A 56,966-nucleotide genomic window follows, 5' to 3' on the forward strand; every position below is an offset into this window, starting at 1 on the left:
GGTACAGAAGTGTACGAAGGAATGATCGTCGGGGAACACAACCGTGAAAACGACCTTACGGTTAACATCACGAAAGAAAAACATTTGACCAACATTCGTTCGGCTAACAAAGACACAACGAATACGATCAAGAAAACTCGTCAAATGACATTAGAAGAAGCCATTGAGTATCTGGATGATGATGAGTACTGTGAAGTAACACCGGAAAGCGTTCGTCTTCGTAAGAAGTACTTGAATAAAAACGAACGTGAAAAAATGGCGAAAAAGAAAAAGCTTCAAAATACAGAAGCGTAATGAAAAAAGCCCGTTGCATAGGCGATGCAACGGGCTTTTTATTATTCAGTTACTTCAATGGTCTCTTCCTGATGACCATGGATTTCTTCTTCAGGCTTTTCATAATGAACATTGATGGTATAGGTCCCAGGGGCATTGAACGTGTGGGCTGCGGTATATTCTCCACGTTCCTGTTCTTCAGCATCAATGAATAGATGTTTTTCCATTTGTTCGGAACTGATTTCGAAACGGACCTGCGCTTCAGCGAAAGGTTCTTCCATATGGTTAATATGCGTCGTCAAGGTTGCAGCTTCCCCAGCTCTAAAGGTTTGTTCTGTCATCAAGTGAACCATGAACTTTCCAGAGGTATCGCTGTGGTCATGTCCGTCGGTCTTGGTTTCTTTCCCAACGCTCACTTCTTTTTGCGGCATGGTATGGAGATCACCAACTTGAGTATGGGCAATCACTTGATATGTACCATCTTTACTGAACGTATGATCAATCGTATAGATGCCGTCTTCTGTATGTTCAGCTTCTATTGTTTTTGATGCGTCTTGTCCATCGTCATCGTGCCATATTTCAAACTTCACATATTCCGCGTCTTCTACAGGATCCCCCTCCTGGGTTACCTTTGCTTGAATCGTCGTTTCTGAATCTACTGGCAAAGTCTCCTGTTCAAATTCCACTTGCACTTCAGGAACTGCTGCGGCCTGCTCATTTTCATCAGCTGATGAAGATTCTTCCTTATCATTATTCGTAGAACAAGCACTGATCAAAAGAATTAAAAGGAAAGAAATAAATACTTTTTTCATAATGCATCTCCTTTATCTGTGTATTGGAGTCTTTGGTTGCCTAGACCTACCATCAGGATATCATTTTAAGCATTGACATTCTTGGTTATTTTTAGACTATCTTGTGACAAAATAGAGGAATGACCAAACAAAAAGAGAGGGGCTCTGAAGAGCTTTCCTCTCTATTCTACCGTATCATTCTGCCAGTCGTACGTATAAAAGCGTTCATCGGTGACCCACTTCAATGCTTCAGGATCATTGACTTTGATGCCCTCCTCCAGCATTTCTAACATACGGGCAGTTTGGGAAATATGAGCGCGCATCGCTGCTAGCTTCTCTTTCTGGACGGCGCGAATGTCGTTCACCACATCTGGCTCCCCTAATTTTTCTTCTGTATCATTAGCGAATGCTACCGCGTGGAATTTCGGACGCTGATGATCGTCCAATTCTCGTAAAGCTCTGACTACAGCTCGTGCGGTAGCTTCATGGTCGGGATGTACTGCAAACCCTGGATAAAAGCTGATCACTAAAGATGGTTTTAATTCATCAATCAATTGGCTGACCATCTGTTTCATTTCTTCATCATCTTCAAATTCCAGCGTTTTGTCACGCAGCCCCATCATTCTTAAGTCTTTGATTCCCATTTCTTCAGACGCTTTGATCAATTCTTTACGTCTGATTTCCGGAAGGGATTCTCTCGTAGCAAACGTAGGCTTTCCGAGGTTCCTTCCCATTTCACCAAGTGTGAGGCACGCATAGGTGAGAGGAGTGCCTTGTTTTATATAAGATGTAATTGTCCCGGAAACTCCGAAAGCTTCATCATCGGGGTGCGGGAAAATAACGAGTACGTGGTTTTCTTTTTCGATCATTATCTTTCACTCCTTACAGAGGTTCACTGTCTTTCATTATTGCTTAAATGAAGTTAAATGAAAAGTCATTTGTTTATGGCTCTCTATATATTCCGTCTTATATATGTATGATTTATTGCATAATGAGCTGAAGGTGTGGGTGTTCATTTTTCTCAGTAAACGCATGGCTAAAGGGAACTTCTGTTTTTTCCTTATACATAAAGCTTTAAAGAATTCAGGATGAAGGAATACGTCCATCGCATGAGGTTTATTTTTTCCCTCTAAAAGGAAAGCAGTCTTTAGATTGTAAAATGAAGGGAGTTTATGAACATGGAAGAAAGAATCGAGTATTTGACGGATTGGCTGCGCCAGAAGAAAGAAGAAGCAGGGGCAGACGGGCTTTTGGTAGGGATCAGTGGTGGAATAGATTCGGCTGTCGTTTCCTATTTGATTAAACGGGCGTTCCCGGGCGATTCATTGGGAGTCATCCTTCCGATTGAACAACACGTGGAAGATCAGAAGGATGCTCTTGCCCTCGTGGAAGGTTCAGGTTTGGATTATGTTGGGATTGAATTGACGGACGCTTATCAAACGACTTACGAGACGATCAAAGGACAATTGAGTGCAAAAGGGGATTGGAATGAAGAGCATTCCCAGCTCGGCGGGGCAAATCTAAAAGCCCGGCTTCGGATGAGTACGCTTTATGCTGTTGGTAACAACTATAATTACCTTGTGGTAGGAACAGATAATGCTGCTGAAGACTATACCGGTTATTTCACGAAGTATGGAGATGGCGGGGTTGATCTCGTCCCTTTGATCAATTTGAGAAAAGAAGAAGTTCGGGAGATGGCCAAAGCCTTGAATGTTCCGGACTCTATCATCCATAAAAAACCGAGTGCTGAACTTTGGGAAGGTCAGACCGATGAAGAGGAGCTCGGGATGTCATACGATACAATTGATGCGTATCTGAAAGGGGACACCATCGACGAAGAAGACAGGAAACAATTGGAGGATCGTCATAAAAAAACCGCTCATAAACGAGAGGTCCCAGCTGGTCCCGATCGGTTCGAAGGAGCGTGAGGGCTATTTTATGAAGCAGGACACAGCTTTGATCATCATTGATATGATTAACAAAATGGATTTTGACGGAGGAGAACTGCTGTTGGAGAACAGCCTCCCAGTCTCAGAGCGTTTGCAAACATTTAAGAAAGAAGTCAAGGAGCTTGGCCTGCCTGTTATTTATGTGAACGATAACTTTGGTCTTTGGCAGGACAACGCCTCAGAACTTTTGGAAGAATGTAAGAAAGGCCCGGGGAAACCCGTAGTGGAAGCTATGGAACCAGATGACGATGACTACTTCATCATCAAGCCGAAGCATTCCGGTTTTTTTGGGACTCAGTTGAGTATTCTTTTAGATCAGCTGAACGTAAAAAATCTGATACTTACTGGGGTGGCTGGAGATATCTGCGTGATCTTCACGGCGAATGATGCCTATATGAGAGAGTATAATCTATGGGTGCCAGAAGATGGAACGGCTTCGGAATATACAGAGGATAATGAGAATGCTTTAAGAATTATGAAACGGTCCTTATCAGCCAGGACGGACGAGATGGCTATTGAACGGTTACAGGAAGTGTTCAGCAGTTGACAGTTCCGTTACTTTTCCATATATTATAAGAGAACACAGGTGATGGTTCCACGATTGTCACTTTCGATTAAGAAGGAGAAATGATTTATGAGTGTGGTTGTTCTTAACTAATCCATGAATTGGATATGTCCTGAAAAAAAGCATGCGACTGCATGCTTGGTTTGTCATACCATTTTTCAGGAACAGTTAAGAACAAGCATAAGCATAGCCGGATCAAACGAACCGAAAAGCTATGACTGGCTTATTCAGTCATAGCTTTTTTTCGTACTTTCGTGGAACCACTTCCCGAAAAAGTCCGCAGCGAGCTATTACAGCTTGTTGCGGACTTTTTTGTCTTTATGGAGAATCATCTGTAAATAAAGGAGGAAGAACATTGAATCATCAAACATTTGAAGTATTAGGATTAAACGACATATTAATGAAAGCCAGTTCCTTTGCTCATACAGAACGAGCCAAAGAAACCATTCGGAATGTGCAGCCGATCAGGAATCAAAAAAGACTGGAAAGGATGCAGGAAGAAGTGGAGGAGGCTTGGGCAATTATCCAACGTCACAGTCATGTTCCGATTCATACCCTTGGAGATATCCAAGTCATGATGGAGCAGGGCGAAAAAGGAATGTATATCCGCCCGCAGCAATTTGGGTTTCTTATATCTTTTCTCGAACACTGTACAAAGCTGAAAAGGTTTATGAAAGATAAGCATATTCTTGCGCCCACGATTTCCCATTATGTTGACTCGATGGCAGATTTATCTCAACTAGAAGAAGAAATTCATCAACATATTCGACACGGACAAATTGATGATGCTGCATCGAAAGAATTGGAGAAAGTAAGAAGAAAAATCGATAAAACTCTCTCGGATATGAAAGTGCGAATCGATCGTTCCGCCAAAAAATATAGCACATTTCTACAGGAAGCGAGACCAGTCGATAAGGGAGGCCGATTGACTCTTCCAGTCAAACGTGAAAATCGTTCCAAAGTGAAGGGGAGCATTGTAGAGCAATCTTCCTCAGGAGCAACATTATTCATTGAACCCGAGGAAGTAGCATCCCTGCAAGAGCAGGTACATTTATTAAGAATGCAGGAAGACCAGGAGGTGGAACGGATCTTATACTCTCTGACTTCCTCTGTCCTGGAAAAAGAGCATGAACTTCATATAGCCATGGAAACGATGCATCAATATGATGTATTGTTTGCCAAAGCAAAATATAAGCAGGCCATTGATGGACATTTTCCCTCTATTTCTAAGAGCGTGATTGAAATCAGGGAGGGACGACATCCTCTTCTCGGGGAAAGCGCAGTTCCCCTGAACCTGCGAATGAGTGAAGAGGATCAGGCACTATTGATCACTGGTCCGAATACAGGAGGTAAAACGGTCACACTGAAAACGGTCGGCTTGTTCTGCTTGATGGCTCAATGTGGTCTTCCGATATCTGCTCATCCAGGAACGACGCTCCCGCTTTTCCAACATGTATTTGTAGATATAGGAGACGGACAGAGTATGGAAGAGAATTTGAGTACATTCAGTTCCAGGCTTATAAATTTAATAGAAATCCTCCAGGAAACGAACGACCATTCGCTGCTTCTGTTAGATGAAATTGGATCAGGGACAGATCCCGGGGAAGGAATGGGGCTGGCGACAGCTATTCTTGATCAATTGGCTTCCAAGGGGGCTGTCATCCTGGCGACCACCCACTATAGTGAAATGAAACACTATGCCCAGGAAAAAGAAGGGTTTGTTAATGGAGCCATGGCATTTGATTTAGAAACTTTAAAGCCGACCTATGAACTGCAGATCGGTACGGCTGGTAAAAGTCAGGCTTTCGATATAGCGTATAAGCTTGGTCTGCACCCGGAAATTCTGAATCATGCTTATGAAATCACCTACAAACAGAAGGCAGATTTCACTAAAGAGGACGCCATTCTGAAAAGCCCGGGCTATGAAAAGCAGATGGCTGTTCACCGGGGGAAACATAAACGTAAGGCGCAAAAGAAAAACGTCGCAGATTTTCAAATGGGCGATAATGTCTGGATCCCTGCGGAAGAAGAAATGGGAATCGTCTATAAAGGTCCGGACGCTTCAGGAAATTATATCGTTCAAGTAAAAGGCGTGAAAAAACAATACAATCACAAACGTTTGAAATTGCACATACCAGCAGATGAACTTTATCCTGAGGACTATGATTTTGATATCATTTTTAAATCTAAAGAATACAGAAAAACAAAAAAAGTCATGGATCGGAAACATGTAGAGGGTTTGATCCTCGAGGATGAAGAATAAAAGGAGCGGGAATCGTCCATATTTTCACAAGCTGTCTTATATGGGGGATTTGCTTTTTATCAACACAACTTTCTAAGCATGAAGGGGGCCTTCCCTAAAAGAAACATGTTATTCTGTACCCAACCACAAAAAGGGGGAAGAGTTATGAAGAAGCGGATGAAATGGATTGTTCCTGTTGTCATCCTAATAGGAATTGCCATTGTAGCTATCCCGGAAGCTTATGCGTATTTCACGAAGAGAAACTACGATAGCGAAGCTGTTCAAGCCGAGAACATTCCTGAAGGTTTTGAAGTTGCTACGCTTGCGGGCGGATGCTTTTGGTGTATGGAGCCCCCTTTTGAAAAGTTAAAAGGTGTCCATAGTGTCATATCAGGGTATACAGGAGGAGAAACAGAAAACCCTTCCTATGAGGAAGTTTCTGCAGGAGGTACAGGGCATATTGAATCCGTTCAAGTATATTACGACCCCGACGTAATTACGTACAATCAAATTCTCGATGTGTTTTGGAAACAAATAAATCCTACGGATGACAAAGGGCAGTTTGTAGATCGTGGCTATCAATATACAACAGCCATTTTCTTTCATACCGAGGAACAGCAAAAAGCTGCTCAGCAGTCGAAAAAGAAACTCGCCGCTTCGGGGCGTTTTCAGTCTGAAATCGTAACTCCGATTCAGAAAGCAGGAGAGTTTTATAAAGCAGAAGAGTATCATCAGGACTATTATAAGAAAAATAAGCTCCGGTATGATTTTTATCGCCGAAACTCCGGCCGGGACCAATATTTAGAAGGAATATGGGGAGAGGACTTAGAAGTTGATCTTCCGAAAAAGTAAGACGGAAAAGAACGAAACCCCCTTCGCAGTTGCGAAGGGGGTTTTAACATCAATAGCTTTCGGTTTCTTTAGGTATGGAAGGATTCGCATCCGTATCCATATTAGTGTAGCCGACATAGCTGAAACACATGACGATGATCATAAGGATGGCAAGTAAGACTCTTCTCATTATTATTTTCCTCCATCACTACAAAACGACAGAAACTCGCAAGGAGTGTCGAATAATGTAGATTGTTGCTTATTCTATTGTAGACGTTCGAGCTGAACATGACAAGAACTATGAAGCATTTATGAAACCATTTTTAACCCGATAACACCAGCAATGATGCAGGTAATGAACAACAAACGTTTCCGGTTAGCTTCTTCTTTAAAAAAGAAGATTCCCAATAAGACCGTTCCAGCTGAACCGATTCCTGTCCATATCCCATAGGCGGTCCCGATCGGTAACTCTTTCAAGGATAAAGAAAGGAAATAAAAGCTTGCGGCACCGGCAATCATAGCCATGAATGCCGGTTGTCGTTTCTTGAATCCATCAGACAGCTTTAAGAAAAACATGGCTGTCATTTCACCTGCGCCAGCCATCATTAAAAATACCCATGCCATGATTATCCCTCCTGTTGAACTTGTTCTGTTCCTGATTCAGACATTTTCAATCCGATGATGCCTGTAATTAAAAGCACAATAAAAAAGACTTTCCAAGCTCCGCCTCCGTCGCCAAGAAAAATCATCCCGATCACAGCTGTACCAGCTGCTCCTATTCCGGTGAAGATCGCATACCCTGTACCAATATCGATCACCTTTAAAGCTTTCGTGAAAAAAGTAAAACTGATGATGATGCAGACGACCGTAATAGAAGAAAAAAGGGGGTCTGTGAACCCTTCTGATAATTTCAGTCCTACGGCCCAGCCGATTTCAAAAAATGCCCCGATGAATAAATAAATCCATGCCATACTTTTTACCCCCTATTGCTCCGGGTTCTGTATTCCAAGCCAGAATATCTCCCAGCTAGCTTTTTGTCTTTCTTCATATATTTCCTGATCGTAGAAATTTTCTTCCAGGAACAAGCCATCAATTAACGTATAAAAAGCAGATGTCAGCGTATCTGTAGATAAAGGGCGAATGATTCCTTGTTCAATGCCCTGTTCAAACACTGGACGTATCAGTTCAGACATACAGTCCTCCACCATTAAGAAAACTTTCTTGATCTCATCTGCGAATTCCTCAGGTGGAAAGAAAGTCACTCGTTTGAAGAACGTGCCTTCGGTTGAATGTGCCATGTGCTGTAAATATATCCTATAAATTTCATGGAGGTGTTCAGCTACAGAATCAGGTTGAAGAATGGATACGTGTGCCGTCATATACGTTTTTTCTCTTTCACCAACGTCGTAAAGAACATGAAGAAATAAATCTTCTTTACTATCAAAGTGGTTGTAAAGAGATGGTTTCTTTATACCTACTGCTTCTGCGATATTCGCAAGGGACGTATTTTCATATCCGTGATCAGCAAAGAGTTTGAGACTCTCTTTCATAATCGTTTCTTTTGTCATTGACAATTCTCCTCCGAACTAACTAACGGTTGTTAGTTTAATTTTAGCACGTAAATATTTCTTTGTCCAGAACTCTCATTTCGACATGTTTAGTCATTTCGCAAGTAGGGAATGCTGTAAATAAGTGTACTTATACCTATATGAGGAGACTGGAAAAATCCAAAAGAGAGAAACCTTAGGATTTACCAGAAACTACAACAGAAGGGGACTGAATCGGTGAACCAATATAAACTGGATCGATACGAAGGGGCTTATGCAATTTTGGTCGAAGAATCCGAATTTAAGAATGAACTTTCTGTACTCAAAGAAAGGCTTAGCTTTGTGAAACTTGGAGATTATGTCGAAATAGAATTTGATGCAATCGGGAATTTAAAACATGTCGCCATCTTGGCACCTAAGTGCGACAAAATGGAAAAAGCTTGAGAAGAAGTGCGTCAGCGGTTCAGCTAGTGAACCGCTGACGCACTTCTTCTTTCTATGCTTTATTTTTGATTTGCTGCTTCTTTTTCAATATATGGAAGTGAAATGAAGACGACGATCAGATCCTTTTTTATGGCTCTGATAAAGTTCAGTGTTGATATTTGCAGCAACGGATGGAAGTGACAATGAATGATAGGATGGCAAAAGGAGTTTATTTCCAATTGTTGAAACCATTAGATGATCTACTTTCACGATCCAACCATTGAATCTTGTTGGATTATGATTTCGAAACGGAGTCTTTCGCTAAATGGCAGGATTGTTGAAGACTTGATTTCGAGACTTCTGTGTGGTGAATAGGGGCTGCGGGGAATGACTCGCTTTCCGCGGGAGCGCGGTGAGCCTCCTCAGGCTAACGCCTTGCGGGGTCTCACCCTGCACTTTTTTCCCGCAGGAGTCTCGCCATTCCCCTCCGCCCCTTTGCCATATAAGTGTCTCGAAACCACTACTTGAAAAATCAGCTTGTATGGTTAAGAGAAGGGAATGATATCATCTCTACCCCATGAACGTTTAGCAAACGCTTGATACTACGCATGATCTGCCCGCCTGGGGGAGAAGAATTGGAAACTTACGAATCCATACAGATGTTCGAACCTCGACCATTCAAGCTCACCCTTTTCAAAGTGGCTTCGAGACACTTATAAGGTTAAGGGGGCGGAGGGAAACGGTGAGACTCCTATGGGACGTGTGGGACAGGTGAGACCCCGGAAGGCGTAGCCTGAGGAGGCTCACCGCCCGCCCCATGGAAAGCGAACCTTTTCCCGGAGCCCCTAGAATCACACAAACATCTCGAAGCTGAGTCTTCAAGAAAAGGGAGCTTTCGTTGAATAAGCCAAATATAAAAATGAGTAACTTCCATAAAAATGGAAGTTACTTTTGCAGTAATATCAACACTAAACTCACAGAGCTTTTTTATAAGGATGAAAGCGGCAGCTAATGTTTATTCCCTTTCTTTTTCTCCATTAAATAGTAGAGTTGGAAGGGAATTGGTAATCTTTCGTAATATTTAGACAATAAACCCGAAATTTTCTTGCAATTCTTATCTATAGCATCATAATAAAAAGTAAGAGATACAGACTGGGGGGATCACGATGTTATTGCAAAATGCGTTGGACCTTTTGGATGAAGGTGTAATCATCACAGACGAAAGATACACAATCATATATGTAAACCCCGCTTATATGGAAATGTTTCATTTAAATGGGAAGCGGATCGTTGGGGAAAACCTCACGCAACTCTTTCCTGAACTGGCTTTTGAGAGAAGCTTCCTATCGAAATCGATTGAAGAGAAAAAGAACATTGATTTCGAGGGGATGGAGTATCATTCACAAGGAAGAGAAATGGTGTTGGATATTTACACCAAGCGTTTCATCCATGAAGGGGAATACCATACCCTTTTAAGAATTTTCGATATGACAGAACGGACGAAAAGAGAGAAAGAATTAATTCACATGATTGAAGAGATGACAGCTAATATTGTAACGATTGCGAAAGGATATGCTCTATTGCCTTTGCAACCGATTTTAAGAGAAGAACAACGTCATATTCTTCTGGAAAGAGTCCCTGTCTATTGTCAGGAGCAGCAGGTGAATCAATTAGCCATTCAATTTTCAGGGATTACAACGATTGATGAGGAATGGGCGGTTCTACTAAAAAACCTCATGATGAGTCTAAAATTACTGGGGATTGAAGTAGTGCTTGCCGGGATGCGCCCGCAAGTGGTGATGCAGTTTGCGCAAAGCCAAATCCAGTTGGATGGTGTACGGACATTCATGAATATACAGCAGGCCACGGCCTATTTTCTCGGGACAAGTTTCAAAAAGAAATTATGATAAAGAAAAGATGACTGTTTTTTAAGATTCCTCAATCGAGCAGCCGCTTCTGCGATGGATGTTCACCCTCAATGTTCATCCTCTTTTCTATGCCCTTCCCCCCTCTGAACAATCCTTCTGCAAATAAAACATACAGCCTTACCGTTCGTACTGAATATGCTATAATACAAACAAATGTTCTTGAAAGGTGATCGATATGGAAGAACTCTTGGACGGACTCAATCCGTCTCAACAAGAAGCAGTTGTATCCACTGAAGGCTATGTTCGGGTTATTGCGGGGGCAGGTTCCGGCAAAACGCGGGCCTTAACTCATCGGTATGCTTTCATCGTGAATGAACTAGGCATTGATCCTGCCAACATCCTTTCTGTGACTTTTACCAATAAGGCCGCCCATGAAATGAGGCGCAGAGTTAAGAAATTAATTGGTGGAGAGCAAGATACAGGGTTCATTACGACTTACCATGGTTTCTGTGTGCGCGTGCTGCGCGAAGATATTCACAGACTTTATTATCCTAAGAACTTTATCATTTTAGACGTAGAAGATCAGAAGATCCTGCTGCGCGAAATCTTTGAGGACATGGGTCTGAAATTGAATGATAAAACGTTTAAAAGGATTTTGGATAAAATCGGTATCCTTAAAGGGAATACCCACTATGTCCAGCAGATGATTCTGCGGGGGACGATGCCGGTTGCAGAAGATGCGGGAGATTTGGACAGTCAAATCATCCAACAATATTTAAAAAAACAGAAACGCGTGTATGGTTTGGATTTCGATGATTTACTCAACTTTGTCTTTACTCTTTTTGAACAAAATCAGGAAGTCCTGGAAAAGTGGCAGGACCGGCTTTTTTATGTGCAAGTGGATGAATTTCAGGATAGCAGCTATAAACAATTCGAGCTTGTTAAAATGCTCGCAGAAAAGCAGGGGAATTTGTTTGTAGTAGGCGATCCTGACCAGACGATCTATGAATGGCGGGGAGCCGATCCTAAGTATATGCTGGACTTCGAAGATTACTTCTCTGGAGCACAGACCATCTTCCTCAAAGAAAATTACCGTTCAACCCCGGAAATCCTTTCTTTAGGAAATTCTTTGATCCGGAATAATTACTTTAGGGTGGATAAGGATATGCTTCCGATTCATCCATCGGGAGTGAAAACGGTTCATTTCCACGGAAAAGATGAAACTCAAGAAGCGAAATGGGTCGCAGGGAAAATCAAGCAGATCGTAGACGAGAAGCAGGCGAGTTTAAATGAAATTGCCATTTTGTACCGCGCGAATTATTTATCCCGTTTTGTAGAGCAGGAACTGATCGCTGGAAATATTGAATATATGATTTTCGGCGGTTTTAAATTCTTTGATCGTCTGGAAATTAAAGATGCCCTCGCTCATTTGAGAATGATTGCCTTTCAGGATGATTTGTCATTCAGCCGGATTGTGAATATACCTAAGCGGCAGATCGGTAAAAAACGAATGGCTTTTCTCAGACAAAAAGCAGAGGAGGAAGGGTTGACCCTTTATGAAACTTTGAAGAAGTATGCCGGGCATGAGCAATTGAGGCGGACCGGTGCTCAGGAGTTCATTGATGCGGTGGAATATTTGAAGGGGATCAGGTACAGCCGAAAAGTGTCTGAGCTTCTCCAGGAGTCTATGCAGGTGACGGGGTATGAAGGTTATCGTAGAGAAGACGGAGATCAGGAAAGACTCGATAACATGGCCGAACTCCTGCATTCAATCGTCCAGTATGAGCAGTCGCTAGGGGAAGACATTCACTTGGAGGAATACCTACAAATGATAGCCCTGTACACCGATGATGACAGGGAGGACCGCGTAGATTCTGTGAAGCTTATGACGATCCATACGGCTAAAGGTCTGGAATTTCCGTACGTATTCGTCATCGGTATGACCGAGAGTGTCCTGCCGAATGTTCGTGCATTAAGGCAGCGGAAAGAGAGGGCACTTGAAGAAGAGCGCAGGCTTGCTTACGTAGCGGTTACCAGAGCAGAGCGTGAACTGTATCTGACGGAATCGGAAGGTTTCCAGAACGGTGGTCAAAGAAAGTACCCGTCGAGGTTCATATTTGAAGTGGAGGAGCAGTTATACGATAGGATTGGGGAGCTGGATGAGTCCCTGATTGAAGAAGCAAAAGAATATATACGGGCTTCACATCGTCTGGAAAAAGAACCTGCTGGTAATTTCCTCGAAAAGGGAACAAGAGTCAGGCACCCGGTTTTTGGGGAAGGGGCGATTCAGGAAATCGATGAAAAGAAGAACAATTATATGATCTTTTTTGATCGTCTTAAATCTCCTCGGCCAATCAGTCGTCATTTCAAAAAATTAGAGATCCTGTAAAAACCAAAAAATCCGTCCCTCATGAAGGACGGATTTTTTGGTTTCAGTCATTCATATGGCATTTGCAATATTCATAGCATGTTCTGTCCGTTCTTCTTCCGAACTGTAATATTCAACTTGATAGATGACGTCCAAATCTCCATCATACCATTCCACAAAAATATGATCGTCCTTTTCCTGGACACCAGCTACAGCACCAGAGTCCAGCGGAACTTGAAGTTCGGATTCCTGAAGAATGTTTTCCGGTTCATATAAAGTGGTCACCCGGACTCTTTGATCCTCTTCGGATTGATAGAGAACTTGGACGTTCCCCTCTTCCACCACCGACTCCACCGAGGTGACTTCGAATGGAACGTCATCCGGAAGGCCAAGCTTTTCCTGTTCTTCCTTTGATAAGGAATCTACAGGCTGTGCGAATGTATCAGGGTACGCCGTCTGTAAATCTTCCCATGATAAATTTTGTGAAGAACAAGCAGCAAGAAACAGTAACGCTGCGAACAATAAGATTTTTTTCACCATCACTTCCACTCCTTGAACATAAAAAACTCCTATCATATTTTATCATATTTTCTGAAATTGTAAGATTCCTTTCTTTTCTATCCATATAATTAAGAACGATATTGTTATAAAATTTGGAATAAAGATGATGGGAAAGTTGTGATTATGAAAAAATAGTTAGATTTTCTCATATAAATCGAAACTTTTAAGGGTATCAATCGTAATAAAGATTAGACACACAGAAAAAAATCGACTGGTAAGGCTCTGAAGGGGAAAATATTAATCACAATGAAAGGTAGGATGACATGGAAGGGATTCACATTCGTACGTTTCTTGAAAAAGATATTGATGCCGTTCAACGATTAAATGAAAATGAAGGATGGAGCGGGCTGGTAGAACGTGGGGAGGAGACTTTATGCTCCTGGTTAAATTCAGAACCAGCTTTAGTAGCTGTTACGGATCATGAGGTCGTCGGATTTCTGCGAGGTTTAACGGATGGTTCCATCACTTTGTATGTATGCGATCTGCTTGTGCATGAGAAATTCAGGAATCAGGGGATTGCAGAACAATTGATACGAACCGCTCATGAATGCTATCCAAGTACTCGCGTGGAAATGATGGCATCAAGAAATTCAGAAGGGTACTATGCAAATCGTGGCTATCGGTCTTTTTATGGGTTCCGGAAGTCTGCCGAAGAAATGTGAAAAAACAACTGATCCGTTTTTAACGGATCAGTTGTTTTCATTTATATATTCTGCTTCCTCTTCCGGACTGAGGAGGCGTTTTGCTTTACCGATCGTCCCGCGCTGGAGCTCCCATATCGTGTTATGATCAGAGACAGCATTGGAGAAATCCTCTTCTGCCCATTTCATTAATATGGTTTTATAGACATGCTTATGTTCCAGGTCATTGGTTTCCACATGTTCCAAAAGCCAGGAAATGCGGAGGGGGTGAATTTCAAAAAATGTCCATTTCTCATCAGCTTTCACTTTTTGATGGGACATGGCGTGGATATATTCCTGATATTCTTTGTCGGTCAATTCTGCACCCGGCACATCACCACCAAAAGGGTTTTTCCCATTCTTTTCGTATTCTTTCAATTCTTCTGCATTGACGGTCCCTGTGACTCCCTGGGCTGTGGAAACTCCCTGGGTTTGAATAGACAGATAAGCTCCGGTGACGGCACCGATACAAAGACAGAATGAAAACCATAGGATTAACCTTTTCATGTACAGCCCCCTTCATAATGTCTACCAATAATTTCTATTATATAGGAATAGGGGGGGGATAAAAAGAGATTGTCAGCAAATCGACTTGTATGACCTCTCCTCAGCTATCGACATAATGAGCAAACTTTGCTGCAATGGAGCGTGGGATGAGTTTGGACGCATAGGCCATTCCCTGATTTACGGTACCGGGAATGACGACGCGCTTCCCTTTGACGAACCCGAGGTATCCTGCTTTAGCTACTGCCTCAGGGGACATCGTCCGGTTGACGAGTTTTGTATGTTCCGCTTTTGCTGTTTTGAAGAAGTTGGTTTCAGTTGCCCCAGGGCACAGGGTGGTGATGGTTACACTGGTATCTTTCAATTCTTCCACTAAAGCTTCAGAAAGAGAAAGCACATAGGCTTTTGAAGCATAGTAAACCGCCATTTTTGGTCCAGGCTGGAAAGCGGCTGTACTTGCTACGTTCAACACCCCTTTAGGGATGGCACGGAAGCGGGCGGCTTTGATTTCTGGTAAGAATAAATGGGTCAATTCGGTCAAAGCTTTTATATTTACTTCCATCATCTTCTGCTGATCTAATAGTGGAAGTTCTTCGAATGTTCCATTCAATCCAAACCCAGCATTGTTTACGAGCACCGTCACTTGTAAACCGAGTTCTTTTATTTTACTGTATACGACTTCTGACGCTCCTGGTTCAGACAAGTCCTGGATAAGGATGGTGACGGGGTGGCCATCGAGCTCCTCTTTTAATTGCCTCAGTTTATCTTCTGATCTCGCTACAACAATCAAATGGTAACCGGATTTTGCGAATAAACGAGCAAGCTCATATCCGATCCCACCGGATGCCCCTGTGATGAGTGCAGTTGGCTTCATGAAAATCTCTCCTTAATGATTGCGGGTAATAGTTGCTAATAGTCTATACCCTTTCCGATAGAAGTACAAATCACTCGCTTTTATAAAAATTCAGCTAGATGATTTCTTTCCGCTTTAGAGCCTGAATGGCTCCTGCGAGAAGGAGAACGCACAAAGTTATAGTGATGAGACCGGCCATCCACAGATCCTGGCCTGCCTCCCCGTTTCTTAACAGAAAAGGAAGGGAGGGGGCGAGCTTTGCAGGACTCCATTCAAGAAGGTGGGAGAACAAACCTGTAATCAAGTTCACCATAAGGATGGAACTGATCGTCAAGGCTACGACTACACCAGGGGTTTTCACCCACGCGTTAAAGAACAGACTTACACTAATAATGAATACCAAATATAAAACGTAAAATAGGGCGGCTTCTATGACACGAATAAATGACAAGTCTCCGAACAAAAGTTGTACATAATACCAGCTCGCACACAGCCCGAGCAAAGTGGAAAGTAAAATCAATGTCGCATGTGCCGTCCATTTAGCGGTCACATAAGAGGTATATGAAACCGGCTTTACAAGAACGAGCTCCAACACTCCAGATTTCCGCTCGCCTGCAATTGTCCCCATCGTCATCAAGGAAATGACCAGAACACCTAGCGTATTCAGTTGGGAGATACTCATCATGAACGCGTCTGCAGGGGTTGGTGAAGGAATTGTAAAACTAGCGCCTTCTGGTAGACCACCCGTAGATTTGAGAATTTGAGGCAAGTAATAGGTAGTCAATGGATCGATGATGCAAAATAAAATAAAGACAAGAGGCACCCAGATCCATTTGTAGTTCCTTGCATATTCCCGGCATTCTTTTTTATAAATCGTCAACCACTGCATGCTCGTTCACCACCTTCATAAATAAATCCTCAAGCGTTGCCTGCCCGACTTCGAAGAACTCAAGCGGCCATTGTTCTTTATGTACATGATCTAAAAGAACCCCCCGAGCTTCTTCAACGTTACGGACATGTACATGAATGTTTTCTTTTTGGATTTCTGTATGGGTGACAAAAGGGAGGGCCGCTAGTTTTTCAAGGTACACATATGGACTTCCATCAAACCTCAAGGTGATTTTATTGACTTGATAACGTCCTTTCACCTCTTGAAGCGTACCGGATTCTACAACAGCTCCCCTGTGCATAAGAAGAATTTCATCGCTGGCTTCCTCCGCATCGCTGAGTATGTGGGTGGAGTAGAGGAGGGTCGTTTCCTGTTTCAATTCTTCCATAAGATTCAATACGTCACGTCGCCCGAGGGGGTCTAAAGCTGATACCGGCTCGTCGAGCAGGAGGACCTTCGGTTTATGGATCAGTGCTTGGGCAATCCCTAGCCTTTGCTTCATACCGCCGGAAAATTTTGATATTCTTCGGTTTTTGGCTTCCGCAATTCCTACACGTTGAAGCAGCTCATCGGTTAAAGTTATCGCTTGCTGTTTGGGGATACGGCAGAGCCCTCCTACATAAAGCAGGAACTCCTTTGCCGTCATCCAGTTATGGAACTGAGGGTGCTGAGGAAGATACCCGATTGATCGGCGTAAATCTCCCTCATCATCTGTGTTTTCCACGTGACCTGAAGTAGGATGGATAAGTCCTGCTATCATTTTTAAGGTGGTCGTCTTCCCTGCTCCATTCGGCCCCAGCAAAGCGATACATTTCCCTTTTGGCAGTTCATAGGTGAAATTTTTGACGGCATTATCTTTCCCAAATGTTTTCGTAAGTTTGTTAAGATAGATCATGATTCGTGCCTCCTTCCGAAAATGAAATAGCAGATAGGGCCGATCGTGTTGACGAATAAGATGAGGAGCACCCACATCCATTTAGGGCCGTTGGTCGATTCTGTACGGATGAGACTCACCAGTGCGGTAACCATCAACACCACTTGAATAATGAAAAGGGGGGCAAGGATCGCCAAATTTTCCTGGATGAATTCGAATGCTTGTTGAGTGAGTAACATAAAATCACCTCCTTAATCTTAAGAAGCCAGTGCGGCTTGGTTAGATAGGCTATGTGTAATTACGGTTGCGGGGGGTGCTTTTGATTTTTCTTCCAGACGGTCTTCCATAGAATGAAAAAGAGAATACTTGGGACAGGGAATTGGATAAGTCCCACCAGTCCCCATAACCATGGAGCTTTACCCATTTTTTTTGCTTTGATAAAGAGAATCGAACTTTGCATCACCAGGATGAAGGCGATGAGAACCCACCCCCAAACAGGTACTTCCTCAGGTCCATAATGTCTCATTGGTGCATCTCCACCCATTCCACGCGTTCTTTATAAACGTATCTGATTAAAATGACTAAAGAAAGAAGTTGAGCCAGCACAAATAAAAGCGGGATATAAAGAATGGTGAAAATCAGGAATGAAATGAAGAAAAGCGCAGTCACCCACAACCAGGCCAATTGAACCCATAACTTCCTGTACCAAAGGTCGGTCTGTTCTGCAATCAGTGTTTCAAAGTAAGAAAGGGAAGGTTCATTTACTTCCATTTGATCCTCCATCTCCCGAGATGTCTCTCTCAAAATCCTTTCTATATTTTTATTAAATTGTTCATCGCCCATCGACCTTCAACTCCTTTCTTAATTTCTCCAGTCCATAATGGACCCTTGATTTCACAGTACCTGTCTTCACCTTGGTCATTTCTGCAATTTCTTTATAATCGTACCCATAATAATGTTTCAAGACGACAGGAATTCTGTTTTCATCTTCAAGTTTCATCAAAGCCTCCTGGACTTCGTGCCACTCTCCCATCGGTGATGTCTGATGACGGGAAAGCTCCTGCCGCAGTTTCTCATCGGTAGCCAATTGTTTTTTTTGTTTTCTTTTGTCGTCTAAATAGGTGTGTGTAGCGATTTGTATGAGCCAGGTGGTAAATTTGGACCGGCGCTGGTACAAATTGATTTTCTGAATCGCCTTAGTCAGCGTTTCCTGGGTGATATCATACGCCAGCTGTTCATCCCCACTCATTTTCCACACATATTTGACGACGAAGCTGTAATGTTCTTTTAGAAGTTCTGCAAGTGCCTGCTGATCTCCCTGTTGTGCTTTATTCATGAGATCTGAATCCATAAGCATCCCTCATTTCGTCCCTGACTATAAGACGTCAGAATTTCAGCATTTGTTCAAATGAATGTTCATTTATTACATATTTGACGCTGTCATTGAAATTTCTAACAATAAAAGACTCCATTTCAAGGCGTTTGTACAGGTTAAGGCGCTCCTGGGAAAGGGGCGTAATCGTCCAAACACTCGTGTCTTAAGTCGTGTCACTTAGGGCGATTCCATATTTGGACATTTTCCATGGGGTGGGCATGGAGTAGTGGTGTCGGTGCATGAAAAGTATCGGTTGACTTTATTATCTGAATTTTATAGACTGTTGGAAAGATATTTTTAAAAAGTGGCTTTCATATAAAGTCCATATAAGCAAGTTGAGTAGAGAATGAGTTGAGTTGAGGTATAGATGAGCTGAGCTGAGTGAGCGAGGGATCTGCGGACGTTAGGAGCCGACGGATTGCCTGGCCGACAATTCCCCCTTTTCTATCCACTCGTTTTCATCCCTCAACGTCTCATTCTCCATGAATTTAAATGGAGAGGTGAGCTTTCATGAATACTTTTGAATCTTTTCAAAGCGATGCTAAAGAGCATCAGACAATCCCAATTACCCAATCCTTTTACACGGATACGTTAACTCCGATCCACATGTTTCATGCCCTTAACCAGGAAGCGGTATACATGTTGGAGAGTCAGGACCCGGAATCACCATGGTCCAATTATTCTTTCATTGGTCTTGACCCTATGGTCCAGATTAAAGAAGAACAGCAGCAGTTTGCCATCCATGATTTTGACAAAGATACGGTTAGATTTGCCCATGACTTCAAATCCGCTTACGAACAGACGGTGGCTGACCTTGATGTCAAACTCCCCCCTATCGATCTGCCCTTTAAAGGGGGCGGCGTCGGGTACATCAGTTACGATGCCATTTCGGATTATGAGCCTGTTGAGCGGGCCATGACCGATGAATTGGACCTTGCCAATTATCATTTGCTGTTCTGTAAGACTCTGATTGCCTATCATCACAAAACAAAGGAAACGACGATTTTATCCTTTGCCAGAATAGAAGCGGACCGTTCCGTAGAGTCCATCTATTCAGAAACAATCACTAAAATTCAGTCCATTGTAGAACGCCTGCAAGGGGCCAAGCCGTTGTCTGATTTAATGCTTACTGAAAACGGAACGGACGATTCTTCTTTTCAACTGGACAGCAACTATGAACCTGCCAAATTCAAATCAGATGTAGAGAAAATCAAAGAATACATTTCGGCAGGAGATATTTTTCAGGCCGTATTATCCCAACGGTTCCACACAGTAACCAATCGTAACGGCTTTGAACTCTACCGCGTGCTCCGGAGAGTGAATCCATCTCCTTATATGTTCTATTTAAAAATGGACGGAGTGGAAGTGATCGGAAGTTCTCCGGAAAGACTTCTGGAAGTACGCGATCGAAAACTTGAAATCCATCCCATAGCAGGGACGCGAAAAAGAGGCCGCACACAAGAAGAGGACGATGCCCTGGCTGAAGAGCTTCTGCAGGACGATAAAGAACTGGCTGAGCATCGTATGCTTGTGGATGTCGCCCGTAATGATATTGGACGCGTGGCAGAATATGGAACGGTTGATGTGAGTGAATATATGACGATTGGCCGCTTTTCCAAAGTGATGCACATCATCAGCAAAGTGACGGGCTTATTGAAGGAAGAGGTGTCACCGATTGATGCCCTCATTTCTTCTTTTCCGGCTGGAACTTTGTCAGGAGCCCCGAAAGTAAGAGCAATGCAAATCTTGAGAGAATTGGAACCTACCCCACGCAACCTTTATGGAGGCGGCATTTTGTATTTAGGTTTTGATGGGAACATCGACTCCTGTATTACTATACGGACAATGACCTTGACAGGGAAAGACCTCTATATACAAGCTGGGGCAGGAATTGTCGCTGATTCTGATCCGGAAGCGGAGTATCAAGAAACATTGAACAAGGCAAGTGCATTGAAGAAGACGATCCAATTAGCTGAGAAAGTATTTGAGAAGAGTGGAGAAGGAGTGGAGTCGAGATGAAAGAGACATTGAATAAAGTAGTTTCTGGTTCAGAGATGACGGAACAAGAAGCATTTGAAGCGATGGACAGGATTATGAACGGAGAAGCGACAACCGGGCAATTGATGAGTATGTTAAGCGTGATGCGTTACCGGGGAGAAACGGTGGAAGAGATGACGGGTTTCGTCCGGGCCATGCGTGAGAATATGACAAAGATGGACATTAACGATCCAACGATTGTGGATACTTGCGGGACCGGGGGAGACGGTGCGTCTACTTTTAATATTTCTACAGCTGTTTCCATCGTTCTTGCGAGCATGGGAGTGAAAGTCGCTAAACATGGAAACCGTAAAGTTTCTTCCAGAAGTGGCAGTGCCGACGTTCTCGAAAAGCTTGGGGTACCGATTGATACAACCCCGGAACAAGGAGCCAAGGCACTATTGGATAAAGGGATGACCTTCATGTATGCCCCTTTGTATCATAAAGCGATGAAACATGCAGGACCTGCTCGCCAGGAGCTTGGCTTCCGTACGATTTTTAACTTACTCGGTCCAATGTCAAACCCTGCCAATGCTAAACGACAACTGATCGGCATATACGATACGAACTATGCTGAGAAAATGGCGGCTACCTTGAAAAAGCTCGGTTCCACTCATGTCCTTCTTGCAACGGGACGAGACGGGCTGGATGAGATCACAATTACAGGAAAAAGCGATCTTGTAGAATTGAAAGATGGTAAGATCACACGGTTCACGGTGTCTCCGGAGGACTTTGGACTTCCAATCGGGAATTTATCAGACATTCGTATTTCAGAAACCGAAGAAAGTGCCAAAATCATAGAAGATGTCCTATATGGCAGGTCGAATGAAAGTGCGGCTTCTATTGTTACGTTAAATGCGGCAGCAGGACTATATGTGGCAGGTAAGGTTAATGACCTGCAGGAAGGTGTACGTGCTGTCCAAAACGCTATTCAAGAAGGTGTTACCAGCCAATATTTTGAATCGATCGTCAATGAAAGGGAGAATCGGCAATATGCTTGAAACCATTTTAGCTGTGAAGCAGCAAGAGATTGATAAATTATATTTACCAGAGGAACAATCATTAGGTCATTACTCACTTTACGAATCTTTGAAGGCCTCTCCATTTGCAGCCGGATTGATTGCAGAAGTAAAAAAAGCCTCTCCTTCCAAGGGGATCATTCGCGAAGACTTCAACCCTGTAAGAATCGCTCACGATTATTCGAAAGCAGGTGCACAGGCTGTTTCAGTATTGACGGATCAACACTTTTTCCAAGGTCACCGTGATTACTTGACGAATATTAAAAAAGTGGTGGATATCCCCGTACTGCGCAAGGATTTTATCATCGATTCTCTGCAGGTCGTAGAGAGCGCACATATCGGAGCTGATGCCATCTTATTGATTGGGGAAGCATTGGAAGCGGAGAAACTGCACGAACTTTATCTCCAAGCACATGACCTTGGAATGGAAGTCCTCGTTGAAGTACACAGTGAGGAAACCTTGGAGAAAGTATTGCATCAGTTCACGCCGAGTATTCTCGGAATCAATAATCGAAATCTCCATACGTTTGAAACGAAGTTGTCCCAGACCGAGCGCATGGCATCTCTTGCTCCTGATGAATGCTTGTTAGTATCAGAGAGCGGTATCTCCACACACGAAGATTTGCAGAAGGTCGCGAGCTACGGGGCTGAAGGTATACTTGTGGGAGAGTCTTTAATGCGCCAGGACAACATTAAGGGAGCAGTCCGTCAGTTGTTGGAAGGAGTGAATGTTCGATGAAAGAACCGATTGTAAAATTATGTGGCAACCGGTCTTTATCAGATGTAGCAAAATCGTCTTCCTCGGAGGCCTCCCATCTTGGATTCATATTTGTAAGGAGAACCAAACGATATGTACGCCCTGAGTATGCGGGGCGCTGGGTTAAGAAAATCCGGCCGAAACAAAAAATCGTGGGTGTCTTTATCGAACCTACTATTGAAGAAATCGAAGAGATTCTTCAGTTCATACCTTTAGATGTGATCCAGCTTCATGGCAATGAAACGGTTTCGCAGTTGTTAAGAATTAAGGAAGCTTTTGGACTCCCTGTATGGAAAGTCGTCCATCATAAGACAGATGGCATCAAACAAATGGAAGTCTTCAGTGGTGTCGCGGATGGTTACATCGTGGACAGCAAAGTAGACGGAGCATCAGGAGGAACCGGGGTTCGTTTTGATTGGGAGGCTATTCCTGCCTATCAAAAGGAAGCTGAAGAACAGGGCGTCTCGTGTCTGATCGCAGGCGGTATAAAACCAGAGAATGTAAGTGAACTTCTGAAATACGATCCCCATGGCATCGATCTATCCAGTGGAATAGAAATCGGGGAAGGGAAAGATATCGGAAAAATTCAAGCAATCATGAAAGAGGTGGATCGAAATGTTGCAAGTATTTCCTGATTCAAAAGGCCGTTTTGGTGATTTTGGCGGAAAGTATGTACCAGAGACTCTTATGGGACCACTCCAGGAGCTGGAAGAGGCTTTGGATGAAGCGATGGCTGATCCATCGTTTTCAGAGCAATATCATCACGTATTGAAAGAATACGCGGGGCGTCCTACTTCATTGTCTTACGCCGATAAATTGACGAGCCACCTCGGAGGGGCAAAAGTTTATCTGAAACGTGAGGATTTGAACCATACGGGAGCCCATAAACTGAACAATGCCATTGGTCAGGCCCTCCTTGCTAAGAGGATGGGAAAAGAGAAGATTATCGCAGAAACAGGTGCAGGTCAGCATGGTGTTGCTTCAGCGACAGTAGCTGCCAAGTTTGGTCTGGAGTGCATTGTATTTATGGGAGAAGAGGATATCCGCAGGCAGGAGTTGAATGTTTTCCGTATGAAACTGCTTGGCGCGGAGGTCGTCTCTGTTTCCAGCGGGAATGGTACTCTTAAAGATGCGACAAATGAAGCGATCCGTTACTGGGTCGCAAACTGTGAGGACCATTTCTATCTGATCGGTTCCGTCGTCGGACCTCACCCTTATCCACGCATGGTCCGGGATTTCCAGAGAGTTATTGGAGATGAATCCAAGCGTCAATTTCTTCATGTGGAAGAAAAATTGCCCGATCGCATTTTTGCATGTGTTGGCGGGGGAAGTAATGCTATGGGGATGTTTTACCCATTCCTTGAAGATGCGAGTGAATTGATTGGTGTTGAAGCTGCTGGGAAAGGAATAGACACGCCTGAGCATGCAGCGACCCTTTCCAAAGGGACACCAGGTGTCATACACGGATCTATGACATATCTCATGCAGGATGAAAATGGGCAGATTACCGAGCCTTATTCAATTTCAGCGGGTCTTGACTATCCAGGCATCGGCCCGGAGCATGCTCATCTCTTCCAATCGAAGAAGGTACGCTATGAATCCATTACGGACAAAGAAGCGCTTGATGCGTTGAAGCTTCTCACACAAACAGAAGGAATCATTCCAGCGATTGAAAGTGCTCATGCCCTGGCTCAGGCGTTTAAGGAAGCCCCTGAAATGAGTGCAGGAGAAACGATCCTGATTAACTTGTCCGGTCGGGGGGACAAGGATATGGCAACCTTGATGGAACACTTTCAGGAGGAGGTATGACATGCTGACAAAAACTTCATTCCAAGGGAAACTGACCAAGACAGAAAACTTATTTATCCCCTTTGTAGTAGCAGGAGATCCTACTCCTGAGATGACCATTCAATTCGCTTTACGCTTGCAGGAAGAAGGAGCGGACATTTTGGAGTTGGGCGTCCCGTACTCTGATCCGTTAGCAGATGGACCGACCATACAGCGTGCCGCTCGGCGTGCAATGGGGGCAGGAATGTCACTGCGCAAAGCCGTAGAACTTGTCCCAGAATTGAGGAGAAATGGTCTTGAAATTCCCGTTGTCATTTTCACTTATTACAATCCTGTGCTGCAAATTGGACATGAAGAATTCTTTCAACTCCTCGAACAAAATGGAGTGGAAGGTCTCCTCATTCCGGATCTTCCTTTTGAAGAAAGTGAGGAAATAAGGGAACGTGCGGAAGCGAAGGACATTGAATTCATCTCCCTTGTAGCTCCGAACTCAGATCAAAGAATCAAAAGGATTGCCCACCACGCCAGAGGTTTCCTTTACTGCGTATCTGCCTTAGGAGTGACAGGAGAAAGAAAGGAAATGTCTGCGGAGGCACTGGCGTTTATTGAAAAAGTTAGGCAGCACAGTCGAGTTCCTGTAGCCGTCGGGTTTGGAATATCCACTAATGATCACGTTCAGCTCGTAAGAAATCATGCAGATGGAGTCATTATTGGAAGTAAAATCATCCGCCTGATTGAGTCTGAACTTGAAAATATTGAAAATGGCAGAGTGGACGAATCTCTTGAGCGTTTTAGTCAAGAAATTCGAGAACTCGTTCAGTAAGTCTTTAAGAGCTGAGAGGAGTGGAGCAGAGTGATTTATATGGTTGATCATTATGATTCTTTCACCTACAACCTTGTCCAGTACCTTGGAGAGCTTGGGGAAGAAGTCATTGTAAAAAGAAATGATGAGGTGGAAATCAAGGAGATTGATAAACTTAGGCCGGATTTGATTTTTCTATCACCGGGTCCATGTTCTCCTGATGAAACCCCGATCACCCAGGAAGTGATTGATACGTTCAAAGGAGATATTCCGATCTTTGGTGTCTGTTTAGGGCATCAGGCAATCGCTCAAGTGTTTGGCGGAAGTGTAGTGAGGTCTGAGAGACTGATGCACGGAAAGACCTCACGAATATTCCATGATGGGAGAGGAATTTACGAAGGAATCAACAACCCTATGGAAGCGATGCGTTATCATTCGTTGATCGTGGAGCTTTCTGACCTTCCTGAATGCTTTGAAGTGACGGCTTCAACGGTAGAAGGGGAACTGATGGGCATCCGCCACCTTCAATATCCAATTGAAGGGGTACAATTCCACCCGGAGTCGATCGGGACAGGAGAAGGTAGACAGTTATTGAAAAATGTCGTTCAACATCGGGTGAAGGCAATCATTCCTTAATTTTTCACTAGAGTAAAGAGAAAAAGACAGGTTTCCCCTATGGAAGTCTGTCTTTTTTTTAGGGGAACACCTTGTTCATTTATAGGTATATATGACTAATTTTAGTACAAAATTCTGTCTGAGAACAAGGGATTTAACAGAAATTTCATAAGAATAGAGCAATTCTTTGAACAGTTGAGGTTATCGCTTTCAAAAGGGTATGTGAAAAAATGGAATGTACTTAAAACGCATCAAATAAGCGTTTTTCACCCCTGGAAATGCCGTTTTCACAAAAAGCAAATATATGTTAGCTTTAATATCGTTGTGTTCAAGGGCAAGTACATATCGGCCGATATTTTGTATAACAAAGCTCAACAAGAACCAGCCAACAAAAAACATCAGGAGATGATTTAGTAGTTATGGAACTGCAACAAGATCCAACTTTGTTATGGTTTATAGCAATCTATGGAATATTAATGGTCGGCATAGGGATATTTATGTCGAAGAAAGTAGCCGGCAGTGAAGACTTCGTATTAGCCGGTAAAAGTTTAGGACCTTTTGTATTGATGGGAACGCTTCTAGCCACATGGACAGGAAGTGGAAGTATTTCTGGCGGGGAAACGTCGATGGCTTTCTCTTACGGAATTCTACCTTCCTTGATGATGATGCTCCCAACGTTAGTCGGTATTATCATTCTTTATGTCGTAGCACCTAAAATCCGTAAATATGGTAAATTTACCGTAGCGGGCATTTTAGAGGCGAAATACGGTCGAACATCCCGTAACCTTGCGAGTGTTATTATCATTCTTGCTTATGTCGGTATCGTTTCTTATCAGATGAAAGGTTTCGGATTTATTCTTAACTTAACCACGGGCATGACTGTGCAGACGGGGACATTGATCGGGGCTGCCATGATCATATTCCTTGCAATGATCGGAGGGCTGCGATCTGTATCTCAAACGGATGCGATCAGTGGGTTCCTCATGGTCGGTGGATTAATCATCACGGTTCCTACAATCATTATGGTCGCAGGTGGTTGGAGTGAAGTCGTGGCTAATGTGCCGGAGTCCCATATGAGTGCGACTGGTGGTTTGACGACGATTCAAATGATCGGTTATCTACTGCCTTCCTTGTTCTTATTGCTTGGTGACCAAAACATGTACCAGCGTCTTGCTTCCTCCAAAGGAGATAAATCTGCGAAGCGTGCTCAAATGGGGTGGCTGATTGCCATGATCGTCATTTCGCCATCCATTTCCCTGATTGCCTTTGCTTCCCGCTCTCTATTCCCGGATATCGATCCTGGTATGGCATTGATGGCAACGACGGTAGCAATGCCTGTAGCAATCGGAGGCATTCTGCTTGCAGCGGCAGCTTCTTTCATCATTACAACAGGGAACTCTTACCTGCTTTCTGCAGCGACGAACCTGACGTATGATTTATATGGGAAATATGTGAATAAAGAAGCTTCTGACAAAAAGCTTCTGGCCATGACGAGGATCTTCATTGTGGCTCTAGGTATATTCGCTTTTGTTATTATCAGTTACTTCCCTACGGTCTTGAGTGTTCAAATGTACGCTTATACTGTTTATGGAGCAGGCCTGACCCCAGCTGTACTAGCCGTATTCTTCTGGAAACGTGTTAATGCAGTGGGCGGTGTATCTTCCATGATTGCTGGTGTTGTAGCCACATTGACTTGGGAGATTATTCTTGGGCAGCCGTTTGAAGTGAACAGTGTTGTTGTCGCAGTCCCTGTAGCGGTAATCGTACTGATTGCAGCTACATTACTCACGACTACCCCTGGTGCTCAAACAGCCAAAGCGACGAAAGCTTCTTAAAGTTATATAAGAGGTGCGCAGAGAAACGTTTCTCTGCGCACTTTTTTTATAGTTGGCTTATTGAACTAAAATTCCTTTTCTTGAAGACTCTATTTCGAGATGTTCCAGGGATTCATTGTCTGGTTGAGCGTCAGGGGTGGCTGGGAAGCTACTCGATTTCCGGTGGGGGAGTGCCGAGCTTCCTTGGGCTACGCCCTGCGGGATCTCGCCGATCTCCTATCTCCCACGGGAGTCTCGCAGCTTCCCAACCACCCCATTGGATCATGCGAGAACCGAACCCCTACACCAAGAAGGAGCACCTTCCACTATTACTATCTATAGTAAGGAAGTGTTCTATAACAAGCGGTTATGAGCTCCATCTATACGATGGAGATTAGTGATATAGCTCTCCATTCGTATAGTGAGCGTCTACTTCTGAAAGTGGTTTCGAGACACTTATATGGCAAAGGGGCGAAGGAGAATGGCGAGACTCCTGCGGGAAGCGAGTCATTCCCCGCAGCCCTTATCCACAACACAAAAGTCTCGAAATCAAGTATTTAACAATTCTGTCCTTTAGCGAAAGGCTCCGTTTCGAAATAATAATCCAACAAGATTCAATGGTTGGATCGTAAAAGTAGATCATCTAAAGGTTTCGGCGCTTGGAAATAAACCCCTTTTTACCATCCTATCATTCATTGTCCCTTCCATCCGTTGCTGCAAATATCAACACTGAACTTTAACAGAGCCTTATAGTTAGATGAGAAGCACAACAGGAAACTTTCATTCAAAGTAAAACAGCATATTGAAAAACCTCCCGTAATCGGGAGGTTTTTTTATTCCAGATTCAATATCATGAATGTTTGTTTACATATATGCATTGAAAACGCACCGCAATAAAGAGAGGGGGGCGATGTCTTGAATCAGGGTCGCTGGTATTCTTTTCATACTTACACTGAACTCCTCCTGCTATGGAAAACATGTGGATTTCTCTTTAACAAAACTGCCAATAATCTTTATTCATTGACTTTAAACTGACGAATTTGTTCATCCAACTGGGCGGATAAGGAAGATAATTCGTCGGCACTTTGGGAAACTTCTTCGACAGAGCTGTTGGATTGTTGGGCAGCAGCTGTCACTTGTTCGACACCTGCGGCTGATTCCTGGGAAACAGAAGCGACTTCTTCAATAGAAGCGTTCATCTCATAACTATCTTCCGAGATTTTCTTCAGTTTCTCAGAAATTTGCCGGCTTTTAGCTACAACACCCGTCACAGCTTCTTCAATACTTTCAAACGTTTGACCTGTCATTTCCAATTGTTTTGTCCCTTGGTCGACTTCCTTATACCCATGCTGTAAAGCGGTGACAACGTTCGTAGATTCACTTTGAATCCCTGTGACAATCCCAGTGATATCTTCAACTGAATGTGTGACCTGCTCGGCTAATTTCCGGACTTCATCTGCAACAACGGCAAAGCCTTTCCCATGCTCCCCTGCACGTGCAGCTTCTATAGCAGCGTTCAACGATAATAGATTCGTTTGTTCGGCAATTTCCTGAATCACTTGCACAAGCTTGGATATTTTCTGGGATTGTGCGTCCAGCCCGCGTACTTGATCGACGGCTTGTTTCACAATTTGATCGATGTTCTGCATTTGATCAACCGATTGACGCATCATCCTGCTGCCGTCAGTTGTCATGGATAAAACTTCTTGTGAGGAAGCCGCGACAACTTCCCCGTTCTGTCTCGCTTCCTTGATTTCGTTTACAAATGTATCCATCATTTCAGACAAGCGTGAGGAACTATGGGCTTGTGATTCTGAACCTGATGACAGTTGTTCCATCGTGGAGGCGATTTGTTCACTACCTTCCCGGACTTCATCAGCGGACTGTTTTAAATTATTACTTTGATCCGATACCGCTTGGGTCGCCCCCTGCAGTTGAACGATGATATTTTTGATACTCTCTTTCATTTGATGGGTGGAGGCCGATAATTGTCCGATTTCATCAGCTCTATTTTGGTAGAGATTCACGGTCAAATCCCCGGATTCAACTCGATTCATTTTCTCCTGCAAGGCAACAATCGGACGGCGGATGCGTTTGGCAATAAGGAAAGAAACAATCACAGAAAGAATTAATATGATACCGACAGTGATAGCAATCGGTAAAAGGACTGCTGCCCCTTTTGCTTCCAGCTCTTTATTATAAACGGTCCCCATGATGATCCAACCCGTAGTCTCATTGATTGAGTATCCTAATGTTTTATCTTCTCCGTTATATTCATAAGTGACCACACCTGATGGCTGGTTCTGTTCAATAATTTTCTGGTAGTAGCTTTCCTGCGATACATCGGAGCCGGCAAGCTCTGGATCAGGATGGGAGAGGAATGTTCCATTTCCTGAAAGGATGGCGGCATATCCTGTGTCCGCAATTTTTAAGTCTTCTACTAAACTCAATAGAGACGTCATATTGATATCGAGAGAAAGGACCCCGACGACTTCATTGCCATCAACAACAGCGCGTGCAATACTCATGATCGTTTCATTTGTATTGGTATCAAGATAAGGCGCGGTCCATATGAGCTCTCCTTTGTTAGTAACGGCATCTTTGTACCATGGTCGCTCTCTGGGGTCGAAATCGGAAGGAAGGGATAAAGTAGTATCTGTTATGGTTTCACCCGTTTCCTCAACCCCCATATAGGCATTTTTAATGATTTCGTTGGAAGCACGGATGTCATCCAATCGGCGAATGACGGTATCTTTCTGGGAAGAATAGTTGATGAATCCTTGAGCCTCTGAATAATGGTTGACGATATCTTCCTGGGATTGGAAAAATAAATCGAAGGATTCATTCAATGAATTCATTTGCTCTTCTACATTGCCCGTGAGTTCATCAGTCGTGATGGAGACACCAAACGTATAACTGGCGTAGCCGATAATGATACCGGCGGCAATGATCAAGGTGAGGAATGGGATTAATATCTGTCTCTGCAATGTGCGGTTCCAAAAGGAGCCTTCTTTTTTCTTCTTTCGGTTTCTTAACATGAGGTACCTCCATTCATATGTAAAAAAATAAGGAATAAAACTTTATCGTTCTTTTACATTTATCGGACTTTAAGACGTTAAATTCAATAGATTTTTTCACTTTTCAGAAGATAAAACCTTCAATTATGGTCGGTTCATGCTAAGGGGGGTTATTTTAAAGGCATGTCCATTTATTTTCGTTGGAGAAAATGTGGATGGGGGAAGGGGGAGGCACTGGCTTTCTTTCAATGTTCTGGTGAAGTAAAGGGCAAAACAAATAAAAAAACCACCCTTCCAATTGTTGAAAGGGTGGTTTTAAGTAGTGGAGCATAGCGGGCTCGAACCGCTGACCTCTTCGCTGCCAGCGAAGCGCTCTCCCAGCTGAGCTAATGCCCCATATTTTTTCGACAATTATTATTTTATAGAGATAGAAGGAAAAAATCAAGAGATTTTTGTATTCTTTTCTCCACTGTATGGCCATAGAGGTTAGGAATGGATACTTGTCATAATAAATGGAAATTTGTTTAGAAATTGAGATTATAGGAAAAACACAGGTAACAAATGAAAGGGGTGAAAAAATGTCGGAAAGAAAAGTTAAAAATCGTTGGCTGATCGCTTTGGGAGCGGTCGGGATACACATTTCCATCGGATCTGTGTATGCCTGGAGTAACTTCACAGGTCCATTAAGTGAGAAATTTGGCTGGTCAGCCAGTCAAGTGCAGCTTACTTTCAGTATTGCTATTTTATTTTTAGGATTATCAGCAGCCTTTTTAGGGTGGTTTGTAGAAAAGTACGGACCGAGAGTGGCTGGAATCACAGCCGCCATTTTTTTCGGAATTGGTGTCGCAGGTTCAGGAATCGCTGTAAATGCAGGATCATTATGGATGCTGTACATATTTTACGGTGTTCTAGGAGGGGTTGGGTTAGGTGTCGGCTACATCGCTCCGGTTTCTACGTTAGTCAAGTGGTTCCCTGACCGACGTGGACTTGCGACAGGGATGGCAATTATGGGATTCGGATTTGCAGCTGCTATCGCGAGTCCTGTGATGGATGTTTTAATCAATTCTGTAGGAATCGCTGCCACTTTTTACATTTTGGGGATTAGTTATTTTCTTATCATGATCGGGTCTTCCCTTTACATGTCCAGACCTCCTGAAGGGTGGACGCCTGACGGCTATGACCCAGAAGAAGAAACGGATACGAAAAAACAGGACTTGGCCAACCTTCGGGCTAAGGAAGCGTTGAAGACGAAACGCTTTTATTTCTTATGGACCATGTTGTTCATTAATGTGACATGTGGAATTGCTGTTATTTCAGCAGCGAAGCCGCTTTTGGAGGAAAGTGTAGGAGTATCTGCAGCCACAGCGGCTACACTTGTCGGTGTCATGGGTATCTTCAATGGACTTGGAAGAATTGGATGGGCCAGTGCTTCTGATTATATTGGGCGTGCCAATACTTATATTACCTTCTTCGTTCTACAAATCGGTTTATTTCTCGTGCTGCCTTGGACGACAGCGACTTGGGTTTTCGTCATTGCATTTTCCATCATTTACACGTGTTATGGTGGAGGATTTGCTACCATCCCTGCATTTATCGGGGATTTGTTCGGAACGAAAGAGTTAGGGGCAATCCATGGCTACATTTTGACAGCATGGGCAGCAGCCGGACTAGCCGGACCTATTTTTGCAGCTTGGATGAAGGACACGACAGGAAGTTATGAAAACAGCCTGATATTTTTCTCTGGCTTGTTTGTTATTGCCCTTGTTGTATCCATCCTTACGAAGGTCGATGAACGGAAGAAGCGGAAAGCAATGGAGAGCAGAGAAAAGACAGCCTAGTTTGGAAAAGGAGCCCGGGTGTGAAAACATTCGGGTTTCTATGTTGCAAGCATAAAACCAAGGAGTGTATGGAGGGGGAAGGTTGGAGAAAAATGAACAAAAGAGGAAAATGAAGGGAATAAATGAATGATTCAACCAATCAATAAAGTATTGCAAAAAATGATGCCAATTATTACACCAGCTGCTGTAGTTATCGGAGTGTTTTTTTCCACTGTTTTTGATGCTCTGGTCTATCTTGTCCCTTGGATTTTTGCGGTCATGACATTCACAGGGAGCCTTGGATCTAACTTTACGGACTTGAAGAAAGTTCTTAAACACCCACTTGGGTTGATTGGGTGTATTCTGGTCTTACATATTCTTATGCCATTCCTTGCTCTTGGTGCTGGTGGGTTATTGTTTCAAGATGATCCTCATACGACCATAGGGCTTGTTCTTTCATTTGTGATCCCAACCGGCATTACGTCGTTGATTTGGGTATCTATTTACAAAGGGAATGTTGTCCTGACCCTATCGATTATTTTGATAGATACCCTGCTTGCCCCCATTATTGTTCCATTAGTGATGTATGTTCTTGTCGGGAATGCCATTCAAATGGATGTCTGGGACCTAATGATCGGTCTATTATGGATGATTGTCATACCATCGTTGGCTGGAATGAGCATGAACCAGTGGGGAAACCAAGCGTTTACTAAAAAGCTCGAAAAGAACACAGCTCCATTGACAAAATTAGGCATTGGCGCCGTTGTTACCATTAACAGCGCTGCGGTCGCTCCATATTTTCAAAACATTGATTTACATTTGCTTCAGATTGCAGCAACCGTATTTTTCCTTGCCATTTTGGCATATTTCATAGGTTATGTCACAGCTAAGGTGTTGAAGCTTAACGAAGCGGGGGCTATTTCCTTAACGTATAACAGCGGAATGAGGAATATCAGCGGCGGAGCAGTCATTGCCATTACCTATTTTCCTGCTCCTGTTGCTGTTCCGGTCATTGTTGGAATGCTGTTCCAACAGGTACTTGCTTCTTTTACAGGGAAAGTTTTTGAACGATCAGATCGGCAGCGGGCATCAGTTGACGGAGAAGGCCTTGATCAAGGTTAACCGCAAGGGAAGAAGGGAAGGGAGGATAATAAAAGCGGAGAGGTAGTCAGGAGGAAACGTGATGTTGTTTTCAGGAACAAAAGTGTCAGATTTATCAAAAGCATCAATTGTGATTATATTGGCAGGCTTCGTAATAGTGGGGGGAGCTGTTTATTTTTTCACAGAACTTGCCGCAGAAATTCTTGAACAGGAAAAGTTCATCGTCGATCAGGCAGCGACAGATATAGTCCGCGCTATCGATACTTCATGGATGGATACCTTCTGGGGCGGGGTGACAGAGCTTGGGTCCGTATTATTGATTACCATCGCCTCAGTGATATTATTGATCTATCTTTTATTTTTTTCTCCATTCAGCAGGTGGGTGGGAATCTATTATGCAATCATCATGATCGGTATTAGTTCGTTGACCAAACTATTGAAAGTAACCTTTGAGCGTCAGCGACCGGAGGTTTTGGCAGAGTACGATGGCACAGGATTCAGCTTTCCCAGTGGGCATACGACGGGGTCCGTTGTGTTCTACGGGTTTCTCATATACTTAATAGTGATCAGTCCATTGAAGAAACCGTGGAAGTGGGGGGTAAATGTGGCTCTTGGACTATTAATGATGCTCATCAGTCTTTCCAGAGTTTATCTTGGGGTCCATTTCTTCACGGATGTTCTAGGTGGGATGCTGTTCGGGCTTGCCTGGCTCCTTGTTTGTATAGCGGCATTAGAAATCACGATATGGAACCAAAGGAGAAGACAATCGAAGGGATTTCGTGTTGCATCAGATTCTTAAAGTGAAGGATGGTTTACTTTTTCTCAATGAAAAAGCTGAGAGCACAAGAGTGCTTTCAGCTTTTTTATACGCCTCGTTTGTTGCCCCAAACAAGTGCATGGACTTGAGGGAGTACGCGGACTCTGTTCAGTTTGGATGAGGATACGACTTGATCAATCAGCCACTCATATTGATCAAGAAGGTGACTGGCAAGGTTATCAGCCTCGCTTTCTTCTAAATCATCATTTCCGACTTGGAGGAAAAATGGGAGGTTTGGGTACCGTTCGTGGACTTGTTCGGCATACGTCAAATCCTCTTCATTAAATATGACGACTTTTAAACTTGTATGGTTTATTCGATCCGATGTTGTCAGGCGTTCAATGATCTCATCGAGTTTCTCCCAGTCGGTTTCCATTTTGGAGCTGGGAGGCTTAGGGGAGATAGTCAAATCATCAATGTCAATAAACCAATCTTGCCACCGGCTCCCTTGTGTTTCGAGCGCTACTTCTATTCCTTTTTCGTGCAAAGGGGTGATGAGTTCATGCAAATGTTTTAACAAAGCAGGATTACCCCCGGAAATGGTGACATGGTCGAATTGTTCTCCACCGATCGCCAAAAGGCGGTCCAGGATTTCCTCAGAAGTTAACCGTTCGATATCATGTTTAGCACTGCCATCCCAAGTGAAAGCGGAATCGCACCAGGCGCAACTGTAGTCACAGCCTGCCGTGCGGACGAACATCGTCTTCCTTCCGACGACCATACCTTCTCCTTGAATGGTAGGTCCGAAGATTTCAAGCACAGGGAACTTATGATTCATCACTCATCCACTCCCGTCTGGCTTCGGCGTAACTTGTCGGTGTCTCATAAAGCTTTACGAATTCTACACGACATCCATTAGTATCCTCAGTCAAAGCTTCTTCCATCTTTTCATAAATCCAGACCACCATATTTTCTGCGGTCGTATTCATTTGAGGCAAGGTATCGTTCAAATACCTGTGATCCAAGTGGATTTCGATTTGTTCTTTCCAAATTTCTTTAATGTCACCAAAATCGATGACCAATCCAATATTATCTACATATCCGCTGATTCCGAAGATCACTTTATAGGTGTGACCGTGAAGATTCTTACATTTGCCTTCGTAACAATGTAGGTGATGGGCAGCATCAAAAGTGAACTCCTTACTGACCAGCACACGCTTTTGGTGGTATTTCAACTCCTGGCGTTTAATATCCTCATCGATTTTCTGCAAATTCTCGACAATGGTGAATCCGTACATTATTCAGCCACCTCTTTTCGGGAAACGTAAGTCTGAAGTCCGTTTTGTCGGAGCACACATGCTGGACATTCCCCACATCCATCTCCTCGGATTCCGTTATAGCAAGTGAGCGTTTTTTCCCTAACGTAATCAAAAGCTTCCAGTTCATCTGCCATTTCCCAGGTTTCTGCCTTATCCAGCCACATGAGAGGGGTGTGGATGACAAATTCATCATCCATGGATAGATTCAGAGAGACGTTCAACGATTTGACGAAAACGTCCCGGCAGTCTGGATAGCCGCTGAAATCTGTTTCACAAACTCCTGTGACAATATGCTTGGCGCCTATTTGACGCGCAAGAATGGTGGCGAAAGATAAGAATAATAAGTTCCTTCCCGGCACAAAAGTAGAAGGAAGACCACCATCTTCGCCTTCTTTCACTTCAATATCATCCCGGGTCAAAGCATTAGGAGCGAGTTGGTTAAGTAAAGACATATCAAGGATATGATGGCGCACCTGCTGATCTTCCGCGATTTCTTTCGCTACTTCAATTTCTTCTTTATGTCGCTGGTTGTAATCGAAGGTGACGACTTCCACAGATTCGAATTTCTTCAATGCCCAGAACAAGCAGGTCGTGCTGTCCTGGCCGCCACTGAATACGACCACCGCTTTTTTATTATTTTCCATAAAAAAATTCTCCTTCCATACTTGAAAAAGAGAATTCTACACACCCAAAACCATAAAAAAACCGCACCTAAGGCAAGGTACAGTTCCATCCTTAGTTTTTTATAGAGGGTGTCGCTAGAACCTCTCCTGCCCTGAAGCAGACTTTATTTCATTTACCCTACTCATCTTAACACGAGAATATGCCCCTGGAAACCCTGACTTATTCAATTACCCGCATCAGCTTTATTAAACACTAGGGCAGGATTGTTGAGACTTGATTTCGAGACTTTTGCGATGTGGGTAGGGGCTGCGGGGAAGGACTCGCTTTCCGCGGGAGCGCGGTGAGCCTCCTCGGACTACGTCCTGTGGGGTCTCACCAAGCACTCTCTTCCTCATAGATATCCGGTTTCTGCACCTAGCGGCTAGTGAGACTTCCCTCGCTTCTGTACGATAAGTCAATATCGAATCCCTTCGTTCTTCGTGTTTCCTTTATCTCCTCCAGCTCAGTCCAGTCCATACGCCGCTGTACGAGGCGCCTGCACACTTAAGATAGGAGTCTCGCCATTCCCCTTCGCCCCCTTGCTATAGGAGACTTTCGAAATCACTTCTGGAATAATGCTTGTATGATTAGGGAAAGTGGATGATATTTATTCCCTCTCTCAAGCAGACATCCAGAACATAAAACTAGATGCCTTCTTGGGAGGGAAGAGTGTTTTCCTCTAACTCGGTGTTGAAGGACTAATGCCTTATCCCATACTTCAGTATTTAGATTAGCCATTATGGAAGTTAATATCCTGCACTGTCATTGTAGATAAATCAGATGGTCCCGTAAGTAGTTTCTAGACACTTACATGGTAAAGGGGCGGAGGGGAACGGTGAGACCTCGGAAGGCGGAGCCTGAGGAGGCTCATCGCCCGCCCCATGGAAAGCGAACCTTTTCCCGCAGCCCCTAAAGCTCACATAAACATCTCGAAGGGAGCGGTGGTGGGTGAATGGGTTATGAAAATGGGAATCTGAAAAACTTTTTATATGAATGTATTTTATGTGTTGACTTCTGCATATGATTTTGTATAATTATAAACAATTCATTATAAAAATACATTCGTAGACGAAGAGAGTACGTATGGATGTTGTCGACAGCGAACCGGGGGCGGTGGAAGCCTGGTGACAGATTGATACGGAAACGCACTTCTGAGATGTTCGGTGAAAACAGTAGCCAGAACCGGGAGCACCCGTTAAAAGCTTCGAGTTGGTCTGATATACAGACAATGAGAGTGGCACCGCGGATGATTCAAAATCCGTCTCTTACCTTAAGGTAGGAGACGGATTTTTTTATGGACAATTTACAAGGAGGTTATCAATATGACAAAACCAAAAGTAGTATTAGCTTATTCAGGTGGATTGGATACATCCATTTCTATTAAGTGGATTCAAGAAAAGTACGGGTACGATGTGATTGCATTGGGGTTGGACGTAGGCGAAGGTAAGGACTTGGAGACCATCCGTAAAAAAGCGCTTGATGTAGGTGCGATAAAAGCGATTATGATCAATGCCAAGGAAATCCTTGCGGAGGAGTATTTAATGCCGGCACTTAAGGCAAATGCTCTTTATGAAGGGAAATATCCACTATCTTCTGCCCTTTCACGTCCTTTGATTTCCAAGCTGCTTGTAGAGGTGGCTGAACAGGAAGGAGCAGTCGCTGTCGCTCACGGCTGCACCGGTAAAGGGAATGATCAAGTTCGTTTTGAAGTTTCGATCCAGTCATTGAATCCGGACCTTGAAGTCATTGCTCCCGTCAGAGAGTGGGGGATGACGCGTGATGAACAGATCGTTTATGCAGAAGAAAAAGGAATTCCTATTCCTGTTAATCTTGAAAACCCATTCTCTATTGATGCGAATATCTGGGGCCGTGCTTGTGAAGCGGGTGTTCTTGAAGATCCTTGGCAGGAAGCTCCAGAGGCTGCATATGCCTGGACGAATCCGATTGAAAAGACGCCGGATCAGGCGGAGACCATTGAAATTGATTTCCTGGAAGGGAAGCCTGTGGCTTTAAATGGGGAGAAAATGGAGATCGTCCCGTTGATTGAATACTTGAATGAACTTGGTGGAAAACATGGGGTTGGGAGAATTGATCACACAGAAAATCGTTTAGTCGGTATTAAATCCAGAGAAGTATATGAGAATCCTGCAGCAATGATTTTGATCAATGCCCACAAAGAGTTGGAGTTTCTGACCCAAACAAGGGAGGTTTCTCAATATAAAGTCAATGTGGATCAACAGCTGTCAAAAATTATTTATGATGGTCTATGGTACTCCCCATTACAGCCGGCTTTGTCTGCATTTGTTGATTCTACCCAGCAAGTCGTAACAGGTACCGTGAAAGTCAAGTTATTCAAAGGCCATCACACAGTCACTGGTAAAAAATCACCGGTCAGCCTTTATAATGAAGAGCTTTCCACCTATTCAAAAGATGATGCCTTCGACCATAACGCCGCTGTAGGTTTCATTAAATTGTGGGGGCTGCCTACTAAAGTCCATGCGGACGTCCATAAAGGGGCGAAGCTGCTCGATCAGGCAGTGGTGAGCCAGCATGACTAAGCTGTGGGGCGGCCGTTTTACAAAACCGACTAATAAATTGGTGGAAGAGTATACCTCTTCCATCACATTTGATCAAAAACTCGCCATGCAGGATATTGAAGGCAGCCTGGCTCACGTGGAAATGCTTGGGGCCTGCGGTATCATTCACTCAGACGAAGTGGAGCAGATTAAGGAGGGGCTTCTTTCCATAAAGGAGAAAGTTCAAAACGGTCAGGTCACGTTTTCTGTAGCTCATGAGGATATTCATATGAATATTGAAAAAATATTAATTGATGAAATCGGCCCGGTAGGTGGAAAGCTCCATACAGGAAGGAGCCGCAACGATCAGGTAGCTACAGATATGCACCTCTATTTACGTGAAAAGACAAAAGGGTTGGTAGAGCTTGTACAAGCTGTCCAAACGTCGCTTGTCGAGCAGGCGGAGGAACATGTAGATACGATTATTCCTGGCTATACTCACCTGCAAAGAGCGCAGCCGGTCTCTTTCGGTCACCATTTGATGGCGTATTTCTGGATGTTTGAAAGAGACAAGGAACGTTTGCAGGATAGTTTGAAGCGAATCAATTGGTCTCCCCTCGGGGCTGCTGCCCTGGCAGGGACTCCTTATCCGATTGATAGACAGATGACCTCTGATACCCTGGGATTCGATAAGCCTTACCCGAATTCATTGGATGCGGTCAGTGATCGTGATTTTATTCTTGAATTTTTATCGATTTCCTCCATTTTGATTACTCACATTTCCCGTTTATCTGAAGAATTGATTCTCTGGGGGAGCCAGGAATTTCAATTCGTAGAATTAGACGACGCTTTCTGTACTGGTTCAAGCATTATGCCGCAGAAGAAGAATCCGGATGTTCCTGAACTTCTCCGGGGGAAAACAGGACGTATCTATGGTCATTTGATGGGGATGCTTACATTGTTGAAAGGACTGCCCCTTGCCTACAATAAAGATATGCAGGAAGATAAAGAGGGGATGTTTGATACGGTAGAAACATTGGAAGGTGCTCTGTCTCTCCTGGCCCCTATGCTTTCCTCCATGCAGGTGAAAGGGGATCAGATGAAGAATGCCGTCCAGGAAGATTATTCGAACGCAACCGATATAGCGGATTACCTGGCTGTTAAAGGGATGCCGTTCCGTGATGCTCACGAGGTCATTGGAAAAATTGTCTTGTATTCCATCCAACAGAAAAAGTATTTGCTGGATTTGACATTGGAGGAATACCAAGAGTTTTCCACACTATTTGAAGCAGATATCTATGAGAAGTTAAACCCTTCCCAGGTCGTAGCCACCCGGAACAGTGAAGGGGGAACAGGCTTCGACCAAGTGGAAAAACAAATTCAGCTTGCTAAAGAACACCTCTCATAAGGGAGGTGTTCTTATTGATGGTAGCGTTCTGAAGGTTTGAAAGGGGAAGAGGGAGGCTAATATATTCATAACTACCATTATGGAGAGGGATGAAGATATGGCCAAAAGCATACAAGCTTACTTTTCAACAGAAAACGATGCAGAAAGTGCAAGAGCATCTTTACAATCTTTAACGATGGAGCAGGATACAGTGGAAGCTATTCCGGAGGATTCCGATTTGACACCTGTTGTTCCATTGGCAGGCTCTACGAATTCCGGGGGAGGAACTTTCAACTTTACCGAGGTCTTATCCCCGAAGCATGACCGGGAGCGTGCGCTTTCGGATAAGAGGCATTTAACACATGTGCTCCATTTTTCCATTAAAGAGGAAGAGTATGATCGTGCCATAGCTGTGATCAAAGATCATAACGGGCACATGGATCGGAAGGATTTGTAAGACTATCATCCCCCTGCTCATCTTCAGGGGGATCTTTTTCATTTTCTACATATATAGACTGGCAAGAAAGATGCCAAGGGTTTCCTGGTAAATTTCGTCGAATTGCTCAAGAGGAAGCGGATTTACCCCTTGTCCGAGTTCCACTGTGAATCCAGGCTCGCGGAATTCCTGGATGAACCAATCCTTATAACCAGAGAAGCTATCGATAAAGCGAATGGGTTTATAGCCGCTCACTCGTTCAAATTCATTGACAATTGTCATGGACCGGGGGGGTTCGAGACCTTCATACCCCCAATAGATTACTTCCCCTTGAGTATGGAAGGCTAGCATTTTTTCAAAGTTACGGGCGCCTGCAAGTTCTGCCATGGCTACGGTTTCAGGCTCGGTCAAAGGCTGATAACCAGGGAAATCGCGCGGAGCGGGTGAAGTAGGCTTGCGGGCTGCATCTACTTCCCATTTCGCAGGGTATTGATTATTCAAGTCGACCCCTCTGATATTTGCCTTCCATCCTGAAAAATCTGTGCTCCCGCCATTGATCCTTACTGCCATCTCACCAAAATCACCTTCAGGTGGACCATTCAATACAAGATCTACACCGTCAGGATCGACCATCGGAACAATCGAAATCGTCACCTCGTTGTAAAAAGGATAGATCTCTAACCCTCTGATATTCTCTTTATTTGTAACAGCCAGCAAGTAATCATTCAGAAATTGCATAAGGACTGCTGTAGTGATCCACTCGTTGGCATGAAAGGAACCATTCCAATGGACGACTTTCGGCCCTCGCCCTATTTGCAGCTCGATTAAATCTTTGCCCATAACACTGGTGCCGATCGTTTCTTTTCTTATGAATGGGTATAACTCGTAAAGTTCTTCCAAATCGTTCGTTAGTACATTAAAGTCGTATGGTCGGTTTCCATCAACCACGCGATAGGATACTTGGATTGGTATGGACAAGGTTTGTCCGATTTGAAGATTCCTTGGGTTTACAGAAGGATTCATTAGAGCCAAAGCATCCAAAGAGATTCTTCGCTCGCTTGCAATTTTCCAAAATGTGTCTCCCGATTGTACCCGGTAAGTGCTGGTTTGATATCCAGGGATGCGAATGGTTTGTCCAATTTGAAGAGAGGCTGGGACGGCTTGTGGATTGGAATCAATGATTATATTCAATGGGATATTAAAGAGGCTGGAATAATACCACAACGTATCCCCGCTTCTCACTTTAACGTCCATATGAATCCCCCTTTTTACAGTCCTTTTTATAACTATATGGAAAATGGTTGAATACATGAACAAACATCTTCCTGTCAATTTCCCACAATCGAAGCACAATGTCCGTTTTTCAGGTACAATGAAAGAACGTGTTTTTTATGAATGAAGGATTGCTTTAATGATATAGGAATGGCGGTAAGGCGTTCAAACACCCGCGGCTTACTCAGAACTGTATAGGAGTGCATCCGCTGATTCTTATGCAGTGAGTTATTGTTGAGCGGAGGGCAGCGGGGATTCACTTGTTTTCCGGGGGAGTGCGTTAAGCCTACTCGGAATTCGCCTGCGGGGTCTCACCAGGCACTTCCATCCCGAAGGAGTTTCGGTATTCCCCTCCGCGCTTTGCCTCATATAGATCTTGAATTCTCAAGGTTTTTCCAAAGGAAAGACAAAACGAATCTATCCAATCACCTCGATAGGGGGTCTTTTTTTGGAAATATGAACACCAACGTCTACCAGAGCCGAAGGAAAATAAGAAAGCATAACAACACAATCCATAGGGAAGTGGTGAAAGATTGATGAATGCATTTGAACAATTAGGGATATCAACAGACCGGAGTGTAAGGTTGAAGAAACAGGGGATCACTTCACCGACGCCTGTACAAGAACGAGCGATTCCTCCTTTGATGGAAGGTCGTGACCTTGTGGCCCAAGCACAAACCGGTACAGGGAAAACGTTCGCGTTCATGCTCCCCATTTTAGAAAAGATTGATTCTTCCTTAGCAGCTGTACAGGCTGTGGTCATAACCCCTACAAGGGAACTGGCTTTACAAATCACACAGGAAGTAAACAAATTGAAAGATGAAGAAACCAATGTTTTAGCTGTCTATGGAGGGCAAGACGTAGCCAAACAGGCGAATAAATTAAAGGGAAATGCACATATCGTCATTGCCACTCCCGGACGTTTGCTTGATCATTTGCGTCGGGAAACGGTGGATCTGATGAGCATTCGCCATCTTGTCCTTGATGAGGCCGATCAGATGCTTGAAGCGGGATTCCTCCCTGATGTACAGGACATCATCAGTCAATGTGGAACAGAGAGGCAAACGATGTTGTTTTCAGCTACGATCACCAAACAGGTTCATGTACTTGCTACTAAAATTCTTAATGATCCGAAACGAATTGAGGTCAAAGAGGAGAAAGTGACAGTTTCTAATATTAAGCAATTGCTGTATGAAACGACGGATCGTGCCAAACAGGATTCTCTCATCGAAATCATGAAGGAGCACAGGCCATTCTTAGCAGTGATTTTTTGTAGAACGAAACGTCGAGCGAAAAAATTAAACGATGCTTTGATTGCCCAAGGCTACGAATCTGACGAACTTCATGGGGATTTGTCACAGGCGAAAAGAGAGAAGGTTATGCAGCGTTTCAGGGATGCGAAAATCCAGTATTTAGTAGCTACGGATGTAGCCGCACGAGGACTTGATGTGGAAGGAATCACCCATGTTTTCAATTATGACATCCCTCAGGACCCGGAGAGTTATATCCACCGCATTGGAAGAACTGGAAGAGCGGGAGGAAAAGGGCTGGCGATCACTTTCGCCGCGCCGAAAGATAAGACTGCGCTGAAAGATATTGAGAAACATATTAAACAAAAATTAGAAAGACGCTCACTCGAGAGCCTTTCTCCCGGGAAGAGGGAAAAGGAAGAAGAAAAACCCGTTCGACAGAAAAAACGAAGAAAGTAAGGGAGAACCAGAGTTTGCAGCAGACTCTGGTTTTTCTGTTGGAAATTTTCTAATAAAAATTCAATAACATTGAGAGGAGTAATGAAATATGATATATTATATAACGTAATTCCGAGTTAACGCATTGGAATTATAAATTATGAGGAGAGATGAATATTATGGGGATGGAATTCGTCGACCTATTCAATCAATGGGCAAGTTCATATGACGATACAGTAGCTGGAAAAGACCCGGAATATCGTGAAGTGTTTGAAGGATATGATGAAATGTTGGGTCGTTTGGCTGGACTTTCCGTATCCCCGGTCATGGAATTCGGAGTCGGTACAGCGAACCTGACGAGTAAGGTTATCGATCAAAACAAGGTCGTTTTCGGTATTGAGCCTTCAACAGAGATGAGAAGGATTGCTAAAGTAAAATGTCCGGAAGCTGCTATCTACGATGGAAATTTTTTAGAATATCCGAACCTTTTGACACCGGTCCGGTCCATCATCAGTTCATTCGCCTTTCATCATCTAACGAGTAGTGAAAAGATCAAAGCTATACAAAACTTTCACGACCGTCTTGAAGGTGAAGGAGAAGTTCTATTTATTGACACGATTTTTAAAGATCAAGCACATAAACAACAGTTGATTGCAGATGCTGAGCGGCAGGGATTTTTAAATTTAGCACAGGATTTGCAGGAAGAATACTACCCGTTTCTAGAAGAACTAAAAGAGATGTTTGCAGATCATGGGTTTGAGGTATCTTTTGAACAACTGAACAAATATGCCTGGCTTATTCAGGCCAAAAAAGGAGAATGATCATATGCCAAAAATGAACGTTGAAAGTTTTAACCTCGATCACACGAAAGTCAAAGCTCCATACGTACGCCTTGTCGGAGTAACGGAAGGAGACAACGGGGATAAAATTTATAAGTACGATCTTCGAATCAAGCAGCCAAATAAAGACCACATGGCTATGCCGGCCCTTCATTCCCTGGAGCACTTGATGGCAGAAAACAGCCGTAATCACCATGATCGTATTATTGATATTGGTCCAATGGGATGCCAGACAGGCTTCTATATTGCTGTGTTGAATGATGACAGCTATGACAATGTTCTTGAAGTCATTGAGAAGACACTACAGGACGTCCTTGAAGCGACGGAGGTTCCTGCATGTAATGAAGTTCAATGTGGATTTGCGGCTAGTCACAGTCTTGAAGGCGCCCAGGAACTTGCGAAAGAGTTACTGGATAAACGTGACGAATGGACGGAAGTCTTTTAATAATAACGGGAGTTGAGGGTCAATGGGTTACGTGAAGAATATACAATCTCTGATTGGTCAGACACCGATGATCGAACTTACCCATTCTGATATCCCTAATCAAGCTAGAATATTCGCCAAGCTTGAATTTATGAACCCAGGCGGTAGTATTAAAGACCGCCTGGGTTTAAAACTGATTGAGGATGCGGAAAAGAGTGGACGTTTACTGCCTGGGGGGACGATCATCGAACCTACGGCTGGAAATACAGGGATAGGCCTAGCCCTGGCAGCCATAGGAAAAGGCTACCGGGTCATTTTTGTGACACCTGAGAAGTTCAGCCAGGAAAAACAGACGTTGATGAGAGCGCTTGGTGCAAAAGTAGTTAATACCCCGACAAATCAAGGGATGACAGGGGCCATTGAAAAAGCACAGCAAATAGAAAAAAAAACCCCGGGTTCATTCAGTCCCCGTCAGTTTCATAATCAAGCTAATCCGGCCGCCTATTATGAAACGCTGGGTCCTGAGATATGGGAAGACATGGATGGAGATTTCGATGTTTTCGTTGCCGGGGCTGGTACAGGCGGAACGTTTATGGGAACTGCCCGGTATTTAAAAGAAAAGTCGGGACAAGTGAAAACAGTCATCGTTGAGCCAGAGGGTTCCATTTTGAATGGTGGATCATCCGGTCCTCACAAGACGGAAGGCATCGGGATGGAATTTCTGCCGTTTTACATGGACACCGATTATTTCGATGCTGTCCATACGATTCCAGATGATATAGCTTTCCAGCGTGTACGGGAGCTTGCTTTGAAGGAAGGCCTGCTTGTTGCCAGTTCATCGGGAGCAGCCTTTGAAGCGGCAATTAAGGAAGCAGAGCAGTCAGAGCCGGGAACGAAAATCGTAACCGTCTTTCCGGACAGTAGTGAAAGGTATTTAAGTCAAGGGATTTATGAGGAGTGAAGATATGAGGAAAAAAACGCAATTGATTCACGGAGGAATAACTGGCGACGATCAAACAGGAGCGGTCAGTGTTCCTATATATCAAGTCAGTACGTATAAACAGGATGGGGTCGGTCAGCATCGCGGCTATGAGTACTCACGTACGGGAAACCCGACGCGCTTTGCGCTCGAAGAGCTGATCAAGGATTTGGAAGATGGACATAGAGGGTTTGCTTTCGGTTCAGGAATGGCAGCTATTACAGCTGTTCTGATGACTTTCAATCAGGGCGACCATGTGATTTTCACCGATGATGTGTATGGAGGAACTTATCGGATGGTCTCCAAGGTCATCAATCGCTTTGGTCTGGAAGCGAGCTTCGTGGATACAAGTGATGTAGAAAACATCGAGGCAGCCATTACAGATCAAACGAGAGCGATCTATGTAGAAACACCGACGAATCCGCTGCTAAAAGTTACGGATTTAGAAAAAGTGTCTCAGCTGTCTAAAGAAAAAGATTTAACGTTTATCGTCGATAATACATTCAGTACACCATATTGGCAGAACCCTATAGAATTTGGGGCAGATATCGTTCTTCACAGTGCTACTAAATATTTAGGTGGCCATAGTGACGTCGTTGCCGGTTTAGTAGTTGTAAACAGTGAACAGCTGGCTGAAGACGTTCATTTTGTATTGAATTCCACAGGAGGTATTTTGGGACCTCAGGATTCCTGGCTGCTTATGAGGGGGATCAAGACACTCGGAATCCGTATGGAAGAAATTGAAGAGAACACTCGTCAATTCGTAGAGTTTCTGCAAGAAATTCCTGAAGTTACGGATATTTATTACCCTGGTCTTGAAGCTCATAAAGGAAGCGCTGTTCATGCAAAACAGGCACGAGGAAATGGTGGTATGATCAGCTTTGATGTGGGAAGTGGAGAAAAAGCCGATCAAGTACTCCGGAACGTCCGCTATTTCACACTGGCTGAGAGTCTCGGGGCGGTTGAAAGCCTTATTTCTGTACCGGCTATGATGACACATGCGTCCATTCCGAAAGAGCGTCGAAGTGAACTCGGGATCACCGATGGGCTAGTCCGGGTCTCCATCGGACTCGAAGATATCGAAGACTTGAAAGAGGATTTCCTGCAAGCACTGAGAAAATAGTCTTTCCAAAAGGAGCGCCTCCAAGGTGCTCCTTTTTTTAATCCTGTGAACCTTGTTTCGTTCAGAACTGTGCCGTCCTGTCAGCGCCGCTCGGTTTGTGAGGTTGTATAGGGCGGCTGGCCCTGTGCCACACTAAGGAGAAAATTGAAGCAGGAGTGGGAAATTGATATGGATTTTACACACTATAAAAAACAATTGGAAGAACGAAAACAAGAAATTGAACAGCGATTGATGGATCATGATTCTTATGGGTTGAGTCGCGGGTTTGCAAGTGACATGGCCTCCGGGGAATTGTCCCAGTATGATAACCATCCAGCAGACTCAGGTACCGAACTGTATGAAAGGGAAAAGGATCTTGCTCTACTGGTGCATTTAAGAGAAGAGTTGTCAGACATACAATATTCCTTAAAACAGATGGATAAAGGGACCTATGGGATTTGCGAAGACACGGGGCAGCAGATTCCACTGGAGAGATTAGAAGCCCTCCCGACGGCGAGAACCATCACTTCTGCATCACCGAATCAGGAGGTGCCGGAGGATCGGCCGCTTGAGGAAAAGGTCCTTTCGAATATCGAAGAGAGCTATGGTCGGGATCATGCAGATCCGGAATATAATGAACAGAACGCGTACGAGCAAGTCGCATCTTTCAATCAGAGCAGTATGACCTATGATGATTCTTCGCTAGTGGATAATCAGGACGGGGTAGGGTATGTAGAAGAGTTTGAACCTTTCCTTTCCACAGATATGAATGGGTATACAGGAGCCGATGATGTTCATTTTGAGCGGAATGAACATTACGACAAATATATGGACCGCATGGATGAAGGGGAAGAAAAATCATGAAAAAGAGCCCGGGAGCACTCCCGGGCTCTTTCGACTTGACTCTGTTAAAGTTCAGTGTTGATATTTGCATCAACGGATGGAAGGGACAATGAATGAGTGGATGGTAAAAGGGAAGTTACTTCCAAGTGTCGAAACCTTTAGATGATCTACTTTCACGATCCAACCATTGCATCTTGTTGGATTATTATTTCGAAACGGAGTCTTAAGCTAAATGGCAGGATTGTTGAAGACTTGATTTCGAGAGGGTTCGGGGTTCGTTATTGTGTTGAGTGCCAGGGGTGGCTGGGAAGCTACTCGCTTTCCTGTGGGGGGGTGCCGAGCTTCCTCGGGCTTATCGCCCTGCGGGATCTCGCCGATCTCCTTTCTCCCACGGGAGTCTCGCAGCTTCCCAACCACCCCATTCGATCATGCGAGAAACGAACCCCTTTGTCAACGTTGGATGGTCTTCCATTCCCCCGGTTGTTGTAAGCATAAAACGCTATGTATCAAGCTTTCCAGGTTCGAGCACCTCGGTTTGGGAATATGATCCTTATCCTCTCACCAACTAGAATAGCTGATGATTCATGAAGGGGTTTCGAGACCCTGATCTAGCCAAGGGGAGGAGGGGGATGGCGAGACTCCTATCTTAAGTGTGCAGGCGCCTCGTTCAGCGGCGTATGGACTGGACTGAGCTGGAGGAGATAAAGGAAACACGAAGAACGAAGGGATTCGGTGTTGACTTATCGTACAGAAGCGAGGGAAGTCTCACTAGCCGCTAGGCGCAGAAACCGGATATCTACGAGGAAAAGAGTGCTGGGTGAGACCCCGCAAGGCGTAAGCCTGAGGAGGCTCACCGCGCTCCCGCGGAAAGCGAGTCATCCCCCGCAGCCCCTAACTCCCACACAAACATCTCAAAACTGAGTCTTCAAGAAAAGGGAGCTTTCGTTGAATAAGCTAAATATAAAAAAGGGACTTCCATAAAATGGAAGTCCCTTTTTTGCAGTAATAGCAACACTAAATTTTAACAGAGCCTTCGACTTAATACCCTACTTCAATAGCAGCATTCACGATGTACATCAAATCATTTTTATCTTCTTTATCTTCTAACGCTATACCGCTTGAAGTCAGCATTCCGCCTTCCATAACTTCAATATTCACCTCACCGTAAGGGATGGCTTTTTTCACTTCCTCATGATCCAGTAAATCAAAGTCGCACGGAAGAGCGAGTTTGACGTTGATCTTCATATTGTCCAAAGATTGCTCCGGCAGTACAGAACGGATTCCTGGCATGGAATTTGTATGTATAGCGTTTTTAATGGCCCTGACAGAAGCTTTCGTCACGTTCTGTCCGTGTACATCTGTCCCCATTCCTGTTTGGATAAACATCAACTGTTCCACTTTTATCCCACCTTTTCTTTTCTTCATGATATCATAATTTGTTTGCGAACCTTTATGAAATGCACTCTCATGTATAGTGAAGCCAGGGAGCACGTTCCCTGGCTTGAACTTATCAGTAACCAACTTCTATTGAGGCATTCACGATATACATTTGATCATTATGGTCCCCTTCATCATTTAATACGATTCCACTTGTTGTGCGCATTCCGCCATCATATACCTCGACATCCACTTGCCCATACGGAATGGCTTTTTTTACTTTGGTATAGTTTAAATCATCTATATCACAAGGAACGGCTAGTTTGACAGTGGTTTTCATGTTTTCCATAGACCCTTCTGGCAGAGCCTCCTGAAGACCGGGCATAGAGTTTGAATGGACAGCATTTTCAATGGCTCTTACGGACGCCTTTGTAATATTCTGTCCGTGTACGTCAATTCCTGTACCTGTCTGAATGAAAATAATCTGATCCATTTTATAACCACCTTTCTAATGATTCAGTCGCTATATAATTTGTTTATCCCGTACATTTTTTTCTAAAACATGTGATCCATAAAAGGGAATCGTTTCCATTATTTCGTTGACACAATATTCTGTTCGACTGTATAATCTAATAATACAATTATAAAACATACTAATTATATAGGGATTATGGTATTAAGGGTGTTGCCGAGTGTTTTTGAAAATGAACGAAGTTGGAAAAACTTTTAATGTTCATGAAGAAGACCGTTTCGAAGTTTTTTCTGGAATCGATTTGAACATTGAAGAAAATCAATTTGTATCACTGCTTGGGCCGTCCGGGTGCGGAAAATCTACACTTCTTTCCATGGTGGCTGGTCTTGAAAGTGTCACAGAAGGGGCTATCCGTTTAGAAGGAGAAGAGATTAAGAAAGCAGGTCCGGACCGCGGGATGGTCTTTCAACAACCTTCTTTGTTTCCGTGGTTGAACGTTAAGGAAAACGTGCTGTTTCCTTTGAAGGGGCGGGGTTCTAAGAAAGAGATGGGGGAGAAAGCGGATCGATATTTACAGATGGTCCATCTGAGCAGGTTTAAGGAAAGTTACACCCATGAGCTCTCTGGAGGGATGCAGCAAAGAGTGGCCATTGCAAGAGCACTTGCGATGGATCCGAAAGTATTACTTATGGATGAGCCTTTCGGGGCTCTTGATGAGCAGACGAGGCATATCCTGCATGAGGAATTGATGAAAATATGGCAGGAAACGCAAAAGACAATTCTTTTTGTGACCCACAGCATCCAGGAGGCTGTGAAGTTATCAGACCGCGTCATAGTTATGGGGACGCGCCCGGGACGAATAATCGGGGACTTCACCATTGATTTTGAGAGACCGAGGAAAAGAGACGATGATCAAGTGATCGAACTTGAGCAGCAGGTCTTGGGACTGCTTGAAGGTGAAATCAATAAAGTGTTGAAGGATGAACTTCGTTATGAAGCTGGCCATTAAACGAATCGTATTTCTAATCGTCATCATAGGGTTATGGCAGTTGGTTTATTCTGTTGGTGTATTCGAGGATATTGTATTTCCTTCCCCTGTAAAAGTAGCCGGGGCCCTTTATACAGGTTTCGCTGATGGAGATTTCATCAAAGCGCTGGGTGCAAGTTTCCGCCATTTATTTATGGGCTTGGCTTTAGCTATATTGTTCGGAACGATTATTGGAGTTCTGCTTGGGAAATCGAAACAGGCCGATGAGACTGCTGGAATGTACTTAATCGCTCTGCAAAGCATACCAAGTATCGTATGGGTACCGCTTGCAATTATGCTGTTTGGTTTTTCAGAATTTGCCGTCGTATTCGTCGTCGTTCTTGGAGGTACTTTCGTGATGGCGTTGAATGTGCGTACGGCGATTTACAGTGTGCCTCCTCAGCTTGTACGGGCGGCGCGAACGATGGGGACGAATGGTATTCCTTTGTTTTTCCGAGTGGAAATCCCATCAAGTATCCCTTATTTCATGACAGGTATCCGGCTGGCGTGGGCATTCAGCTGGAGAGCTCTCATGGCTGGTGAATTGTTAAGTAACGGACCGGGGTTAGGGTATTCTCTACGTTATGCTCAAGACTATGCGCGTATGGATCAAGTGGTTGCCATCATTATCATTATTGGAGTGATTGGAGCTGTTGTAGACCAGGTCGTTTTTTCCAAGTTGGAAAAGAATGTGAGACGGCGCTGGGGTTTATTGAAAACATAATTGGAGGGGATGAGAAAATGAAAAAATGGTTTTCCGTACTCGCTTTAGCTTTCATAAGTATAGTGCTCGCGGCTTGTGGCAGTGATGAGGGGGCGAACTCAGAAGGTGGAGGAAGTTCAGATGAAATTACGATTGGGTACTTCCCGAACATCAATCACGTAGCAGGTATGGTGGCAGAAACAAAGGACTTATACACGGAAACTCTGTCTGATGGTACAAAAGTAAAATATCAGTATTTTCCTGATGGTTCCTCTTTCATGACGGCGATTGAAACCGGGGATATACAAGGTGGTCTTGTAGGCCCGGGGCCAGCGATGAACCACTTCACAAGTGGAGCGGAAATTAATGTAGTAGCGGCTGGATCCACAGGCGGAACAGTGATCATGGCAAGAAAAGGAGCCGATATAGAATCTCCTGAAGATTTGGCAGGAAAAACGTTTGTGTCCCCGCGTGTCGGCTGTACTCATGATGTTCAATTTGAAACGATGATGAAAGAAGAATTTGGGTTGACCTCCGATCGTATTGATGGGGAAATGAAGCACGTAACCGGAAAACCTGCGACTTATGCCAATTTGTTTGAAACGAAAAATGTTGATGTAGCCACAGTACCTGAACCATGGGCTTCCTCCATTGAAGAGCAGGGAAGCGGAGAAGTTCTTGTTGATACACCGAATGTGGCTTTTGGGGAAACGCTGCCCGCGGCTGTCTTTGTAACTTCAGAGGAACTGGTCGAAGAGAACCCTGAAATGGTGGATAGCCTTGTGGAAGCTCACAAAAAAGCTACCGACTTTATCAATGAAAACCCAGAAGAGGCGAAGCAGATTGCCATCGACAAAATCAAAGACATTACGGATCAGGAGCTTTCTAAAGAAGTCATCGACCGTGCATGGGATCGGATTGATTTTACTTATGATGTAAAAGAGGAACACCTGCAAAAGTTTGCGAATGCTTCTTATGACTTGGAATTTCTAAAAGAAAAGCCCGACTTGACAGGGCTGGTCGAAACGAGCTTTTTGGATTAAACAGGAGAGAGACGGGAAATGCCCGTCTCTTTTTTTTGTTCTTTTGTGAAATCATCAGGCTTAGTTTTAATTCCTTTCTTTAGTTTTTAGTATTTAGGTCAAACTAAAAACACAGGAGGGATGATTTTTGAAACGTTTGATTGCCGTGTTTTTCATCGTCGGATTCTTTTTCGTCCTAAGCCAGGCGGTAGCTGCAGAAAGTCAATATAAAATCGTTCATAAAGATAAGGTGACAGAGGAATGGGAATTTCATGTAGATTATCCGAAGTTCGAACACCTTGAAAATAAAGAACTTCAAAATACCGTCAATTTTCAAATCGTTCAAAAACTTGAGGACACGTTGAGAGGGGTAAAAAGAGGAGCGGGAGAGATGATGGGGGTTCCTTATCTTTATTATGAAGAGACAACCGTTTATAAAGAAAAGACCTTTTATTCTGTCGTAATGACTTCCCATATATCCAGGGGGAAACGTTACAATTCAACTGTCACCTCCATCAATTTTAAAGATGATGTTGGAGAGTCCGTCAAGAGCTTAAAAGACTTCGTGTATATGGACCAGTTAAACGAACAGGTGAAAAAAGTATTGGCTTCTGATAAGGATATGTATTTTCAAAAGCCATTCGCGGGTGTGCGCGATCATACCGCTTTTTACATTAAGGGTGATTATCTGGTTCTAGTATTTAACAAATTCGAGGTGGCAGCCGGTGTCCATGGCACTCCTGAAATTTCTGTGCCGATAGATGGAATATTGAAAGAAGATTTAAAGAAAAATGCCCCTCCATTACCTTCCTATACATTTGTCAACAAGTGATCTAGTTTTAATGATGCTTCCTCTTCAGGTTACCCACATTACTAACAGGGATGTGGATAATATTTACTCACAGAATGAATTTTAGATTAACGCCTATATATCAAGGTAAATTAATATTTATTCACACTGTGCACAACCTTGTGGATAACTTCATTGAGGGATAGGAAAAGAAGCATAAGCTCAGCTTATGCTTCCAAAATTTCTTCTTCACTTTGTTCCCCATAATAATGGAACAAGTACTGGTCTTTCGTGATGACATACAAGTCGTATACATCGTCAGTCCTGTTGATCCAAGATAAAACTTCAGGGTATGTTTCATTTCCATAGGATACATAAGGGATTTTGAGAGCTGCTTTCATGGACCGGATATTCGTTCGTCTTATTTTCATAAAGACAGCCTCAATATCCAATTGAAAGAACAATTCCTCAAAAAAGGCTTCCTTCGCAACCTTATTGTATCCTTTCCCAAAATACGGCTGACCGATCCATGTAGCTAAAAATCCTTTGCCGTCCTGGATATCAAACAAGTTGATGGTTCCGATCGATTGTCCCCACTCATCTAGGATGGTACGTGAAATCAATTCCCCCCGATCTTCTGCTTCTATGGTCTGTTTAGTCAAAAAGTAAAATTCGTCAGAAGATGAAGCTTTGTGACGGACGTAAGGAAACACTTCAGGGTGGCTCATCAACTCAAATAAAACCGGGGCGTCATGTAAATCACGCTTTTTCAGCATAAAAAATCCCTCCTTGAATGAGGAGGGTGGTCTAAACGCATAGGGAAATAAGCGCCCACCGGCCGTTTCGGACCACCCTCGAATTTTTATCAATTGCTCACAAAAATTCGGGGTGGGAATCGAACCCACTAGAACCAGTGCTGTCACTGGTGGCGCACCATTTGCCTTCCCTACACTACAAACTTATAAAATACCATCTAAACTTATAATAATCCACTCTGCGAAAAAAGTGAATAAAAAGTTTGTAAAAGAATCGTGGAAATTTATTCTATTCGGAAAGTGACTCGCGCTCAACCAAAACAGAGAATACAGCCAGTCGTTCTGAATATGTCGAAGCCCTCTCATTATAGGGTCCTGTACAGGTTATGAGGTTTAAAGCCTGAACATTCGCGGGTCCGAAAATTTTATGGAGAGGGGCTTCTTCAAAAGGGTAGGATTCTTTATGCTTCACTTGAAATGTCAATTTTTCTTCTTTTCCATAAACATGAATGACATCCCCTGGATTCAATTTTTTCAAGTCATAAAAAACAGCTGGACCACTATTTCCATCCACATGACCGGCGAGGACAGCGTTGCCCTGGTTCCCGGGTTTGGTTCCTGGCTGGAACCAGCCGACGTCGGTCAAGTTCCCTGGAACGGCCATTCCACCTTCCGAGGTATAGCCAAGGGATTGTATGGGAGCGTCAATTTCAATGGAGGGGATGGTTATCCGTTGAGGGACAACACCACTAAACTCTGCCTGCTGTTTTGTAGATTTCGGTCGGTTCTGAACGTTTGGGATGCTTAATTCTGGTTTGTCATCTACCTTGAGGGTGCTGGATTCATTAGAAGTAGAAGAATCCCTCGACTCCATGGAAGGACTTTCATTCAGCGAATAAAAACTGATGAAAAATACAAGGAGTCCGAGGGCAATAGGAATGAACTTTCGGATTATTTTATGCACGGGTGGTCTTGCGTATCAGGAAGAAGCCAGCACCCATGGCTAAAATTCCAAGAAAAGCGGGAATCATCCAACCGTTAGATGATTCAGATGTTCCGCCAAAACCTGTGGCAGGCATCTCAGACGGCATTGACGCAGAGTCTTGAAGGAGTAGAACTTCAGGGTTGTCAGCGGTTCCTACCGCAAAAGCACTATAAGCTTTCCCAGCTTCGAGGGTTGTACCGGAAAGGTCAATCAATTGAGTGCCATCTGTTGTACGGACTTCAAGGTCATAGGATCCTGGATCGACTTCCATATAATCGGTGACCATCGGGAATTCAGCGTTGGAAAACAAAGCTTCTCCTCCGATTGGACCTACGTCAACCGCTGGTGCACCTGGAATGAAATGACCTATGCGGACTTTGGCCATACCTTCAGTTGTTTCGGTCGTATCCTGAATGGCTTTAAGCTGCAGATTTTCCAAGTTATCGATGGCAGCAGCGGTATAAGCCATGCCAGCTTCTACAGTTACGTTTGCAGATAGAATCGGGTCCTCTTCACCTTTTGTTCCTGCTGCATAAATCTCTACAGTATGTTCTCCAGATGGTACTTCCATATAATCAGTAGCTGCTTTGAATTCAGCCGCTTCAACAGCAGCCTCATCGTTTAAGTAAACATCAACAGCAGGTGCATCAGGGGAGGCGTGGAGAATACGAAGCATGGCACCTTCTTCATGGTGATCAGCCATAACGGCAGGTGCGAAAATTCCTACAGCCAAAACAACAGCAGCAAACGACGATAATACTTTTTTCATGTTTCCACTCCTTCTTGTTTACCAGTACGTTGACCTTCAAAATAACGACTGGTGTAAGGTTCGGACGACGCGTCACAAAGTCCGTGTACAACTAATGTACAATAATTGTATACACATTTTGTGCAACGTTCAAACGCTGGGATATGCTTGGTATGTTTTTATAGACAAAAAAACACCGGAGGGTTTCCGGTGTTAACACGGCTTATTCTTGATAATAGACCATTTTCCCGTCAATCATCGTCCATACCGGCTTCGATAAATATTCGAAGGGGTGGCCGCTCCAAAGAACGAGATCCGCATCTTTCCCTTTCTCAATCGACCCCACACGATCATCAACCCCAAGATTTTTTGCAGGGGTAATAGTAATTCCCCGAAGGGCGTCTTCAATTTCAAGCCCCTCGCGGGCTGCCAAGGCTGCACATATGTTCAAGTACTGAATAGGAGTATAAGGGTGATCGGTCGTTATGGATACTCTTATGCCGTGATCGTGCAGAATTTTGTACGTCTGCCATGTTTTATTTCTAAGTTCTATTTTGGATGCTCTAGTGAAGGTTGGACCTACAGATACTTGAAGGTCTCTGCCAGCCAGCTGATCTGCAATCAGATGTCCTTCTGTGCAATGTTCAATCCTTAAATCAAGCTCGAATTCATCTGCAAAGCGCAGGGCGGTGATGATATCATCTGCACGATGCGCATGGATTCGGACAGGAATTTCCTTCTTTAATGCCTGCAGGATGGGCTTTACGCGCAGGCCTGGATCATTATCTTTCATCGCTGTGTAGAAAGTTTCTCTCAATGTGCCCATAATTCCCAATCTTGTGATCGAAGCATTTTTTGATTGCGAATGGATCCGTTTAGGGTTTTCCCCTAAAGCCAGTTTCAATCCCGCCGTTTGGCGCAAAATCATATGGTTGATGGTGTGGCCTACGGTCTTAATGACGGAGGTTGTACCCCCAATCATATTCGCACTTCCCGGCATAATGTGTGCGGTTGTGACACCGGCTTTTCTTGCATTGAAGAAAGCGGGGTCGAGAGGGTGGGCGCCATCAATAGCTCTAAGATGTGGGGTGACGGCTTCGATGGTTTCGTTTGCATCACTGCCGGCCCAGCCTGTTCCTTCATCGTATAGACCAAGGTGGGTATGGACGTCGACAAATCCTGGATATAAATCCAGTCCTTTTCCGTCAATCACTTCTGCCTGCTGAGGCAGTTCGATATCAGCTCCATAATCGTGAATCTTCCCGTCCATGACATGTACATAGCCGTTTTTTATAGAGGGAGAGGTAATCGGGTGGATGTGGACATTTTTTATCACTGTGTTCATAGTCATACAGCCCTTCGCTTCAATATACCATTATTATACTTTAAAAGAGGGGTTTGGATAACAAAAAAGAGCAAAGACGAACTTTGCTCTTCGTTTTAACTATTGGTTTTGGTATAGTCGCTCGCCCCTATACACATACATTTCTTTGAACCTTTTA

The 56,966-nt window shown here is 43.9% G+C and carries 58 protein-coding genes, 1 tRNA gene, 1 riboswitch and 1 other annotated feature (1 of these 61 running past the window's edge); of the genes, 33 read left to right on the forward strand and 26 right to left on the reverse strand.

Annotation, left to right across the window (positions count from 1 at the left end; genetic code table 11):
• Positions 1–294, forward strand: the final stretch of a protein-coding gene (gene typA / locus ACXADE_RS04365) for a translational GTPase TypA (RefSeq protein ID WP_474979293.1). Its footprint begins 1,548 nt before the window's first position; 294 of the gene's 1,842 nt are visible here — the last part of the coding sequence; its start codon lies off the left edge, out of view; it ends in the stop codon at positions 292–294.
• A 41-nt stretch (positions 295–335) separates the two neighbouring features.
• Here the strand turns inward: typA and ACXADE_RS04370 are convergent, their stop codons facing one another.
• Together ACXADE_RS04370 and bshB2 are read right to left on the reverse strand one after the other, a co-directional pair.
• Positions 336–1,085, reverse strand: a complete 750-nt coding sequence (locus tag ACXADE_RS04370; protein ID WP_474979294.1) for a FixH family protein — start codon at positions 1,083–1,085, stop codon at positions 336–338.
• Between the two features lie 161 nt (positions 1,086–1,246).
• Positions 1,247–1,933 carry a bacillithiol biosynthesis deacetylase BshB2 gene (gene bshB2, locus ACXADE_RS04375; protein ID WP_474979295.1) on the reverse strand — a complete coding sequence of 229 codons (687 nt, stop codon included), beginning with the start codon at positions 1,931–1,933 and terminating at the stop codon, positions 1,247–1,249.
• A gap of 309 nt (positions 1,934–2,242) precedes the next feature.
• Between bshB2 and nadE the strand changes: the two genes are divergently transcribed.
• From nadE to msrA, 4 genes are all read left to right on the forward strand, one after another.
• Positions 2,243–2,992 carry an NAD(+) synthase gene (gene nadE, locus ACXADE_RS04380; protein WP_474979296.1) on the forward strand — a complete coding sequence of 250 codons (750 nt, stop codon included), beginning with the start codon at positions 2,243–2,245 and terminating at the stop codon, positions 2,990–2,992.
• A gap of 10 nt (positions 2,993–3,002) precedes the next feature.
• A complete protein-coding gene (locus tag ACXADE_RS04385) occupies positions 3,003–3,560 on the forward strand; it encodes a cysteine hydrolase family protein (protein WP_474979297.1) in 558 nt (185 codons plus the stop codon).
• A 373-nt stretch (positions 3,561–3,933) separates the two neighbouring features.
• Positions 3,934–5,841 (forward strand): endonuclease MutS2, encoded by a 1,908-nt coding sequence (locus ACXADE_RS04390; RefSeq protein ID WP_474979298.1) that lies wholly within the window; start codon positions 3,934–3,936, stop codon positions 5,839–5,841.
• Positions 5,842–5,985: 144 nt separating this feature from the next.
• Positions 5,986–6,672: a peptide-methionine (S)-S-oxide reductase MsrA gene (msrA, locus tag ACXADE_RS04395; protein WP_474979299.1), complete on the forward strand. Its 687-nt coding sequence runs from the start codon at positions 5,986–5,988 to the stop codon at positions 6,670–6,672.
• 288 nt (positions 6,673–6,960) lie between these two features.
• On the opposite strand, the gene ACXADE_RS04400 is transcribed toward msrA, so the two are convergent.
• Genes ACXADE_RS04400 through ACXADE_RS04410 form a run of 3 tightly spaced genes read right to left on the reverse strand, consistent with a single transcriptional unit; the run spans position 6,961 to position 8,219 of the window.
• Entirely contained in the window at positions 6,961–7,275 is a 315-nt protein-coding gene (locus ACXADE_RS04400; RefSeq protein ID WP_474979300.1) for a DMT family transporter, read from the reverse strand.
• A 2-nt stretch (positions 7,276–7,277) separates the two neighbouring features.
• On the reverse strand, positions 7,278–7,622 hold the full coding sequence (locus ACXADE_RS04405) for a DMT family transporter (protein WP_474979301.1): 345 nt from the start codon (positions 7,620–7,622) through the stop codon (positions 7,278–7,280).
• A gap of 12 nt (positions 7,623–7,634) precedes the next feature.
• Positions 7,635–8,219, reverse strand: a complete 585-nt coding sequence (locus tag ACXADE_RS04410) for a TetR/AcrR family transcriptional regulator (protein WP_474979302.1) — start codon at positions 8,217–8,219, stop codon at positions 7,635–7,637.
• A 216-nt stretch (positions 8,220–8,435) separates the two neighbouring features.
• On the opposite strand from ACXADE_RS04410, the gene ACXADE_RS04415 reads away from it, so the two are divergent.
• The 3 genes from ACXADE_RS04415 (at position 8,436) to ACXADE_RS04425 (ending at position 12,878) form a co-directional block, all read left to right on the forward strand.
• Positions 8,436–8,642: a hypothetical protein gene (locus ACXADE_RS04415; RefSeq protein WP_474979303.1), complete on the forward strand. Its 207-nt coding sequence runs from the start codon at positions 8,436–8,438 to the stop codon at positions 8,640–8,642.
• Between the two features lie 1,145 nt (positions 8,643–9,787).
• Entirely contained in the window at positions 9,788–10,528 is a 741-nt protein-coding gene (locus tag ACXADE_RS04420; RefSeq protein ID WP_474979304.1) for a PAS domain-containing protein, read from the forward strand.
• Between the two features lie 196 nt (positions 10,529–10,724).
• Positions 10,725–12,878, forward strand: coding sequence for an ATP-dependent helicase (locus ACXADE_RS04425; RefSeq protein WP_474979305.1), 2,154 nt, complete (start codon positions 10,725–10,727; stop codon positions 12,876–12,878).
• 51 nt (positions 12,879–12,929) lie between these two features.
• Here ACXADE_RS04425 and ACXADE_RS04430 read toward each other — a convergent pair whose 3' ends face one another.
• Positions 12,930–13,397: a hypothetical protein gene (locus ACXADE_RS04430; protein ID WP_474979306.1), complete on the reverse strand. Its 468-nt coding sequence runs from the start codon at positions 13,395–13,397 to the stop codon at positions 12,930–12,932.
• A gap of 284 nt (positions 13,398–13,681) precedes the next feature.
• Here ACXADE_RS04430 and ACXADE_RS04435 point away from each other — a divergent pair, with 284 nt between their 5' ends.
• A complete protein-coding gene (locus ACXADE_RS04435; RefSeq protein WP_474979307.1) occupies positions 13,682–14,080 on the forward strand; it encodes a GNAT family N-acetyltransferase in 399 nt (132 codons plus the stop codon).
• A 27-nt stretch (positions 14,081–14,107) separates the two neighbouring features.
• Here ACXADE_RS04435 and ACXADE_RS04440 read toward each other — a convergent pair whose 3' ends face one another.
• The 8 genes from ACXADE_RS04440 to sigY form a co-directional block, all read right to left on the reverse strand.
• Positions 14,108–14,605 carry a DUF6241 domain-containing protein gene (locus ACXADE_RS04440; protein ID WP_474979308.1) on the reverse strand — a complete coding sequence of 166 codons (498 nt, stop codon included), beginning with the start codon at positions 14,603–14,605 and terminating at the stop codon, positions 14,108–14,110.
• A 100-nt stretch (positions 14,606–14,705) separates the two neighbouring features.
• Positions 14,706–15,476, reverse strand: a complete 771-nt coding sequence (locus tag ACXADE_RS04445) for an SDR family NAD(P)-dependent oxidoreductase (RefSeq protein WP_474979309.1) — start codon at positions 15,474–15,476, stop codon at positions 14,706–14,708.
• Between the two features lie 94 nt (positions 15,477–15,570).
• Positions 15,571–16,344: an ABC transporter permease gene (locus ACXADE_RS04450; RefSeq protein ID WP_474979310.1), complete on the reverse strand. Its 774-nt coding sequence runs from the start codon at positions 16,342–16,344 to the stop codon at positions 15,571–15,573.
• Positions 16,322–17,239, reverse strand: coding sequence for an ABC transporter ATP-binding protein (locus ACXADE_RS04455; RefSeq protein WP_474979311.1), 918 nt, complete (start codon positions 17,237–17,239; stop codon positions 16,322–16,324). Before ACXADE_RS04455 ends, ACXADE_RS04450 begins: the two co-directional genes overlap by 23 nt.
• Positions 17,236–17,457 carry a PLD nuclease N-terminal domain-containing protein gene (locus ACXADE_RS04460; RefSeq protein ID WP_474979312.1) on the reverse strand — a complete coding sequence of 74 codons (222 nt, stop codon included), beginning with the start codon at positions 17,455–17,457 and terminating at the stop codon, positions 17,236–17,238. Before ACXADE_RS04460 ends, ACXADE_RS04455 begins: the two co-directional genes overlap by 4 nt.
• A 59-nt stretch (positions 17,458–17,516) precedes the next feature.
• Entirely contained in the window at positions 17,517–17,744 is a 228-nt protein-coding gene (locus ACXADE_RS04465; protein ID WP_474979313.1) for a sigma-Y antisigma factor component, read from the reverse strand.
• Positions 17,741–18,061: a YxlC family protein gene (locus ACXADE_RS04470; protein ID WP_474979314.1), complete on the reverse strand. Its 321-nt coding sequence runs from the start codon at positions 18,059–18,061 to the stop codon at positions 17,741–17,743. The genes ACXADE_RS04465 and ACXADE_RS04470 overlap by 4 nt, the downstream gene beginning before the upstream one ends.
• Positions 18,051–18,569 carry an RNA polymerase sigma factor SigY gene (gene sigY / locus ACXADE_RS04475; RefSeq protein ID WP_474979315.1) on the reverse strand — a complete coding sequence of 173 codons (519 nt, stop codon included), beginning with the start codon at positions 18,567–18,569 and terminating at the stop codon, positions 18,051–18,053. Before sigY ends, ACXADE_RS04470 begins: the two co-directional genes overlap by 11 nt.
• A 534-nt stretch (positions 18,570–19,103) precedes the next feature.
• On the opposite strand from sigY, the gene trpE reads away from it, so the two are divergent.
• The 8 genes from trpE to ACXADE_RS04515 all read left to right on the forward strand — a co-directional run bounded on the left by trpE (position 19,104) and on the right by ACXADE_RS04515 (position 27,446).
• On the forward strand, positions 19,104–20,612 hold the full coding sequence (gene trpE, locus ACXADE_RS04480) for an anthranilate synthase component I (RefSeq protein WP_474979316.1): 1,509 nt from the start codon (positions 19,104–19,106) through the stop codon (positions 20,610–20,612).
• The gene (trpD, locus tag ACXADE_RS04485) at positions 20,609–21,631 is read left to right on the forward strand and encodes an anthranilate phosphoribosyltransferase (protein WP_474979317.1); all 1,023 of its coding nucleotides are present in this window, start codon (positions 20,609–20,611) and stop codon (positions 21,629–21,631) included. Before trpE ends, trpD begins: the two co-directional genes overlap by 4 nt.
• The gene (gene trpC, locus ACXADE_RS04490) at positions 21,624–22,388 is read left to right on the forward strand and encodes an indole-3-glycerol phosphate synthase TrpC (protein WP_474979318.1); all 765 of its coding nucleotides are present in this window, start codon (positions 21,624–21,626) and stop codon (positions 22,386–22,388) included. Before trpD ends, trpC begins: the two co-directional genes overlap by 8 nt.
• Positions 22,385–23,041: a phosphoribosylanthranilate isomerase gene (locus ACXADE_RS04495; RefSeq protein WP_474979319.1), complete on the forward strand. Its 657-nt coding sequence runs from the start codon at positions 22,385–22,387 to the stop codon at positions 23,039–23,041. Before trpC ends, ACXADE_RS04495 begins: the two co-directional genes overlap by 4 nt.
• Complete coding sequence (gene trpB, locus ACXADE_RS04500; protein ID WP_474979320.1) at positions 23,022–24,215, forward strand: tryptophan synthase subunit beta; 1,194 nt, start codon at positions 23,022–23,024, stop codon at positions 24,213–24,215. Before ACXADE_RS04495 ends, trpB begins: the two co-directional genes overlap by 20 nt.
• Position 24,216: 1 nt before the next feature.
• Positions 24,217–25,017, forward strand: a complete 801-nt coding sequence (trpA, locus tag ACXADE_RS04505) for a tryptophan synthase subunit alpha (protein ID WP_474979321.1) — start codon at positions 24,217–24,219, stop codon at positions 25,015–25,017.
• A gap of 30 nt (positions 25,018–25,047) precedes the next feature.
• A complete protein-coding gene (locus ACXADE_RS04510; RefSeq protein WP_474979322.1) occupies positions 25,048–25,632 on the forward strand; it encodes an anthranilate synthase component II in 585 nt (194 codons plus the stop codon).
• A gap of 398 nt (positions 25,633–26,030) precedes the next feature.
• Positions 26,031–27,446: a sodium:solute symporter family protein gene (locus tag ACXADE_RS04515; protein WP_474979323.1), complete on the forward strand. Its 1,416-nt coding sequence runs from the start codon at positions 26,031–26,033 to the stop codon at positions 27,444–27,446.
• Between the two features lie 992 nt (positions 27,447–28,438).
• Here ACXADE_RS04515 and ACXADE_RS04520 read toward each other — a convergent pair.
• Together ACXADE_RS04520 and ACXADE_RS04525 are read right to left on the reverse strand one after the other, a co-directional pair.
• Positions 28,439–30,463 carry a methyl-accepting chemotaxis protein gene (locus ACXADE_RS04520; protein ID WP_474906509.1) on the reverse strand — a complete coding sequence of 675 codons (2,025 nt, stop codon included), beginning with the start codon at positions 30,461–30,463 and terminating at the stop codon, positions 28,439–28,441.
• 302 nt (positions 30,464–30,765) lie between these two features.
• A tRNA-Ala gene (locus ACXADE_RS04525) sits at positions 30,766–30,838 on the reverse strand.
• Positions 30,839–31,020: 182 nt separating this feature from the next.
• Between ACXADE_RS04525 and ACXADE_RS04530 the strand changes: the two genes are divergently transcribed.
• The 3 genes from ACXADE_RS04530 to ACXADE_RS04540 all read left to right on the forward strand — a co-directional run bounded on the left by ACXADE_RS04530 (position 31,021) and on the right by ACXADE_RS04540 (position 34,159).
• Entirely contained in the window at positions 31,021–32,280 is a 1,260-nt protein-coding gene (locus tag ACXADE_RS04530; RefSeq protein WP_474979324.1) for an L-lactate MFS transporter, read from the forward strand.
• A 126-nt stretch (positions 32,281–32,406) separates the two neighbouring features.
• Positions 32,407–33,381, forward strand: a complete 975-nt coding sequence (locus ACXADE_RS04535; protein WP_474979325.1) for a bile acid:sodium symporter family protein — start codon at positions 32,407–32,409, stop codon at positions 33,379–33,381.
• A gap of 61 nt (positions 33,382–33,442) precedes the next feature.
• Positions 33,443–34,159, forward strand: a complete 717-nt coding sequence (locus tag ACXADE_RS04540) for a phosphatase PAP2 family protein (RefSeq protein ID WP_474979326.1) — start codon at positions 33,443–33,445, stop codon at positions 34,157–34,159.
• A 64-nt stretch (positions 34,160–34,223) separates the two neighbouring features.
• Here the strand turns inward: ACXADE_RS04540 and queE are convergent, their stop codons facing one another.
• The 3 genes from queE to queC are packed head-to-tail and all read right to left on the reverse strand — an operon-like array spanning position 34,224 to position 36,080.
• On the reverse strand, positions 34,224–34,955 hold the full coding sequence (gene queE, locus ACXADE_RS04545) for a 7-carboxy-7-deazaguanine synthase QueE (RefSeq protein WP_474979327.1): 732 nt from the start codon (positions 34,953–34,955) through the stop codon (positions 34,224–34,226).
• On the reverse strand, positions 34,945–35,415 hold the full coding sequence (gene queD, locus ACXADE_RS04550) for a 6-carboxytetrahydropterin synthase QueD (RefSeq protein ID WP_474979328.1): 471 nt from the start codon (positions 35,413–35,415) through the stop codon (positions 34,945–34,947). Before queD ends, queE begins: the two co-directional genes overlap by 11 nt.
• Entirely contained in the window at positions 35,415–36,080 is a 666-nt protein-coding gene (gene queC / locus ACXADE_RS04555) for a 7-cyano-7-deazaguanine synthase QueC (protein ID WP_474979329.1), read from the reverse strand. The genes queD and queC overlap by 1 nt, the downstream gene beginning before the upstream one ends.
• Positions 36,081–36,165: 85 nt before the next feature.
• Positions 36,166–36,210: riboswitch (PreQ1 riboswitch) on the reverse strand.
• A 945-nt stretch (positions 36,211–37,155) separates the two neighbouring features.
• Positions 37,156–37,368 (forward strand) — a binding site (T-box leader).
• A 53-nt stretch (positions 37,369–37,421) separates the two neighbouring features.
• On the opposite strand from queC, the gene ACXADE_RS04560 reads away from it, so the two are divergent.
• The 3 genes from ACXADE_RS04560 (at position 37,422) to ACXADE_RS04570 (ending at position 40,459) form a co-directional block, all read left to right on the forward strand.
• Positions 37,422–38,657, forward strand: coding sequence for an argininosuccinate synthase (locus tag ACXADE_RS04560; protein WP_474979330.1), 1,236 nt, complete (start codon positions 37,422–37,424; stop codon positions 38,655–38,657).
• A complete protein-coding gene (gene argH, locus ACXADE_RS04565) occupies positions 38,650–40,023 on the forward strand; it encodes an argininosuccinate lyase (protein WP_474979331.1) in 1,374 nt (457 codons plus the stop codon). The genes ACXADE_RS04560 and argH overlap by 8 nt, the downstream gene beginning before the upstream one ends.
• 97 nt (positions 40,024–40,120) lie before the next feature.
• On the forward strand, positions 40,121–40,459 hold the full coding sequence (locus ACXADE_RS04570; RefSeq protein ID WP_474979332.1) for a hypothetical protein: 339 nt from the start codon (positions 40,121–40,123) through the stop codon (positions 40,457–40,459).
• A 45-nt stretch (positions 40,460–40,504) separates the two neighbouring features.
• Here the strand turns inward: ACXADE_RS04570 and ACXADE_RS04575 are convergent, their stop codons facing one another.
• Positions 40,505–41,692, reverse strand: a complete 1,188-nt coding sequence (locus ACXADE_RS04575; RefSeq protein ID WP_474979333.1) for a M14 family metallopeptidase — start codon at positions 41,690–41,692, stop codon at positions 40,505–40,507.
• A 554-nt stretch (positions 41,693–42,246) separates the two neighbouring features.
• Between ACXADE_RS04575 and ACXADE_RS04580 the strand changes: the two genes are divergently transcribed.
• From ACXADE_RS04580 to ACXADE_RS04605, 6 genes are all read left to right on the forward strand, one after another.
• Positions 42,247–43,419 (forward strand): DEAD/DEAH box helicase, encoded by a 1,173-nt coding sequence (locus ACXADE_RS04580; protein WP_474979334.1) that lies wholly within the window; start codon positions 42,247–42,249, stop codon positions 43,417–43,419.
• Positions 43,420–43,577: 158 nt separating this feature from the next.
• The gene (locus ACXADE_RS04585) at positions 43,578–44,219 is read left to right on the forward strand and encodes a methyltransferase domain-containing protein (protein ID WP_474979335.1); all 642 of its coding nucleotides are present in this window, start codon (positions 43,578–43,580) and stop codon (positions 44,217–44,219) included.
• 4 nt (positions 44,220–44,223) lie between these two features.
• On the forward strand, positions 44,224–44,682 hold the full coding sequence (locus ACXADE_RS04590; protein WP_474979336.1) for an S-ribosylhomocysteine lyase: 459 nt from the start codon (positions 44,224–44,226) through the stop codon (positions 44,680–44,682).
• Positions 44,683–44,704: 22 nt separating this feature from the next.
• Positions 44,705–45,622, forward strand: a complete 918-nt coding sequence (locus ACXADE_RS04595; RefSeq protein ID WP_474979337.1) for a PLP-dependent cysteine synthase family protein — start codon at positions 44,705–44,707, stop codon at positions 45,620–45,622.
• Positions 45,623–45,626: 4 nt separating this feature from the next.
• The gene (locus tag ACXADE_RS04600; protein ID WP_474979338.1) at positions 45,627–46,763 is read left to right on the forward strand and encodes a bifunctional cystathionine gamma-lyase/homocysteine desulfhydrase; all 1,137 of its coding nucleotides are present in this window, start codon (positions 45,627–45,629) and stop codon (positions 46,761–46,763) included.
• 168 nt (positions 46,764–46,931) lie between these two features.
• The gene (locus ACXADE_RS04605; RefSeq protein ID WP_474979339.1) at positions 46,932–47,606 is read left to right on the forward strand and encodes a TraR/DksA C4-type zinc finger protein; all 675 of its coding nucleotides are present in this window, start codon (positions 46,932–46,934) and stop codon (positions 47,604–47,606) included.
• A gap of 1,017 nt (positions 47,607–48,623) precedes the next feature.
• Here ACXADE_RS04605 and ACXADE_RS04610 read toward each other — a convergent pair.
• Together ACXADE_RS04610 and ACXADE_RS04615 are read right to left on the reverse strand one after the other, a co-directional pair.
• A complete protein-coding gene (locus ACXADE_RS04610; RefSeq protein ID WP_474979340.1) occupies positions 48,624–48,983 on the reverse strand; it encodes a Lin0512 family protein in 360 nt (119 codons plus the stop codon).
• A gap of 112 nt (positions 48,984–49,095) precedes the next feature.
• Positions 49,096–49,455: a Lin0512 family protein gene (locus ACXADE_RS04615; protein WP_474979341.1), complete on the reverse strand. Its 360-nt coding sequence runs from the start codon at positions 49,453–49,455 to the stop codon at positions 49,096–49,098.
• Between the two features lie 199 nt (positions 49,456–49,654).
• Between ACXADE_RS04615 and ACXADE_RS04620 the strand changes: the two genes are divergently transcribed.
• From ACXADE_RS04620 to ACXADE_RS04635, 4 genes are all read left to right on the forward strand, one after another.
• The gene (locus ACXADE_RS04620; protein WP_474979342.1) at positions 49,655–50,443 is read left to right on the forward strand and encodes an ABC transporter ATP-binding protein; all 789 of its coding nucleotides are present in this window, start codon (positions 49,655–49,657) and stop codon (positions 50,441–50,443) included.
• Positions 50,427–51,185, forward strand: a complete 759-nt coding sequence (locus ACXADE_RS04625) for an ABC transporter permease (RefSeq protein WP_474979343.1) — start codon at positions 50,427–50,429, stop codon at positions 51,183–51,185. The genes ACXADE_RS04620 and ACXADE_RS04625 overlap by 17 nt, the downstream gene beginning before the upstream one ends.
• A 17-nt stretch (positions 51,186–51,202) precedes the next feature.
• On the forward strand, positions 51,203–52,207 hold the full coding sequence (locus ACXADE_RS04630) for an aliphatic sulfonate ABC transporter substrate-binding protein (RefSeq protein ID WP_474979344.1): 1,005 nt from the start codon (positions 51,203–51,205) through the stop codon (positions 52,205–52,207).
• Positions 52,208–52,334: 127 nt separating this feature from the next.
• Positions 52,335–53,018 carry an RsiV family protein gene (locus ACXADE_RS04635; protein WP_474979345.1) on the forward strand — a complete coding sequence of 228 codons (684 nt, stop codon included), beginning with the start codon at positions 52,335–52,337 and terminating at the stop codon, positions 53,016–53,018.
• Between the two features lie 185 nt (positions 53,019–53,203).
• On the opposite strand, the gene ACXADE_RS04640 is transcribed toward ACXADE_RS04635, so the two are convergent.
• From ACXADE_RS04640 to ACXADE_RS04655, 4 genes are all read right to left on the reverse strand, one after another.
• Complete coding sequence (locus tag ACXADE_RS04640) at positions 53,204–53,752, reverse strand: GNAT family N-acetyltransferase (protein WP_474979346.1); 549 nt, start codon at positions 53,750–53,752, stop codon at positions 53,204–53,206.
• Between the two features lie 268 nt (positions 53,753–54,020).
• Entirely contained in the window at positions 54,021–54,695 is a 675-nt protein-coding gene (locus ACXADE_RS04645; RefSeq protein ID WP_474979347.1) for a class F sortase, read from the reverse strand.
• Positions 54,688–55,485 (reverse strand): DUF4397 domain-containing protein, encoded by a 798-nt coding sequence (locus ACXADE_RS04650; RefSeq protein WP_474979348.1) that lies wholly within the window; start codon positions 55,483–55,485, stop codon positions 54,688–54,690. The genes ACXADE_RS04645 and ACXADE_RS04650 overlap by 8 nt, the downstream gene beginning before the upstream one ends.
• Positions 55,486–55,687: 202 nt before the next feature.
• Positions 55,688–56,809: an amidohydrolase gene (locus tag ACXADE_RS04655; protein ID WP_474979349.1), complete on the reverse strand. Its 1,122-nt coding sequence runs from the start codon at positions 56,807–56,809 to the stop codon at positions 55,688–55,690.
• Positions 56,810–56,966: the final 157 nt, after the last annotated feature.

The sequence above is a fragment of the Halobacillus sp. ABR2_026 genome, from assembly GCF_056158545.1.

Bases quoted from the DNA above. Each gene is read 5' to 3' on its own strand.
- ACXADE_RS04420 (WP_474979304.1), top strand. From the start codon at position 9,788: ATGTTATTGCAAAATGCGTTGGACCTTTTGGATGAAGGTGTAATCATC.
- argH (WP_474979331.1), top strand. From the start codon at position 38,650: ATGACTAAGCTGTGGGGCGGCCGTTTTACAAAACCGACTAATAAATTG.
- ACXADE_RS04450 (WP_474979310.1), bottom strand. From the start codon at position 16,344: ATGCAGTGGTTGACGATTTATAAAAAAGAATGCCGGGAATATGCAAGG.
- ACXADE_RS04465 (WP_474979313.1), bottom strand. From the start codon at position 17,744: ATGAGACATTATGGACCTGAGGAAGTACCTGTTTGGGGGTGGGTTCTC.
- ACXADE_RS04540 (WP_474979326.1), top strand. From the start codon at position 33,443: ATGTTGTTTTCAGGAACAAAAGTGTCAGATTTATCAAAAGCATCAATT.
- queC (WP_474979329.1), bottom strand. From the start codon at position 36,080: ATGGAAAATAATAAAAAAGCGGTGGTCGTATTCAGTGGCGGCCAGGAC.
- queE (WP_474979327.1), bottom strand. From the start codon at position 34,955: ATGAATCATAAGTTCCCTGTGCTTGAAATCTTCGGACCTACCATTCAA.
- ACXADE_RS04455 (WP_474979311.1), bottom strand. From the start codon at position 17,239: ATGATCTATCTTAACAAACTTACGAAAACATTTGGGAAAGATAATGCC.
- trpC (WP_474979318.1), top strand. From the start codon at position 21,624: ATGCTTGAAACCATTTTAGCTGTGAAGCAGCAAGAGATTGATAAATTA.
- msrA (WP_474979299.1), top strand. From the start codon at position 5,986: ATGAAGAAGCGGATGAAATGGATTGTTCCTGTTGTCATCCTAATAGGA.
- ACXADE_RS04630 (WP_474979344.1), top strand. From the start codon at position 51,203: ATGAAAAAATGGTTTTCCGTACTCGCTTTAGCTTTCATAAGTATAGTG.
- ACXADE_RS04640 (WP_474979346.1), bottom strand. From the start codon at position 53,752: ATGCTGAAAAAGCGTGATTTACATGACGCCCCGGTTTTATTTGAGTTG.
- ACXADE_RS04530 (WP_474979324.1), top strand. From the start codon at position 31,021: ATGTCGGAAAGAAAAGTTAAAAATCGTTGGCTGATCGCTTTGGGAGCG.
- ACXADE_RS04440 (WP_474979308.1), bottom strand. From the start codon at position 14,605: ATGAAAAGGTTAATCCTATGGTTTTCATTCTGTCTTTGTATCGGTGCC.
- ACXADE_RS04560 (WP_474979330.1), top strand. From the start codon at position 37,422: ATGACAAAACCAAAAGTAGTATTAGCTTATTCAGGTGGATTGGATACA.
- ACXADE_RS04580 (WP_474979334.1), top strand. From the start codon at position 42,247: ATGAATGCATTTGAACAATTAGGGATATCAACAGACCGGAGTGTAAGG.
- ACXADE_RS04590 (WP_474979336.1), top strand. From the start codon at position 44,224: ATGCCAAAAATGAACGTTGAAAGTTTTAACCTCGATCACACGAAAGTC.
- ACXADE_RS04430 (WP_474979306.1), bottom strand. From the start codon at position 13,397: ATGGTGAAAAAAATCTTATTGTTCGCAGCGTTACTGTTTCTTGCTGCT.
- trpB (WP_474979320.1), top strand. From the start codon at position 23,022: ATGTTGCAAGTATTTCCTGATTCAAAAGGCCGTTTTGGTGATTTTGGC.
- queD (WP_474979328.1), bottom strand. From the start codon at position 35,415: ATGTACGGATTCACCATTGTCGAGAATTTGCAGAAAATCGATGAGGAT.
- ACXADE_RS04400 (WP_474979300.1), bottom strand. From the start codon at position 7,275: ATGGCATGGGTATTTTTAATGATGGCTGGCGCAGGTGAAATGACAGCC.
- ACXADE_RS04595 (WP_474979337.1), top strand. From the start codon at position 44,705: ATGGGTTACGTGAAGAATATACAATCTCTGATTGGTCAGACACCGATG.
- ACXADE_RS04570 (WP_474979332.1), top strand. From the start codon at position 40,121: ATGGCCAAAAGCATACAAGCTTACTTTTCAACAGAAAACGATGCAGAA.
- ACXADE_RS04655 (WP_474979349.1), bottom strand. From the start codon at position 56,809: ATGAACACAGTGATAAAAAATGTCCACATCCACCCGATTACCTCTCCC.
- ACXADE_RS04405 (WP_474979301.1), bottom strand. From the start codon at position 7,622: ATGGCATGGATTTATTTATTCATCGGGGCATTTTTTGAAATCGGCTGG.
- ACXADE_RS04515 (WP_474979323.1), top strand. From the start codon at position 26,031: ATGGAACTGCAACAAGATCCAACTTTGTTATGGTTTATAGCAATCTAT.
- ACXADE_RS04535 (WP_474979325.1), top strand. From the start codon at position 32,407: ATGATTCAACCAATCAATAAAGTATTGCAAAAAATGATGCCAATTATT.
- trpE (WP_474979316.1), top strand. From the start codon at position 19,104: ATGAATACTTTTGAATCTTTTCAAAGCGATGCTAAAGAGCATCAGACA.
- trpD (WP_474979317.1), top strand. From the start codon at position 20,609: ATGAAAGAGACATTGAATAAAGTAGTTTCTGGTTCAGAGATGACGGAA.
- ACXADE_RS04445 (WP_474979309.1), bottom strand. From the start codon at position 15,476: ATGAAGCCAACTGCACTCATCACAGGGGCATCCGGTGGGATCGGATAT.
- ACXADE_RS04425 (WP_474979305.1), top strand. From the start codon at position 10,725: ATGGAAGAACTCTTGGACGGACTCAATCCGTCTCAACAAGAAGCAGTT.
- ACXADE_RS04495 (WP_474979319.1), top strand. From the start codon at position 22,385: ATGAAAGAACCGATTGTAAAATTATGTGGCAACCGGTCTTTATCAGAT.
- nadE (WP_474979296.1), top strand. From the start codon at position 2,243: ATGGAAGAAAGAATCGAGTATTTGACGGATTGGCTGCGCCAGAAGAAA.
- bshB2 (WP_474979295.1), bottom strand. From the start codon at position 1,933: ATGATCGAAAAAGAAAACCACGTACTCGTTATTTTCCCGCACCCCGAT.
- ACXADE_RS04385 (WP_474979297.1), top strand. From the start codon at position 3,003: ATGAAGCAGGACACAGCTTTGATCATCATTGATATGATTAACAAAATG.
- ACXADE_RS04575 (WP_474979333.1), bottom strand. From the start codon at position 41,692: ATGGACGTTAAAGTGAGAAGCGGGGATACGTTGTGGTATTATTCCAGC.
- ACXADE_RS04600 (WP_474979338.1), top strand. From the start codon at position 45,627: ATGAGGAAAAAAACGCAATTGATTCACGGAGGAATAACTGGCGACGAT.
- ACXADE_RS04470 (WP_474979314.1), bottom strand. From the start codon at position 18,061: ATGGGCGATGAACAATTTAATAAAAATATAGAAAGGATTTTGAGAGAG.
- sigY (WP_474979315.1), bottom strand. From the start codon at position 18,569: ATGGATTCAGATCTCATGAATAAAGCACAACAGGGAGATCAGCAGGCA.
- ACXADE_RS04370 (WP_474979294.1), bottom strand. From the start codon at position 1,085: ATGAAAAAAGTATTTATTTCTTTCCTTTTAATTCTTTTGATCAGTGCT.
- ACXADE_RS04435 (WP_474979307.1), top strand. From the start codon at position 13,682: ATGGAAGGGATTCACATTCGTACGTTTCTTGAAAAAGATATTGATGCC.
- trpA (WP_474979321.1), top strand. From the start codon at position 24,217: ATGCTGACAAAAACTTCATTCCAAGGGAAACTGACCAAGACAGAAAAC.
- ACXADE_RS04605 (WP_474979339.1), top strand. From the start codon at position 46,932: ATGGATTTTACACACTATAAAAAACAATTGGAAGAACGAAAACAAGAA.
- ACXADE_RS04585 (WP_474979335.1), top strand. From the start codon at position 43,578: ATGGGGATGGAATTCGTCGACCTATTCAATCAATGGGCAAGTTCATAT.
- ACXADE_RS04615 (WP_474979341.1), bottom strand. From the start codon at position 49,455: ATGGATCAGATTATTTTCATTCAGACAGGTACAGGAATTGACGTACAC.
- ACXADE_RS04650 (WP_474979348.1), bottom strand. From the start codon at position 55,485: ATGAAAAAAGTATTATCGTCGTTTGCTGCTGTTGTTTTGGCTGTAGGA.
- ACXADE_RS04410 (WP_474979302.1), bottom strand. From the start codon at position 8,219: ATGACAAAAGAAACGATTATGAAAGAGAGTCTCAAACTCTTTGCTGAT.
- ACXADE_RS04460 (WP_474979312.1), bottom strand. From the start codon at position 17,457: ATGTTACTCACTCAACAAGCATTCGAATTCATCCAGGAAAATTTGGCG.
- ACXADE_RS04625 (WP_474979343.1), top strand. From the start codon at position 50,427: ATGAAGCTGGCCATTAAACGAATCGTATTTCTAATCGTCATCATAGGG.
- ACXADE_RS04520 (WP_474906509.1), bottom strand. From the start codon at position 30,463: ATGTTAAGAAACCGAAAGAAGAAAAAAGAAGGCTCCTTTTGGAACCGC.